This is a genomic window from Janthinobacterium sp. 78 (assembly GCF_003096775.1).
GTDB lineage: Bacteria > Pseudomonadota > Gammaproteobacteria > Burkholderiales > Burkholderiaceae_D > Janthinobacterium > Janthinobacterium tructae.
Genome location: NZ_QENT01000001.1, coordinates 5,101,142 through 5,155,851, shown reverse-complemented (window position 1 = coordinate 5,155,851; position 54,710 = coordinate 5,101,142). Strand labels below are relative to the sequence as shown.

At 62.8% G+C, this 54,710-nt stretch carries 62 protein-coding genes (2 of these 62 running past the window's edge); 23 read left to right on the top strand and 39 right to left on the bottom strand.

Annotated elements, in window-relative coordinates; genetic code table 11:
• On the top strand, positions 1–172 hold the 3' portion of the coding sequence (locus C8C92_RS22720; protein ID WP_116745300.1) for a hypothetical protein. The gene continues 716 nt to the left of window position 1, outside the view; only the last 172 of its 888 coding nucleotides appear in the window; its start codon lies off the left edge, out of view; the stop codon is at positions 170–172.
• Between the two features lie 18 nt (positions 173–190).
• Here the strand turns inward: C8C92_RS22720 and C8C92_RS22715 are convergent, their stop codons facing one another.
• From C8C92_RS22715 to flgA, 3 genes are all read right to left on the bottom strand, one after another.
• The gene (locus tag C8C92_RS22715) at positions 191–658 is read right to left on the bottom strand and encodes a flagellar protein FlgN (protein ID WP_116745299.1); all 468 of its coding nucleotides are present in this window, start codon (positions 656–658) and stop codon (positions 191–193) included.
• A gap of 8 nt (positions 659–666) precedes the next feature.
• Entirely contained in the window at positions 667–975 is a 309-nt protein-coding gene (flgM, locus tag C8C92_RS22710; protein WP_034754089.1) for a flagellar biosynthesis anti-sigma factor FlgM, read from the bottom strand.
• Positions 976–1,085: 110 nt separating this feature from the next.
• Positions 1,086–1,781 carry a flagellar basal body P-ring formation chaperone FlgA gene (gene flgA, locus C8C92_RS22705; protein WP_116745298.1) on the bottom strand — a complete coding sequence of 232 codons (696 nt, stop codon included), beginning with the start codon at positions 1,779–1,781 and terminating at the stop codon, positions 1,086–1,088.
• 191 nt (positions 1,782–1,972) lie between these two features.
• Here flgA and flgB point away from each other — a divergent pair, with 191 nt between their 5' ends.
• The 13 genes from flgB (at position 1,973) to C8C92_RS22640 (ending at position 14,873) form a co-directional block, all read left to right on the top strand.
• Entirely contained in the window at positions 1,973–2,425 is a 453-nt protein-coding gene (flgB, locus tag C8C92_RS22700; protein WP_116745297.1) for a flagellar basal body rod protein FlgB, read from the top strand.
• Between the two features lie 2 nt (positions 2,426–2,427).
• Entirely contained in the window at positions 2,428–2,829 is a 402-nt protein-coding gene (gene flgC / locus C8C92_RS22695; protein ID WP_034754081.1) for a flagellar basal body rod protein FlgC, read from the top strand.
• Positions 2,830–2,844: 15 nt separating this feature from the next.
• Positions 2,845–3,543 (top strand): flagellar hook assembly protein FlgD, encoded by a 699-nt coding sequence (locus C8C92_RS22690; RefSeq protein ID WP_116745296.1) that lies wholly within the window; start codon positions 2,845–2,847, stop codon positions 3,541–3,543.
• A 54-nt stretch (positions 3,544–3,597) separates the two neighbouring features.
• Positions 3,598–5,145: a flagellar hook protein FlgE gene (locus C8C92_RS22685; protein WP_099762536.1), complete on the top strand. Its 1,548-nt coding sequence runs from the start codon at positions 3,598–3,600 to the stop codon at positions 5,143–5,145.
• A 99-nt stretch (positions 5,146–5,244) separates the two neighbouring features.
• A complete protein-coding gene (locus C8C92_RS22680; RefSeq protein WP_116745295.1) occupies positions 5,245–5,988 on the top strand; it encodes a flagellar basal body rod protein FlgF in 744 nt (247 codons plus the stop codon).
• Positions 5,989–6,060: 72 nt separating this feature from the next.
• Positions 6,061–6,843 carry a flagellar basal-body rod protein FlgG gene (gene flgG / locus C8C92_RS22675; protein WP_010400781.1) on the top strand — a complete coding sequence of 261 codons (783 nt, stop codon included), beginning with the start codon at positions 6,061–6,063 and terminating at the stop codon, positions 6,841–6,843.
• A gap of 50 nt (positions 6,844–6,893) precedes the next feature.
• Positions 6,894–7,544, top strand: a complete 651-nt coding sequence (locus C8C92_RS22670) for a flagellar basal body L-ring protein FlgH (RefSeq protein WP_099762541.1) — start codon at positions 6,894–6,896, stop codon at positions 7,542–7,544.
• A 2-nt stretch (positions 7,545–7,546) separates the two neighbouring features.
• Entirely contained in the window at positions 7,547–8,662 is a 1,116-nt protein-coding gene (locus tag C8C92_RS22665) for a flagellar basal body P-ring protein FlgI (RefSeq protein WP_096237493.1), read from the top strand.
• Between the two features lie 10 nt (positions 8,663–8,672).
• Positions 8,673–9,599, top strand: a complete 927-nt coding sequence (gene flgJ, locus C8C92_RS22660; protein WP_099762545.1) for a flagellar assembly peptidoglycan hydrolase FlgJ — start codon at positions 8,673–8,675, stop codon at positions 9,597–9,599.
• A gap of 87 nt (positions 9,600–9,686) precedes the next feature.
• Positions 9,687–11,654 (top strand): flagellar hook-associated protein FlgK, encoded by a 1,968-nt coding sequence (gene flgK, locus C8C92_RS22655; RefSeq protein WP_099762547.1) that lies wholly within the window; start codon positions 9,687–9,689, stop codon positions 11,652–11,654.
• A 51-nt stretch (positions 11,655–11,705) separates the two neighbouring features.
• Positions 11,706–12,947 (top strand): flagellar hook-associated protein FlgL, encoded by a 1,242-nt coding sequence (gene flgL, locus C8C92_RS22650; RefSeq protein WP_165829525.1) that lies wholly within the window; start codon positions 11,706–11,708, stop codon positions 12,945–12,947.
• A gap of 168 nt (positions 12,948–13,115) precedes the next feature.
• On the top strand, positions 13,116–13,568 hold the full coding sequence (locus C8C92_RS22645; RefSeq protein WP_099762552.1) for a MarR family transcriptional regulator: 453 nt from the start codon (positions 13,116–13,118) through the stop codon (positions 13,566–13,568).
• Positions 13,569–13,613: 45 nt separating this feature from the next.
• The gene (locus tag C8C92_RS22640; protein ID WP_116745293.1) at positions 13,614–14,873 is read left to right on the top strand and encodes an MFS transporter; all 1,260 of its coding nucleotides are present in this window, start codon (positions 13,614–13,616) and stop codon (positions 14,871–14,873) included.
• Between the two features lie 9 nt (positions 14,874–14,882).
• Here the strand turns inward: C8C92_RS22640 and C8C92_RS22635 are convergent, their stop codons facing one another.
• Positions 14,883–15,785, bottom strand: a complete 903-nt coding sequence (locus C8C92_RS22635; RefSeq protein WP_099762556.1) for a LysR family transcriptional regulator ArgP — start codon at positions 15,783–15,785, stop codon at positions 14,883–14,885.
• Between the two features lie 73 nt (positions 15,786–15,858).
• Here C8C92_RS22635 and C8C92_RS22630 point away from each other — a divergent pair, with 73 nt between their 5' ends.
• A complete protein-coding gene (locus tag C8C92_RS22630; protein WP_099762558.1) occupies positions 15,859–16,503 on the top strand; it encodes a LysE/ArgO family amino acid transporter in 645 nt (214 codons plus the stop codon).
• Positions 16,504–16,509: 6 nt separating this feature from the next.
• On the opposite strand, the gene fliR is transcribed toward C8C92_RS22630, so the two are convergent.
• The 14 genes from fliR to C8C92_RS27870 all read right to left on the bottom strand — a co-directional run bounded on the left by fliR (position 16,510) and on the right by C8C92_RS27870 (position 28,266).
• Entirely contained in the window at positions 16,510–17,376 is an 867-nt protein-coding gene (gene fliR / locus C8C92_RS22625) for a flagellar biosynthetic protein FliR (protein WP_099762560.1), read from the bottom strand.
• Positions 17,377–17,392: 16 nt separating this feature from the next.
• Positions 17,393–17,662: a flagellar biosynthesis protein FliQ gene (gene fliQ / locus C8C92_RS22620; protein WP_099762562.1), complete on the bottom strand. Its 270-nt coding sequence runs from the start codon at positions 17,660–17,662 to the stop codon at positions 17,393–17,395.
• Between the two features lie 10 nt (positions 17,663–17,672).
• Positions 17,673–18,356: a flagellar type III secretion system pore protein FliP gene (fliP, locus tag C8C92_RS22615; RefSeq protein WP_232730917.1), complete on the bottom strand. Its 684-nt coding sequence runs from the start codon at positions 18,354–18,356 to the stop codon at positions 17,673–17,675.
• A gap of 82 nt (positions 18,357–18,438) precedes the next feature.
• Positions 18,439–19,038: a flagellar biosynthetic protein FliO gene (fliO, locus tag C8C92_RS22610; RefSeq protein ID WP_116745292.1), complete on the bottom strand. Its 600-nt coding sequence runs from the start codon at positions 19,036–19,038 to the stop codon at positions 18,439–18,441.
• Positions 19,035–19,469: a flagellar motor switch protein FliN gene (gene fliN / locus C8C92_RS22605; RefSeq protein ID WP_034754038.1), complete on the bottom strand. Its 435-nt coding sequence runs from the start codon at positions 19,467–19,469 to the stop codon at positions 19,035–19,037. Before fliN ends, fliO begins: the two co-directional genes overlap by 4 nt.
• A 51-nt stretch (positions 19,470–19,520) precedes the next feature.
• On the bottom strand, positions 19,521–20,507 hold the full coding sequence (gene fliM / locus C8C92_RS22600; RefSeq protein ID WP_071075860.1) for a flagellar motor switch protein FliM: 987 nt from the start codon (positions 20,505–20,507) through the stop codon (positions 19,521–19,523).
• 6 nt (positions 20,508–20,513) lie between these two features.
• Positions 20,514–21,026, bottom strand: a complete 513-nt coding sequence (fliL, locus tag C8C92_RS22595; protein ID WP_071075861.1) for a flagellar basal body-associated protein FliL — start codon at positions 21,024–21,026, stop codon at positions 20,514–20,516.
• Between the two features lie 186 nt (positions 21,027–21,212).
• A complete protein-coding gene (locus C8C92_RS22590) occupies positions 21,213–22,463 on the bottom strand; it encodes a flagellar hook-length control protein FliK (protein ID WP_116745291.1) in 1,251 nt (416 codons plus the stop codon).
• A 19-nt stretch (positions 22,464–22,482) separates the two neighbouring features.
• Positions 22,483–22,923: a flagellar export protein FliJ gene (gene fliJ, locus C8C92_RS22585; protein ID WP_071075863.1), complete on the bottom strand. Its 441-nt coding sequence runs from the start codon at positions 22,921–22,923 to the stop codon at positions 22,483–22,485.
• Positions 22,924–22,955: 32 nt separating this feature from the next.
• Positions 22,956–24,272, bottom strand: coding sequence for a flagellar protein export ATPase FliI (gene fliI / locus C8C92_RS22580; protein WP_243420431.1), 1,317 nt, complete (start codon positions 24,270–24,272; stop codon positions 22,956–22,958).
• Between the two features lie 89 nt (positions 24,273–24,361).
• Positions 24,362–25,075 (bottom strand): flagellar assembly protein FliH, encoded by a 714-nt coding sequence (locus C8C92_RS22575; protein WP_116745289.1) that lies wholly within the window; start codon positions 25,073–25,075, stop codon positions 24,362–24,364.
• Positions 25,076–25,118: 43 nt separating this feature from the next.
• A complete protein-coding gene (gene fliG, locus C8C92_RS22570; protein WP_071075865.1) occupies positions 25,119–26,117 on the bottom strand; it encodes a flagellar motor switch protein FliG in 999 nt (332 codons plus the stop codon).
• Positions 26,110–27,825 (bottom strand): flagellar basal-body MS-ring/collar protein FliF, encoded by a 1,716-nt coding sequence (gene fliF, locus C8C92_RS22565; protein ID WP_116745288.1) that lies wholly within the window; start codon positions 27,823–27,825, stop codon positions 26,110–26,112. The genes fliG and fliF overlap by 8 nt, the downstream gene beginning before the upstream one ends.
• Before the next feature lie 84 nt (positions 27,826–27,909).
• On the bottom strand, positions 27,910–28,266 hold the full coding sequence (locus tag C8C92_RS27870; RefSeq protein ID WP_243420448.1) for a hypothetical protein: 357 nt from the start codon (positions 28,264–28,266) through the stop codon (positions 27,910–27,912).
• Between C8C92_RS27870 and fliE the strand changes: the two genes are divergently transcribed.
• Positions 28,163–28,465: a flagellar hook-basal body complex protein FliE gene (gene fliE, locus C8C92_RS22555; protein ID WP_243420430.1), complete on the top strand. Its 303-nt coding sequence runs from the start codon at positions 28,163–28,165 to the stop codon at positions 28,463–28,465. The genes C8C92_RS27870 and fliE overlap by 104 nt on opposite strands.
• Before the next feature lie 143 nt (positions 28,466–28,608).
• Here fliE and C8C92_RS22550 read toward each other — a convergent pair whose 3' ends face one another.
• The 12 genes from C8C92_RS22550 to C8C92_RS22495 all read right to left on the bottom strand — a co-directional run bounded on the left by C8C92_RS22550 (position 28,609) and on the right by C8C92_RS22495 (position 40,692).
• The gene (locus tag C8C92_RS22550; RefSeq protein WP_116745287.1) at positions 28,609–29,355 is read right to left on the bottom strand and encodes a flagellar brake protein; all 747 of its coding nucleotides are present in this window, start codon (positions 29,353–29,355) and stop codon (positions 28,609–28,611) included.
• Positions 29,356–29,380: 25 nt separating this feature from the next.
• Positions 29,381–29,707 carry an EscU/YscU/HrcU family type III secretion system export apparatus switch protein gene (locus C8C92_RS22545; RefSeq protein ID WP_099764446.1) on the bottom strand — a complete coding sequence of 109 codons (327 nt, stop codon included), beginning with the start codon at positions 29,705–29,707 and terminating at the stop codon, positions 29,381–29,383.
• Positions 29,700–30,887, bottom strand: coding sequence for a flagellar hook-length control protein FliK (locus C8C92_RS22540; protein ID WP_099762580.1), 1,188 nt, complete (start codon positions 30,885–30,887; stop codon positions 29,700–29,702). The genes C8C92_RS22545 and C8C92_RS22540 overlap by 8 nt, the downstream gene beginning before the upstream one ends.
• A gap of 17 nt (positions 30,888–30,904) precedes the next feature.
• Positions 30,905–31,231, bottom strand: a complete 327-nt coding sequence (locus C8C92_RS22535) for a flagellar protein FliT (protein WP_116745286.1) — start codon at positions 31,229–31,231, stop codon at positions 30,905–30,907.
• Positions 31,232–31,234: 3 nt separating this feature from the next.
• Entirely contained in the window at positions 31,235–31,690 is a 456-nt protein-coding gene (fliS, locus tag C8C92_RS22530) for a flagellar export chaperone FliS (protein ID WP_099762585.1), read from the bottom strand.
• A 30-nt stretch (positions 31,691–31,720) separates the two neighbouring features.
• The gene (gene fliD / locus C8C92_RS22525; protein ID WP_133250815.1) at positions 31,721–33,718 is read right to left on the bottom strand and encodes a flagellar filament capping protein FliD; all 1,998 of its coding nucleotides are present in this window, start codon (positions 33,716–33,718) and stop codon (positions 31,721–31,723) included.
• Between the two features lie 117 nt (positions 33,719–33,835).
• Positions 33,836–34,213, bottom strand: coding sequence for a flagellar protein FlaG (locus C8C92_RS22520; RefSeq protein WP_099762591.1), 378 nt, complete (start codon positions 34,211–34,213; stop codon positions 33,836–33,838).
• Between the two features lie 92 nt (positions 34,214–34,305).
• A complete protein-coding gene (locus tag C8C92_RS22515; RefSeq protein WP_116745284.1) occupies positions 34,306–35,763 on the bottom strand; it encodes a flagellin in 1,458 nt (485 codons plus the stop codon).
• Between the two features lie 370 nt (positions 35,764–36,133).
• Positions 36,134–37,705 (bottom strand): GGDEF domain-containing protein, encoded by a 1,572-nt coding sequence (locus C8C92_RS22510; protein WP_116745283.1) that lies wholly within the window; start codon positions 37,703–37,705, stop codon positions 36,134–36,136.
• A 201-nt stretch (positions 37,706–37,906) separates the two neighbouring features.
• Positions 37,907–38,554, bottom strand: coding sequence for a response regulator transcription factor (locus C8C92_RS22505; RefSeq protein WP_034753998.1), 648 nt, complete (start codon positions 38,552–38,554; stop codon positions 37,907–37,909).
• A 30-nt stretch (positions 38,555–38,584) separates the two neighbouring features.
• Positions 38,585–40,087 (bottom strand): sensor histidine kinase, encoded by a 1,503-nt coding sequence (locus C8C92_RS22500; protein ID WP_243420329.1) that lies wholly within the window; start codon positions 40,085–40,087, stop codon positions 38,585–38,587.
• A 17-nt stretch (positions 40,088–40,104) separates the two neighbouring features.
• Positions 40,105–40,692 (bottom strand): hypothetical protein, encoded by a 588-nt coding sequence (locus tag C8C92_RS22495; protein WP_099762598.1) that lies wholly within the window; start codon positions 40,690–40,692, stop codon positions 40,105–40,107.
• Positions 40,693–40,807: 115 nt separating this feature from the next.
• Here C8C92_RS22495 and greB point away from each other — a divergent pair, with 115 nt between their 5' ends.
• Both greB and C8C92_RS22485 read left to right on the top strand, forming a co-directional pair.
• A complete protein-coding gene (greB, locus tag C8C92_RS22490; protein WP_096237449.1) occupies positions 40,808–41,374 on the top strand; it encodes a transcription elongation factor GreB in 567 nt (188 codons plus the stop codon).
• A gap of 69 nt (positions 41,375–41,443) precedes the next feature.
• Positions 41,444–42,085 carry a transposase gene (locus C8C92_RS22485; protein ID WP_116745282.1) on the top strand — a complete coding sequence of 214 codons (642 nt, stop codon included), beginning with the start codon at positions 41,444–41,446 and terminating at the stop codon, positions 42,083–42,085.
• A gap of 40 nt (positions 42,086–42,125) precedes the next feature.
• On the opposite strand, the gene C8C92_RS22480 is transcribed toward C8C92_RS22485, so the two are convergent.
• The 5 genes from C8C92_RS22480 to gmk form a co-directional block, all read right to left on the bottom strand.
• On the bottom strand, positions 42,126–43,010 hold the full coding sequence (locus C8C92_RS22480; protein WP_243420400.1) for an IS3 family transposase: 885 nt from the start codon (positions 43,008–43,010) through the stop codon (positions 42,126–42,128).
• Between the two features lie 17 nt (positions 43,011–43,027).
• Entirely contained in the window at positions 43,028–43,378 is a 351-nt protein-coding gene (locus C8C92_RS22475; RefSeq protein WP_099759988.1) for a transposase, read from the bottom strand.
• A 100-nt stretch (positions 43,379–43,478) separates the two neighbouring features.
• Positions 43,479–45,761 (bottom strand): bifunctional (p)ppGpp synthetase/guanosine-3',5'-bis(diphosphate) 3'-pyrophosphohydrolase, encoded by a 2,283-nt coding sequence (locus C8C92_RS22470; RefSeq protein ID WP_099762607.1) that lies wholly within the window; start codon positions 45,759–45,761, stop codon positions 43,479–43,481.
• Positions 45,762–45,843: 82 nt separating this feature from the next.
• Positions 45,844–46,047: a DNA-directed RNA polymerase subunit omega gene (gene rpoZ, locus C8C92_RS22465; RefSeq protein ID WP_010400723.1), complete on the bottom strand. Its 204-nt coding sequence runs from the start codon at positions 46,045–46,047 to the stop codon at positions 45,844–45,846.
• Positions 46,048–46,106: 59 nt separating this feature from the next.
• Complete coding sequence (gmk, locus tag C8C92_RS22460) at positions 46,107–46,745, bottom strand: guanylate kinase (protein WP_099762610.1); 639 nt, start codon at positions 46,743–46,745, stop codon at positions 46,107–46,109.
• Positions 46,746–46,956: 211 nt separating this feature from the next.
• On the opposite strand from gmk, the gene C8C92_RS22455 reads away from it, so the two are divergent.
• Entirely contained in the window at positions 46,957–47,367 is a 411-nt protein-coding gene (locus tag C8C92_RS22455) for a DoxX family protein (RefSeq protein ID WP_099762612.1), read from the top strand.
• A gap of 11 nt (positions 47,368–47,378) precedes the next feature.
• On the opposite strand, the gene C8C92_RS22450 is transcribed toward C8C92_RS22455, so the two are convergent.
• A complete protein-coding gene (locus C8C92_RS22450; RefSeq protein WP_034787070.1) occupies positions 47,379–48,269 on the bottom strand; it encodes a YicC/YloC family endoribonuclease in 891 nt (296 codons plus the stop codon).
• A 277-nt stretch (positions 48,270–48,546) separates the two neighbouring features.
• Here C8C92_RS22450 and rph point away from each other — a divergent pair, with 277 nt between their 5' ends.
• From rph to hemW, 3 genes are all read left to right on the top strand, one after another.
• Entirely contained in the window at positions 48,547–49,275 is a 729-nt protein-coding gene (gene rph / locus C8C92_RS22445; protein ID WP_116745281.1) for a ribonuclease PH, read from the top strand.
• 138 nt (positions 49,276–49,413) lie between these two features.
• Complete coding sequence (gene rdgB / locus C8C92_RS22440) at positions 49,414–49,998, top strand: RdgB/HAM1 family non-canonical purine NTP pyrophosphatase (protein ID WP_116745280.1); 585 nt, start codon at positions 49,414–49,416, stop codon at positions 49,996–49,998.
• Positions 49,995–51,269: a radical SAM family heme chaperone HemW gene (gene hemW, locus C8C92_RS22435; RefSeq protein ID WP_207781035.1), complete on the top strand. Its 1,275-nt coding sequence runs from the start codon at positions 49,995–49,997 to the stop codon at positions 51,267–51,269. The genes rdgB and hemW overlap by 4 nt, the downstream gene beginning before the upstream one ends.
• 6 nt (positions 51,270–51,275) lie before the next feature.
• On the opposite strand, the gene C8C92_RS22430 is transcribed toward hemW, so the two are convergent.
• On the bottom strand, positions 51,276–52,463 hold the full coding sequence (locus C8C92_RS22430; RefSeq protein ID WP_116745279.1) for a tetratricopeptide repeat protein: 1,188 nt from the start codon (positions 52,461–52,463) through the stop codon (positions 51,276–51,278).
• A gap of 130 nt (positions 52,464–52,593) precedes the next feature.
• Complete coding sequence (locus C8C92_RS22425) at positions 52,594–54,315, bottom strand: methyl-accepting chemotaxis protein (protein ID WP_116745278.1); 1,722 nt, start codon at positions 54,313–54,315, stop codon at positions 52,594–52,596.
• A 94-nt stretch (positions 54,316–54,409) separates the two neighbouring features.
• Here C8C92_RS22425 and C8C92_RS27595 point away from each other — a divergent pair, with 94 nt between their 5' ends.
• Complete coding sequence (locus C8C92_RS27595) at positions 54,410–54,550, top strand: hypothetical protein (RefSeq protein WP_165829524.1); 141 nt, start codon at positions 54,410–54,412, stop codon at positions 54,548–54,550.
• On the opposite strand, the gene tal is transcribed toward C8C92_RS27595, so the two are convergent.
• Positions 54,547–54,710 carry the final stretch of a transaldolase gene (gene tal, locus C8C92_RS22420; protein ID WP_116745277.1) on the bottom strand. The gene runs 772 nt beyond the window's last position, so only the last 164 of its 936 coding nucleotides appear in the window; its start codon lies off the right edge, out of view; its stop codon occupies positions 54,547–54,549. The two genes, C8C92_RS27595 and tal, sit on opposite strands and share 4 nt — an antisense overlap.

Genomic DNA, 54,710 nt, shown 5'->3' with positions numbered 1-54,710 from the left:
CCTCGTCTACGACGACATCCTCGCGCCCGGCGTCACCAATCCGTATCAGGATGAATACTGGCACTGGCTGCGGGATGAGCTGACCCCGGCGCAGCAGGCTGCCGCCGCAGCGAAGGGGCAAGCCATCGCGGCGAAATTTCGCCAGCACACGGGGCGTGCCGTGCACGGTTGAGCGGACAAATAAGGGAAATTAGCCGATGACGACGCGCCGGCTGGCCGTGTTGGTCATCGGTTGGCCGCTGGGGCCGTAGAAATTGCCGCTCTGTGCCGTGGGGCGCATGGCGTTCAGGGCGCCTTGCGTGTGCAGCATGTGCTTGTTGACCAGCATGCTGTTGAGCCGGTTCTGTTCTTTCGCTTCGCGCGTGGTGTCGAGCAGGGCGTTCCACAGGGGTGCCGCTTCGGCTTCGCTGGCGCTGATCAGCCAGTCTTCCATGCCCGCTTCGGCGGCCGTGAAACCGGCTGCCGCCAGCGCCTGGTGGCGTTGCGCCGCCAGCTGGCTCAATTGTCCGACGAGTGCCGTCTTGCGCACCGTGAGCTCCGTGATTGCATCGATGTCAGCCGCAACCAGATGCCGCTGTTCTTCTTTCATCAATGCCAGCAATGTGGTCATGAGCTGTTGCTCGTCGCGCAGGCTGGAAAACGGAGTCACTGATTGCATGAGGGAACCTATCTATTTCGTGAGTGCAGCAAGTCCTTGACTGTGTCGAGGAGACCGTCCGCCACTTTTTCAGAGTTGACCTGGAACTGGCCGTCGGCGATCGCCAGTTTGATGCGTTCGACTTTTTTCGTGTCGAACACGGCGCCGCTGCCGGCAGTTGCACTGGCCGCTAATGCCTGTCCTTGTGGCGACAGGCGTACATTGTCCGACGTCGTCGGTGTTGCCTGGGCTTTCTCGGCATTCCGGGCGCCGGAGGTATTCGCGGGCGCCACCGGCAGGCCGGGATTGCTTTTAATGGTGTTATCGGTAATTTTCACAGCGTGATCCTCGTCTGGTCGAAGTCAAAAAACTCCGGGATATGACATCTTATCGGCATCTTATCCAGGAACTTTAGTGCGCCAGACTACAATATCGCTATCTATTCGCGTTAAAAGGCGACCTCCACCATGCCACCCGCGCGCGCCACGCCGCTGATCTGCTGGCCGCTCTGCGTGCGTACCTGCACCGTCTGGCCATCGCCGGCGCTGCCGATGGCGCGTCCTTCTGATGCCACCTGGAAGCCGTTGCCACTGGAAACGACGCGCACCAGCTGGCCTTGCATGACCACCGGCTTGCGGCGCAGGGTGTCGAGGCGCATCGGCGTGCCTGGTGGCAATGAAATATTCGTGCTGGCGCCCACTACCTGGGCCATGTCGGTGGCGATGCCTGCGGGCAATGCCGCCAGGTCACCCTGCATCGTCACCAGCTGGCTGGCGTCGATGGCTTGCCCTTGTGCCAGCGGCACGGCGCTGGCCACGTAGTCGCCCACGACGGCCACGTTGGCTTGCAAATAGATGGTCCAGTTGGAAGGTGCCGTGCAGCGCACGCCCACGGTGGTCTTGCCCCAGGCGCGCGCGCCTGGCGCCATGAACGCTTGCGGCGCGGGGCAGGCGGCCAGGTTCAGGCGCGGATCGACGGCGCCGACGCTGATCGTCACCTTGCCTGGCAAGCCGTTGCTTTGTACCTGCAGGAATTGTTCCACGTTGTTGCGCAGCGCTTCCGGGGTCTGCCGGCCGGCGTTTTGCGCCTGCGCCAGCAGTGGCAGGGCGGCAAGAGCGAGAAGGAGTGCAAGCGGTGTTTTCATGGTGATAGGCCTCTGGAATAGTGCCATGATAGTGCGCGCAGCCCTGATCGAAGCGCCGATTAAGGGGTAAAAGTACGGTCTGATCCGGCGATGGTCTTGCCGGTGGGCACCGTACTATGTTTCCTGTCATCACTATACCGCCATCCTTCCGCCATCTCGGGCGCCAGTGGCAGATCTTTCCGGAGCCTGACATGATAGGGAAACTCGACGATTACATGCGCTTCAACGAGACGGCGCTGAGCCTGCGCTCGACGCGCCAGGAATTGCTCGCCTCGAATATCGCGAATGCCGATACGCCCAACTACAAGGCGCGCGATGTCGATTTCGCCAGCGCGCTGAAGGGGGCGATGGCGCGCAAGGATGGCGTGCCGCCAGCCCTGAAGGGCACGGCGCCGCAGCATCTGCCGGGCAAGGGCGTGGCAGCAGCAGCGGGCGCAACCGGTGGCGGCAAGGTCGAGACCCTGGCCGACGGCACGCCGCTGCTGTACCGCGCGCCGGCCCAGGGCGCCGTCGACGGCAATACGGTGGACATGGATCTTGAACGCAACGCCTTTGCCGACAACGCCATCCGCTACGAGGCGGCCGTGACGTTCCTCAACTCGCAGATCAAGGGCATGCTGACGGCCATCCAGGGAGGACAATAATCATGTCGCTGTTTAATATCTTTAATGTCTCCGGTTCGGCCATGAGCGCGCAGGCGCAGCGCCTGAACACGGTGGCCAGCAACCTGGCCAATGCCGACAGCGCCACCAGCGCCACGGGCGAAGCCTACCGCGCCAAGCAGGTGGTGTTCGAGGCCGTGCCCATGGCCAACGGCGCCACGGCCGTCAAAGTGCAGAAGGTGATCGAGGACCCGTCGCCGATGAAGCTGGTCTACGACCCGAAGAATCCGCTGGCCGACGAGAAGGGCTACGTCACCATGCCCAACGTGAATACGGTCGACGAGATGGTCAACATGCTGTCGGCCTCGCGTTCGTACCAGACCAATGTGGAAACCATGAACGCAGCCAAGTCGCTGCTCCTGAAAACCCTCACCATCGGCCAATAAGGCTGACTGACCATTATGGCAACCATCGATACCAGCACCGCCACCGTCACCGACTTGATGGCGACGATGAATCCGAAGAAGACGACGGCCGCGAAGGGCAGCGTCGAGGAAGAAACGAACAAATTCCTGACCCTGCTGGTGACCCAGCTGCAAAACCAGGACCCGATGAATCCGCTGGACAATGCGCAGCTGACGAGCCAGCTGGCCCAGCTGTCCACGGTGACGGGCGTCAACAAGCTCAATACCACGCTGGAAACGCTGAAAACCAGCTACCAGCAGGCCGAATCCATGCAGGCGGCCAATATCATCGGCCACGGCGTGCTGACGGCAGGCAAGAACGTCACCCTGAGCAAGAGCGCGGCCCTGCTGGGCGTGGAGCTGGCGACGCCGGCCGACAGCGTCAAGGTCATCATCTACAACAGCGCGGGCAAGGAAGTCCATTCCATCGACCTGGGCCCGCAGGATGCGGGTACCTTGCCGCTGGGCTGGAACGGTTCCACCGCCGAACTCGACAAGGATGGCAAACCGATCGTGCTGGCCGACGGCGCGTATACCTTTTCGGTGGAAGCGACGCGCGGCGGCGCCAAGCTCACGGATGCAGCGGCGCTGATGTTCGGCTCGGTCGCCAGCGTGTCGACGGGCGCCGGTGGCGTGAAGTTGAACGTGCCCGGCGTGGGCAGCATCACCATGGCCGATGTGAAACAGATTTTGTAAGCCGCTCGTTTGTAGCGTAGACCCTCTACCCCTAATTTCTACCAGGAGAACACAATGTCTTTCCAACAAGGCCTGAGCGGCTTGAATGGCGCCGCCAAATCGCTGGACGTCATCGGCAACAATATCGCCAACTCGGCCACCGTGGGTTTCAAGCAATCGCAGGCGCAGTTTGCCGACATCTATGCCAACTCGCTGTATGGCGTGGGCGGCAACCAGCCCGGCATCGGTGTGGCCGTGTCGCAAGTGGCGCAGCTGTTCAACCAGGGTAACCTGGAAAGCTCGTCGAATCCGCTCGACATCGCCATCAATGGCGGCGGTTTCTTCCGCACCAGCGTGAACGGTGCCATCCAGTATTCGCGCAACGGCCAGTTCCAGGTCGACAAGAGCGGCTTCATCATCAATGCCCAGAAAGCCCAGCTGACGGGCTATCCGGCCGATGTGAACGGCAAGATCCTGGCCGGCGCCGTCGTACCGCTGCAGATCGACCCGTCCGACATGGCGCCGCAGGCGACCACCAAGGTCGATACCCAGGTCAACCTCGATTCCAACTCGGCCATGCCGACCGTGGTGCCGTTCAGCGTGGGCGAGCAAAAGTCGTGGACCAAACAATTTCCCGTGCCGGTTTTTGATTCGCTGGGCAATGCCCACACCATGTCCAATTTCTATGTCAAGACGGGCACCAATAGCTGGGATGTCTACTCGGCTACTGACGGCAAGGAAATTACCAGCGCGAAAGTGGCTGCCGCGGCGCAGACCGATACCGCCTCGCTGGCCGCGCGCACCGCCTACCAGTCCGCCGTCACTGCCGTACCGCTGGTACCGGCGGCTATCACGGCTGCCGCCGTCGCCTATGGCAATGCGGCCGGCGCCGCCGTGCGCGCCGCCGCCGTGCTGGCCGGCGCCAGCACCGCCCAGTTGAATGCCATCAGCGCCACCTATGGCAGCGCCGTGCCTAACGGCATCAATTCCAGCCTGACGCCAGATCAGATCGACAAGAATATCGCCGCCGTGACGGAAGTGCCCGCCGTGAGGTCGGCTTCGCTGGTGTTCAACAGCGTCGGCAGCCTGGACAAGGCCGCCATGCTGGGCCTGACGCCGCCGCAAACCTTGCCGGTGACGGTCAACTTGCCCGTCTTCCCCGCCACGGGCGCGAACGCGAACCTGGCGATCAAGGTCGACTTCACCAATTCCACTCAGCTCAGCTCGTCCACCAGCGAAAAGCGCACCGTGGCCGATGGTTATGCGGCCGGTCAGCTGAGCCGTTTCGTCGTGGGTAGCGATGGCGTGATCCAGGGCCAGTACAACAATGGCAAGACACGCGACCTGGGCCAGGTGGTGTTGACCAAGTTTGCCAATCCGAATGGCCTCGAACCGCTGGGCAACAATGCCTGGGCAGAAAGCTCGACCTCGGGCAGCCCCATGACGGGCGAGCCGAGCTCGGCCGGCCTGGGCGACTTGCGCGCCTCGGCCGTGGAAGTGTCGAACGTGGACCTGACGGCGGAGCTGGTCAACATGATCACGGCCCAGCGCGCCTACCAGGCGAATGCGCAGACCATCAAGACGCAGGATTCGGTCTTGCAAACGCTCGTCAACCTGCGTTAATAATCAGGAAGTCAGTCACTTCGTGACCGGAATGTGCCGCATTGCGGCGCATTCCCCCGCCGGGTCTGACCCCAGCTTTTGTTTTGCACGGAGAAACACATGGACCGTCTCATCTACACCGCCGGCTCGGGCGCCAAGCACATCCTGGACAAGCAGGCGACCACGGCGAATAACCTGGCGAACGCCACCAGCACGGGTTTCCGTGCCCAGCTCGACTCGTTTCGCGCCGTGCCCGTGGTGGCCGACGGCATGATGCCGACGCGCGCCTTTGTCGTCGATTCGACGGTCGGCTCCGATTTCACGCAAGGACCGATGCAGCACACGGGCCGCGCGCTCGACGTGGCCGTGGAAAATGGCGGCTGGATCGCGGTGCAGTCGGCCGACGGTTCCGAAGCCTATACGCGCAACGGTGCCTTCAAACTCAATGAAAACGGCATGTTGCAGACACAATCGGGCCTGATGGTGCAGGGCGATACGGGTCCGCTGGCGATTCCGCCGGGCGTGACGGTGTCCATCGCCAGCGATGGCACGGTGGGCACGATTTCCACCGATGTGCCGCCGGGCCCGTCCACGGTGCTGGGACGCATCAAGCTGGTCAACCCGCCCGAGCAGCAACTGGTGCGCGGCGACGACGGCCTGTTCCGCCTGAAGGATGGCACGCCGGCGCAAGCCGACCAGGCCGTCAAATTGACGACGGGCGCGCTCGAAGGCAGCAATGTCAGCCCCGTCGACTCGATGGTCAGCATGATCGCCCTGGCGCGCCAGTTCGAAACACAAATGAGCTTGTTGAAGAATGCCGAGAATAACGCGGCGAAAGCCACCCAGATCCTCGCTTTGAATTGATAGAGCCGGTCGCATAATGGTCACATAGAAATAGTCTACAGGGCTGATGAGCGCTGTTATTGGAGAAAAATCATGATTCGTTCCCTTTGGATAGCCAAGACCGGCCTGGAAGCGCAGCAGACGCAGATGGACGTGATTGCCAATAACCTGGCCAACGTCAGTACCACCGGCTTCAAGAAGTCGCGCGCCGTGTTTGAAGACTTGCTGTATCAAAATGTGCGCCAGCCGGGTGCGCAATCGTCGCAGCAAACCCAATTGCCGTCGGGCTTGCAGATCGGCACGGGCGTGCGCACCGTGGCTACCGAACGCATCCATACCCAGGGCAATCCCCAGGCGTCGGGCAATTCGCGCGACGTGATGGTCAACGGCACCGGTTTCTTCCAGGTGCTGCTGCCCGATGGCGCCACCGCCTACACGCGCGACGGCTCGTTCCAGACCGATGCCAATGGCCAGTTGGTGACTTCCGAAGGCTTCGTCATCCAGCCTGCCATCACCGTGCCGACCAATGCGCTGAGCCTGACCGTGGCGCGCGACGGCACCGTCTCCGTGACCTTGCCCAATACCGTGGCGCCATCGCAGATCGGCTCGCTGCAGCTGACCACCTTCGTCAATCCGGCCGGCCTGGAATCGAAGGGCGAAAACCTGTACATGGAAACGGGCGCCTCCGGCGTGGCGCAAACCAACACCCCGGGCACGAATGGCGCCGGCGTGCTGATGCAGGGCTACATCGAGAGCTCGAACGTCAACGTGGCCGAGGAAATGGTCAACATGATCCAGACGCAGCGCGCCTACGAAATCAACAGCAAGGCCATCACCACATCCGATCAAATGCTGCAGAAATTGTCGCAACTTTAATTTTCATAGTCGTCATGCCATCCGCCGCCGGATGGCAGCGGAGGTTCGCCATGCAATACCCCATCATCGCCCTGTTGTCCGCAGTCCTGTTGTCCGGCTGCGCCATCACGCCTACGTCCATCGTGCAATACCCGACCACCACGCGCGCGCCGATGCCGGAACCGGTGGTCGTCAACAACGGTTCCATCTACCAGCCGTCGACCTACCGTCCCGCCTTCGAAGACCGCCGCGCGCGTCACGTGGGCGACACCATGACGATCGCCATCACCGAGCGCACGAACGCCGTCAAGGCGGGCGCCAGTTCCGGCAACAAGTCGGGCAGCGTGGGCTTCAGTACGCCAGGTTTTGCCCAGGGCCGTTTAGGCGGCAGCGTCTCGGCGAATGGCGCAACGAAATTTGCCGATGGCGACAACCAGTCCGCCAGCAACACCTTTTCCGGCACGATCGGCGTGACGGTGATCGAGGTATTGCCAAACGGAAATCTTATAGTTGCCGGTGAGAAACAGATCGCCATGAACAAGGGCACGGAATTCATCCGCTTCTCGGGCATGGTCAATCCGGACACCATCGGCACGGGCAACGTCGTGGCCTCGACCCAGGTGGCCGACGCGCGCGTCGAATACCGCACCAACAGCCAGATCGACCGCGCCGAAATGGCCTCGATGGCCTCGCGCTTCTTCCTCAGCCTGTTGCCGTTCTGATCATGGCGACCTTGACTTTCCCCCGCCTTTTGCTCGCCTGCGGCCTGGCAGCCGCCATGCTGGCGCCCGTCGCCCAGGCGGAACGCCTGAAAGACCTGGCCAGCATCGCCGGCGTGCGCCAGAATCAGCTGATGGGCTATGGCCTCGTCGTCGGCCTCGACGGCAGCGGCGACCAGACCACGCAAACGCCGTTCACCATCCAGAGCGTGGCGGCGATGCTGCAGCAGCAAGGTATCAACTTGCCGCAAGGCACCAGTTTGCAGCTGAAAAACGTGGCCGCCGTGATGGTGACGACGTCCTTGCCCGCGTTTGCCCAGCCGGGCCAGATGCTCGACGTGACCGTGTCGTCGATGGGCAATGCGAAAAGCTTGCGCGGCGGCACCTTATTGATGACGCCATTGAAGGGCGCCGACGGCCAGGTGTACGGCATGGCGCAGGGCAATGTACTGGTGGGCGGCGTGGGCGCGCAGGCGGCCGGCAGCTCCATCGTCATCAATCACCTGAGCGTGGGACGCATCTCGGGCGGTGCTACCGTCGAGCGCACAGTGCCCTCGGTGCTGGGCGCCAACAACACCATACGCCTGGAATTGAATGCCACCGATTTCGCCACCGCCAGCCGCGTGGTCGACGCCATCAACAGCCGCTACGGCGCCGGCACGGCCGCCGCGCTGGACGGGCGCGTGATTCAGGTGCAGTCGCCGGGCAGCAGCGACCAGCGCGTGACCTTCCTGGGCCAGCTGGAAAGCATCGAAGTCAATCCGGCCCGCCTGGCGGCCAAGGTCATCATGAATGCGCGCACCGGTTCCGTTGTGATGAACCAGTCCGTAACGCTGGAAACCTGCGCCATTTCGCACGGCAACCTGTCCGTCACCATCAATGTCGAGCCGCAGGTGAGCCAGCCGGCGCCCTTGTCGGGCGGGCGCACGGTGGTCACGCAGACGGCACAGATCGATATCAAGAAGGAACCGGGCAAGGTCATGCTGGTCAAGGGTGGCGCTTCGCTGTCCGATGTGGTGAAAGCCTTGAACGCCATCGGCGCCTCGCCGCAAGACTTGCTGGCCATCCTGCAGGCGATGAAGGCGGCCGGTTCGCTGCGCGCCGAACTTGAAATCATTTGATGGACACGCCATGATCAGCCAAACCGACCTCAGCAATACCGCCGCCTACGACGTCAAGGGCATGGATGGCTTGCGCCAGTCCGCCAAGGCGAAGGACCCTGCCGCCCTGAAAGAGGCGGCCACGCAATTTGAAGCCATGTTCATCAACATGATGATGAAAAGCATGCGTGAAGCCTCGCCGCAGGACGGCATCATGGATAGCCAGCAAAGCAAGATGTATACCTCGATGCTGGACCAGCAGACGAGCCAGAACCTGGCCAAGCGGGGTACGGGCCTGGCGGACGTGCTGATTCGCCAACTGTCGTCCTCGAACCAGGCGCTGGCCGCCGATGGCGCCGAAGCGCCGTCGCCACGCTCGTCGAGCATGGCCCAGGCGCTGGCCGCGTTCCGCCAGCAGCAGGGCGCCCTCGCCGACGGTGCAAGCAGTGTCAGCGGCAGTGGCAAGACCCTGAGCGAGAAGGCCAATGCCACGCAGGCGCCGCATGTGCGCGCGTTTCAGGAAAAGCTCGGTGTGCATGCGGAAGAAGCCAGCCGCGCCACCGGCATCCCGGCCAAGTTCATGCTGGGCCAGGCGGCGCTGGAAACGGGCTGGGGCAAGCGCGAAATCATCGCCCGCGACGGCAGCAGCAGCCACAACCTGTTCGGCATCAAGGCCACGGGCGACTGGAAAGGCAAGGTCACGGAAGCCGTCACCACGGAATATGTGAATGGCAAGGCGCAGCGCAAGGTGGAAAAATTCCGTGCCTATGACAGCTACGCGGACAGCTTCAAGGATTATGCGCAGTTAATTACCAACAACAAGCGCTACGAGAAAGTGCTCGCCAGCGCGGGCGACGCCAGCACGTTTGCCCAGGGCTTGCAAAAGGCCGGCTACGCGACGGACCCGAATTACGCTGCCAAATTGACAAAAATCATCAAGCATTCGCTGGTCGGCTAATCCCTGCCGTGCCCCTGTGCAAGCCGCGCGCTTCAAGTTTTCGCCGCGGCTGCCGTAAATACATGTGACGGTAACCAATAAGACACCATGACTTCGAATCTACTCAGCATCGGTAAGAGCGGTTTGCTTGCAGCGCAGGTGGGCCTGTCGACGACCGGGCATAACATCACCAATGCGAATGTCCCCGGCTACAATCGCCAGACGGTGCTGCAGCAGACTTCGCAGTCGAACTTTGCCGGCTATGGCTTCGTCGGCACGGGCACGGAAGTGTCGCAGATCAAGCGCCAGTACGACAGCTTCATGGGCACCCAGGTCAATGCCGCACAAAGCGCCACCAGCGCGCTCGATAGCTATTACACGCAGATCAGCCAGATCGACAACTTGCTGGCCGACCCCACGGCGGGCCTGTCGCCCGCCCTGCAAGACTTCTTCAAGGGCGTGCAGGACTTCAGCGCCAATCCGTCTTCGGTCGCCTCGCGCCAGGCGTTGCTGTCGAGCGCCGGCTCGCTCGCTTCCCGTTTCCAGGGCTTGAGCGCGCGCCTGACGGAGATCGGCGACGGCGTCAATTCGCAGATCACGTCGAATGTGACGGTGATTAATACCTACGCCAAGCAGCTCGCCGAGCTGAACAAGTCGATTTCCCAGTTGTCGGTCGATGCCAGCAACCAGCCCAACGATCTGCTGGACCAGCGCGATCAGCTGATCACGGAATTGAATAAATATGTCAAGGCGACGGTGCAGCCCGCTGCCAACAATACCGTCACCATTTCCATCGGCGCGGGCCAGCCGCTGGTGGTGGCGGATCGCAGCTTCGCGCTGGCGGCCACGCCTTCGCGGACGGACCCGAACCGCATCGAGGTGGGCTATGTCACGGGCAACACCGTCAGCGTGCTGCCGGACAGCTCCCTGACCGGCGGCTCGCTGGGCGGCTTGCTGGAATTTCGCAGCGGCACCCTGGACAATGTGCAGAACTCGCTGGGCAAGGTGGCCATCGCGCTGGCGAGCACCTTCAACGACCAGCACAAGCTGGGCCAGGACTTGAATGGCGTCATGGGCGGCGACTTTTTCAAGATACCCGACCCCGTGATCGGCGCCGACCGCGGCAACAACGCCAGCAGCACCACCGTGCTGTCGGCCAAGGTCAGCGACCCCACCAAGCTGACGGCCAGCGATTACAGCCTGAATTACGATGGCACCAACTATGTGGTGACGCGTGAATCGGACGGCGCGCACACCATCATCAATCCGTATCCGCAAACGGCGCCGCAAACCATCGACGGCGTCGATTTCTCGATCTCGGGCACGGCCGCCCAAGGCGACAACTACGTCATCAAACCGACGGCGAATGGCGCGGCGGGCCTGGCCGTGCTGATCACCGACCGCAACAAGATTGCCGCTGGGGCCCCCATCGCCACCTCGGCGCCGGTGGCCAATACGGGCACGGGCAAGCTCAGCGCCGGCTCAGTCGACAAGGCCTACCTGACCCCCGGCAATACCCTGACGGGTCCCGTGACCTTGACCTACGACAAGGCGACTACCTCGCTGACGGGTTTCCCGGCTGGCCAGGCGGTGACGGTCAAGGGCGTGAATGGCGCCACCACGACCTATCCGGCCGGCACGGCGAGCATCCCGTATGCGGAAGGCGACAACTTCAGCTTTGGCGGCATCAATGTCAGCATGACGGGCACGCCGGCGCAGGGCGATACCTTCACGATCAAGCCCAATACGGGCGGCGTGGGCGACAATCGCAATGCCGCGCTGCTGGCGGGCTTGCAGACGAAGAACATCCTCGATGGCGGCAATACCACGTTCCAGGGTTCGTATGCGCAAACCGTCAGCTTCGTGGGCAACAAGACACGCGAAGTGCAGGTCAGCGGCCTGGCCAGCCTGGCCTTGCTGCAGCAGGTCAGCACCCAGCAGCAGGCCGTCTCCGGCGTCAACCTCGATGAAGAGGCGGCCAACCTGCTGCGTTACCAGCAGTCCTACCAGGCGTGCGGCAAGGTCATGCAGATCGCCAGCACCCTGTTCGACGTGGTCATCGGCCTGGGACGTTAATCAATTTTTGCCGCGACATAGCGCGCGGCGGCTTTCTGGAAGGGCAGCATCATGCGCATCAGCACACGAATGATTTATGACCAGGGCAGTTCGCAGCTGAACAATCTGCAGGGCGCCCTGAACCGTACGCAGATGCAGCTGTCGGCGAACCGCCGCAACCTGACGCCTGCCGACGATCCGATCGCCTCGGCGCGCGCGCTGGAAGTGACGCAGTCGCAATCGATCAATACGCAGTTCGTGACGAACCGTTCGAATGCGAAGAATTTCCTGTCACAGGAAGAGCTGGCGCTGGCCAGCACGGGTTCACTGATTGCGGACGTGAAAGACCTGGTCGTCAAGGCCGGCAATCCCGCGCTGAAAGACGTCGACCGCGACACCCTGGCGAAGGAACTGGAAGGGCGGCTGACCGACTTGCTGGGCATCGCCAACACGGCCGACGGCGCCGGCGGCTACCTGTTTTCCGGCTATAAATCCACTACCCAGCCATTCAGCCAGACGCCGACGGGCGCCACCTATGTGGGCGACCAGGGCCAGCGTGAATTGCAGGTGGGCTCGGCGCGCTACCTGGCGACCAGCGATTCCGGCGCCGCCGTCTTTGAAAACAACCTGACCGGCAACGGCAAGTTCACCACGGCCGCCGCCGCCGGCAACTTCGCGCGCGGCGGTTCCGGCATCGTTTCCAGCGGCACGGTGACGGACGCGACGGCATTGACGGGACATACATATTCCATCGACTTCAAGGTCGCGGGCACGGGTACCGCTGCCGTCACCACGTACACCATCACCGACGCGACCTTGGGCCAGACGGTGCCGAATCCCGCCGTGCCCATCCCCTACAAGAGCGGCGACACCATCTCCTTCGCCGGCCAGCAAGTCAACATCACGGGTGCGCCGGCCGACCAGGACAGCTTTACGCTGGAGCCGAGCGCCAAGGAATCGCTGTTTACCACCGTGAAAAACCTGATCGGCGTGCTGCGCCAGACGACCACTGGCGACGCGGGCCAGGCGCGCCTGGCGAATGGCTTGAGCGCGGCCCACAATATACTCGACACGGCTTACGACAATGTGCTGTCGGTGCGCACCGAAGTGGGCGCGCGCATGAAGGAGCTCGATTATCTCGACAGCGCAGGCGACGATCTCGACCTCCAGTACGCCACCACCCTGTCGGACCTTCAGGACCTGGACATGGTGAAAGCCATTTCCACCTTCACCCAGCAGCAGGTGACCCTGCAGGCGGCGCAGAAAACGTTCACCTCGATCTCGGGCCTGTCGCTGTTCAATTACATCAACTAAGCGCTCGATATCGGCTCGATGACCGGCAAGCCGGGGCAGGGAGAATACCTCCCGCCCCGGCTTTTTTACGTGCGCAAAATGGCCGTCTTGATAAGATGGACAGGCAAACTGTGCAGTCTACCTGCCTATCTGTTATACTGATGGCCGTTGAACCACCCCACGGCTACCATGAGCACCCCACAAGAAGAACACCACGATCACGATCACGTGCTGCAACTGGCCGGCGAATTGCGCATCCTGGTCGGCAAGCTGCGCCGCCGCCTGCGCGAAGAAGCGCATCTGGGCGATGTCAGCATGTCGCAGGCATCCGTGCTGAGCCGCCTCGAGCGCGATGGCCCGGCCACGGCCAGCAGCCTGGCGCGCGCCGAAGGCATGCGGCCCCAGTCGATGGCCGCCACCGTGCAAGCTTTGACGCAAGCGCGCATGGTGACGGGCTCGCCCGACCCGGCGGATGGCCGGCAGACGCTATTGACCCTGACGGACAGTTGCCGTACCTGGATCGCGGCCAGCCGCGCCGCGCGCGAAGACTGGCTGGCGCGCACCATTGAAACCCGGCTCACGCCGGACGAAGTTACCGAACTGAACCATGCAGTGGCCTTACTCAAACGCTTGGCGGAATGATCCGCTGATGTATCCCACAACCTGGCAAGGAGCCCGCACGCCCAGATGAACAACACTTTCCGTTCGCTACGCATTCCCAATTACCGTATCTGGGCCGGTGGCGCCCTGGTGTCGAATATCGGCACCTGGATGCAGCGCACGGCGCAGGATTGGCTGGTGCTGAGCGAATTGACGCAGCACAATGCCAGCGCCGTCGGTATCGTGATGGCCTTGCAATTCGGCCCGCAACTGCTGTTGCTGCCCCTGACGGGCATGGCAGCCGACTTGCTCGACCGCAGGAAATTGCTGCTGTGCACGCAGGCGGCCATGGGCTTGCTGGCGCTGGGACTCGGGATCTTGTGCATCAGCGGCCTGGTACAACTGTGGCATGTATACGTGTTTGCTTTCCTGCTGGGCTGCGTGACGGCCTTCGATTCGCCCGTGCGCCAGACGTTTGTTGCCGAAATCGTCGGCGAGGAAGATTTAACGAACGCCGTGGCGCTCAATTCCACCTCGTTCAACGCGGCGCGCATGCTGGGCCCCGCGGTAGCAGGGCTGCTGATCAGCAGCGTCGGCAGCGGCTGGGTCTTCATCATCAACGCCGCGTCGTTTGCCGCCGTGATCGGTTCGCTGTTGCTGCTGCGCGTGCAATTGCTGCGCCGCGCGCCGCGTATCAAGGCCACGCGCGCCAGCCTGGGCGAGGGTTTCCGCTACGTGCGCCAGCGGCCCGACCTGATGGCCATCCTGCTGATGCTGTTCCTGATCGGCACCTTCGGCTTGAATTTCCCGATTTTCCTCTCGACCATGTCGGTCACGGCCTTCCATGCGGGCGCCGGTCAGTATGGCGTGCTCAGTTCCATCATGGCGTGCGGCTCCGTGGCCGGCGCACTGCTGGCGGCGGGCCGTGGCCAGCCTACGCTGGCCTTGCTGCTGGGGGCGGCGGCGCTGTTCGGCCTGGCCTGCGCGCTGGCCGCCGTGATGCCCAATTATTGGCTGTTCGGCATGATGCTGGTAGTCATCGGCATCGCCGCGCAAACGTTTACCACCAGCGTCAACAGCAGTGTGCAATTGTCGACGGCGCCCGCCATGCGGGGCCGCGTGATGGCGATCCTGCTGGCCATCTCGGCGGGCGGCACGCCGCTGGGCGCACCCGTCGTGGGCTGGGTGGCCGATACCTTCGGCCCGCGCTGGGCGCTGGGCATCGCCGCCCTGTCGGGACTGGCGGCGGCGCTGGTCGGCGTGCGCTACCTGGTCAAACATCACCAGTTGCGGCTGAATGTCGATGTGCGGCGCTGGCGTTTCGCGCTCAGCAGCGACCAGCCCTGAGCCGGGCAATCAGGGCGGCAGCAGGCCCGTGCTGGCGGCGGCCAGGATGGCTGCGCTCAAACCGTCGAGCAGGCCGGACGCGGCGCGTGCCGTGTGCCAGTGCAGGGGCACATCCAGGGGCGTAGCGGGCAGCAGTTCGACCAGGCTGCCATTGTCAAGATGAGGCTGGATCAGCGCCTGCGGATGCAAGCCCCAGCCCATGCCGGCCAGGCCGGCCGTGACGAAGGCGTGCGGCGAGGGCAGGGTATGGCGCGGCAATTCCACATGCCGGTGGCACAGGCGCCGCACCCAGCGCGATTGCAGCTCGTCCTTGGCATTGAAGACGAGGCTGGGCGCCAGGGCCAGGCTGGCGGCACCCACGCCATGGGCAAAATGCCGCTGCAGGAAGGCGGGACTGGCAGCCGCCAGGTAGCGCATGTCGCCCAGCGGGCGGCTGTTGCAGCCCGATGCGGGCCGGGCCGTGGCGCTGACGGCGGCCAGCACGGCGCCGCTGCGCAGCCACTCGGCCGTATGGTCCTGGTCGTCGACGGCCACTTGCAGCAGCACCGGGTGCCCGGCCGCGAAGGCGGCGATGGCGGGCGCCAGCCAAGTGGCCAGGCTGTCGGCATTCACGGCGACGGGCAGCGTGGCGCGCGACACGCCCAGTGCTGCCTGCGCCAGCGCCGGCACGGTCCCCTGCAAATCCTGCTCGAGCAGTTGTACCTGGTCCACGTGCTGGCACAGGCGCCGGCCCGTTTCCGTAGCGCGGCAAGGCTGATCGCGTATCACCAGCGCGCAACCGACGCGCTCTTCCAGCAGGCGGATGCGCTGCGAAATGGCCGATGGCGTCACGTGCAAGGCGCGTGCCGCACGCTCGAAACTGCCTTCGCGGATGACGGCGGCCAGGGCGCCCAGGGCGGCATAATCGAGCATGGATGAAGTTTTCCTTAACTTGCTGTAGAAAAGGTAGTTTGCCTTCATTGCGTGCGGCTGGCAAGATCGCCGCATGACACTCTCCGCCACCACCCCACTCGTTTTTTCCGTCTTTTTCCAGGGCATGACCCTGGGCCTGGGACTCATCGTTGCCATCGGCTCGCAAAATGCCTTTGTCTTGCGGCAAGGCTTGCGCCGCGAACATGTGGGCGCCATCGTGCTGTTTTGCGCGCTGGCCGACGCGGCGCTGATTGGCGCCGGCGTGCTGGGCATGGCCCGTGCGCTGGGACAGCGCCCCTTGCTGGCCAGCGCACTGGCGCTGGGCGGCGCCGTTTTCCTTGCCGTCTACGGTTGGCAAGCGCTGCGGCGCGCCCGCCGGCCGCAGCAGCTGCGCGCCGCCGAGGGCGGTGCCGGACTGGGCCTGGGCGCCATCCTGGCCCAGGCGGCGGCATTTACCTTGCTCAATCCGCATGTGTATCTGGATACGGTATTGCTGGTGGGCAGTATTGGCGCCCAGCAGCCGGGTGCGCTGCGCGGCTGGTTTATCGCCGGCGCCAGCGCTGCCAGTCTGCTGTGGTTTGCTGCGCTGGGCTATGGCGCGCGCCGGCTGGCGCCGTGGTTTGCGCGGCCCCGCGCCTGGCAAGTGCTCGATGGCTTGATCGGCGTCACCATGTTCGTGCTGTCGGCGCTGCTGCTGCGCCACGCGCTGGGCGGCTAGCCCTGATCAGCGCGCCGCCGGCAGCGCTGCCGGCGCAGGCGGCGCCGGGCGCAGGGGATTCGACGGCGCGGGCGGCGGTGGCCGGTCGCGCGTGGCGAAGCCGCGCGGCAGCAAACGCGCCGTTTCTATGCCGCGCAGGAACATGTTCTGGAAGGGCGTGGCCAGGTAGGGCAGGACCATGCTGATCACCAGCAAGCCCACGCCCAGGGTCACGGGAAAACCGATACCGAAAATGTTCAGCTGCGGCGCGGCCCGCGTCAAAATGCCCAGCGCTACGTTGGTCAGCAGCAGGGCGGCGATGATGGGCAGCGAAATCTGCAGGCCGGAGCGGAAGATTTCCCCGCCCCAGGCCGCCAATTGCTGGAAACCGCCGCCGCTGATGGGACTCGATGAAATGGGCAGGCTGACAAAGCTTTCCGCCAGCGCCGCCAGCAAGACCAGGTGGCCGTTGACTGTCAAGAACATCAAGGTGGCCAGCATGACGAGGAACTGGCTGATGGCGGAAGACCTGCCCTTGGTTTGCGGGTCGAAGAACGAGGCGAAGCCCAGGCCCATGGTGAGACTGCTGAGTTCGCCGGCCATTTCGACGGCGGAAAACACGATGCGGATGGAAAAGCCCATGGCCAGGCCCACCAGCATCTCTTGCGTCAGGATCAGCAAGCCGGGCAAGGACATCGGGTTGACGGCCGGCAAGGCCGGCACGGTGGGAGCGATGATCATGGCCAGCAGCGCGCCCAGGGTCACCTTGACGCTGGCCGGCACGGCCGCATTGCCGAACAGGGGCGCGGCCGCGATCAGGCCGAGGATGCGGCTAAGTGGCCACAGCAGTGCCGCGATCCACGTGTTCAGTTCGATGCTCGACAGGGTCAGCATGGCAATGGTGGCTGCACTAACCCACCAGGTTCGGAATGCCGGTAAATACCTGGCGCATGTAGTCGAGCATGACGGACAGCATCCACGGACCGGCCACGACGAGGGCGACAAAGATGCCGACCAGCTTGGGGATGAAAGACAGGGTCGATTCGTTGATCTGCGTGGCCGCCTGGAAAATACTCACGATCAAGCCGATGATGAGGGCGACGAGCAGCATGGGCGCGGCCACCATCAGGGTGATTTCCATCGCATGGCGGCCCAGGGTCATGACGCTTTCGGGTGTCATCGTACTTCCCCTAGTAAAAACTCTGAGACAAGGAGCCCAGCAGCAATTGCCAGCCATCGACCAGCACGAACAGCATCAGCTTGAACGGCAGCGAGATCGTCGCCGGCGACATCATCATCATCCCCATCGACATCAGCACGCTGGCGACCACCATGTCGATGATCAAAAACGGGATGAAGATGGCAAAGCCGATCTGGAATGCCGTCTTCAATTCGCTGGTGACGAAGGCGGGCACGAGGATGCGCAGCGGCACGTCTTCCGGGCCTTGCAGGGCCGGCGAGCGCGACATCTTGGCAAACAGGGCCAGGTCGGCCTGGCGCGTCTGCTTGAGCATGAAGGTTTTCAGGGGATCGACGCCCTTGTCCATCGCCTGCTGCATGCTGATCTTGTTTTCCTGGTAAGGAAGATAGGCATCCGTATAAATCTTGTCGAACACGGGGCCCATGACGAACAGCGTCAGGAACAGGGCCAGTCCCACCAGCACCTGGTTCGGCGGCGCCGATTGCGTGCCAATGGCCTGGCGCAGCAGGGACAGAACGATGATGATGCGCGTAAAGCAGGTCATCATCAAGAGGGCCGCCGGCAGGAAGGTGAGCGACGTCATCAGGATGAGCGTCTGCACCGGCAGCGAGTAATTCTGTCCGCCGCCCGGCGCCGGCGTGCTGTTGAAGGCCGGGATACCCGGCTGGGCCATGGCCCACAGCGGCAAGGCCAGGGCGGCCGCCGCCAGCAGCCAGGTCAGGGGAGTCTTTACGTTGGACCACGCCATCTGCTGCTTATTTCCCATTGCGTTTTTCGATGGTCTGTTTCAGCCACTCGGAAAAATTGGCGGCCGCGGGGCCGTTTTGCGTCGTTGCCAGTTGCGGCAACTCGCCTTCCTGGCGCGGCATGGTGGCCAGCGCGTTGATGCGGCCGGGCGAGGCGCCGACGACGATCCACTGGTCGGCCACTTCGACGAGGACGATGCGTTCGCGTCCGCCCAGATTGAGCGAGCTGACGACGCGCATCTTGTTGTTGCCGCCCATGACTTTGGGGCCATAGCGCTTCATGAACCAGGCCAGGCCGATCAGCAGGGCCAGCACGAACACCAGCGCCAGGATGGTTTGCAGCAAGCTGCCGGCCGAGCTCGTCGGTGCCATCGTCATGGGCGCGCCCGCCGGCATGGCGGGCAGAGCGACGGCAGGGGCGGGTGCCGCTGCAGGTGCCGCTGCAACGGCGGCAGCGGGGTTTTCAGATGCCACTTCGGCAGCTGCGCTGGGCGCCGCCGTTTCGGCCGGGACCGAAGCGGGTACGGGCGCCGAAGCCGGTGCCGCCAGCGCAATGCTGCATGCCGCCATGAGCGGCAGCACGGTGGAAATCAACAGGCCAGGCTTCATTTATTCAATTTTCGGATGCGTTCGGAAGGCGTGATGATGTCGGTCAGGCGGATACCAAACTTGTCATTCACCACCACCACTTCGCCCTGGGCGATCAGGCAGCCGTTCACCAGCACGTCCATCGGTTCGCCCGCCAGGCCGTCGAGTTCGACCACGGAACCCTGTGCCAGTTGCAGCAGGTTCTTGATGGCGATCTTGGTACGGCCCAGTTCGACCGTCAGTTGCACGGGGATATCGAGGATGAAATCGATATCGTTGTGCGTTTCCGACTTCGACGCCTGCTTGGAAAAGTCCTTGAACACGGCCGCGCTGGCCGCGCTGGCCGTATTGGCGGCCTGATTTTGCAGCGCTTCGGCTTCCGCCTTGGCCTGCTCGGCAATGGCCGCGCCCCAATCGTCTTCCGCGCTTTGGTCGTCTTGGTTGTCAGACATGTGTTTCTCCTGTTGTACAGATACGGACCGCAACGCGGCCCGGGTAGGTATTTAGTGATTATTCATGTTATCGGAATTTGCCAATAACTTTTCAACCTTCAGCGCATATTGTCCGTTCAACACGCCATATGTGCAATCCATCACGGGCACGCCGTCGACGGTGGCGGCGATCAGTTCGGGAATATTGAGCGGAATGATGTCGCCCACCTTCATGTTCAAAATCTCGTCGAACGAGACGCGCGCCGTGCCCAGCGACGCCACCAGTTCGACTTCGGCGATCTGGATCTGCTGTGTCATCAGGCGGATCCAGCGCTTGTCCACTTCCAGCGCTTCGCCTTGCAGGCTCGAGGTCAGCGAATCGCGGATCGGTTCGATCATCGAATACGGCATGCAGAAGTGGATTTGTCCGGAAACGGAGCCCAGTTCCACCGTAAACGTCGAGGCGACGACGACCTCGTTCGGCGTGGCGATGTTGGCGAACTGCGTGTTCATTTCCGAGCGGATATATTCGAACTCGACGGGGAAGACCGGTTCCCACGACTTGGTATAGGCTTCAAAGACGATGTCGAGGATGCGCAAGATGATGCGCTGCTCCGTCTGCGTAAAGTCGCGTCCTTCGACACGCGTATGAAAACGTCCGTCGCCGCCAAACAGATTGTCGACCAGCAGGAACACCAGACCCGGATCGAAGACCATCAGGGCAGTGCCGCGCAGCGGCTTCATGTGCACCAGGTTCAGATTGGTCGGCACCACCAGGTTGCGGATGAACTCGCTGTATTTCGAGACGCGCACGGAACCCACCGACACTTCGGCACTGCGGCGCAGGAAGTTGAACAGGCCCACGCGCAGCAGGCGGGCGAAACGCTCGTTGATAATTTCCAACGTTGGCATCCGGCCGCGCACGATGCGCTCCTGGGTTGCCAGGTTGTAGGTACGAACTCCCGTGACATCTTCCGGCGCCTGCGCGTCGTCCTGGTCTCCGTTGACGCCCTTCAGAAGGGCATCGACTTCTTCCTGGGAGAGGAAATTATCGGCCATGGCTGCTTATTGAATGATGAATGCGGTAAATAATACGTCCGTCACGTCCTGCTCCGGCCCTTTGTCCTCGAACGGCTGGTTCACCTGATTGATGATTTCGGCCGCCAGTTGCTGCTTGCCTTCCACGGTATTGAGTTCGGATGCCTTCTTGCCGGACAGCAGCAGCAGCAAACGGCTGCGCACTTTCGGCATGTTGACCTTGATCAAGTCCATTTCTTCCGCGCTGCTGGCCTGCAAGGTGAAGGCGATCTGCAGGTATTGTTCGCCATTTTCCGGCTGCAAGTTGACGGTGAAGGAGTCGATGGGCACGAAGACGGGAGGGCCTGCCTTGGAAGCGGCATGTTTTTTCTTGCTGGGCGCCGCTTCTTCTTTATCGGCCTTGCCATGCAGGAAGTACCAGGCTGCACCACCACCGATGCCGCCAGCCACCAGCACCGAGGCCAGTACGATGATCAGAAGCTTCTTTTTCGAGGCGCCGGGGGGGGCCAGGCCTGCATCTGCTTTCGGATCTGCTTTCATTTTTGGATTTGCTTTCAATGGTACTCGAGTGCATGGAAGTGGATCACGACGCCATTATGTCATTATCGGCAAATTCTGCGCAGAAGGATGCAGTGAAAAGAGGGCGGAAGCGCCCTCAACTCGCTGTTTTTAGACGAAAAGTTACTCTCTGGGAGGCGCCTGAGGCCTGCGGCCGACGAATTGGCCTCAGGCAAAGGTATCCACTGCACTCAGGCTGGGGCGGCTGCGTCCGCCTGCAGCCGGCGCGATGGCGATCTCGCCACCGGAGACGCCGCCGCCCTGGCCATTGCTGCGGCGTTCGCCCGAGGCGGCACGCTCGCCATTGTGTTGCTGTTCCGGCGTGCCGGCCGAGACGGTGGCGCTGCCGAAGGCGATGCCCGCTTCGCTCATCATCTCGCGCAGGCGCGGCATGGCCGCTTCCAGCGCCTGGCGTACTTCGGGCTGGGCCGACATGAAGGCGGCATCGGCCTGGTCATTGGTGACCGTCAGGACCACTTGCACAGGTCCCAGGTCGGGTGGATTCAGGGTCAGGGTGGCGCTCTGGTCGCCACCGGCCGCCATCCACACGACTTTCTGTCCCAGCTGCTGGTCCCAGGCCGGCGTGCCGACCCGGCCCGTCAGCTTGTCTGCCGGCACGGCCACGGCGGCGGCGGCCTGCTGCAGCGCGCCTGGTTGCAACTGGGCCGCCAGGCGGCTCAGGTCGGCAGGTGCTTCCTTGATGCTCGCGTCGCTCACGGCGCTGCCAGCCTTGGCCGTGGCCGCCAGCTGCGCATCGATGGCCAGCTTGCCCGGCTCGGCCTTGCCGCTCGGCACGCTGGTGCCTGGCGTGGCGCTTGTCTTGCCTTGGGCCAGGCCCAGGCTGTCGGCAAAGTCGCCGCTGTCGGCTTGCGCGATGACTGTGGCGGCGGCCTTGCCGCTGCCCTGGCCGGCTGCCAGCAAGGCCCCTGTTGCCAGGTTCTTGCCCTCGGTCTTGACGCTGGAGCGCACGGGCAGTTCCGGCGCGGCCTTGGCCGCTGGCGGCTGGATTGCCAGCTGGATGCTGCCCACCAGGGCCAGCATCTCGGCGGCCGGATCGGCAGGCGGCGGGACTGTCGCGGCGGGCACGCTGGCCTCGGCCTCGGCCGTGGCGCTGTCGCTGGTAGCGGGCGCGGATGGCTGTTCCTTGTTGGTGGCCGGTTCGGTGGTGTCCGCGTGCGCCGGCGTCGTGTCCTTGGCCGGCGCCTGCATGGCAGCATGGCTGGCGGGGCGGGCTGCCGCCGACGCTTGTACTTGCGCTTGCTCCATATTGCGGCTGGCCTGGCGTTGCTCGATCTGGCGGTTCAGGGTGCGCTGGAAGTCGCCCGCCGTGCTGCTGGTGGGCGCCTGGCTGCGGTTGGCGGTGCCCGGCGTGGCGTTCGGCGAGATAATCTGGGAAATCGGTGTTGGCTGGGTTTGCATGATGCTGCCTCAGTGTTGCTTAGCGTTTGTAATAGGCTTGTCGCGCCGCGTGCTCATCCATTGCTTTCTGGTCGCGCTTGTTTTCCAGCTTCAGCGCCTGTTCCTGCGCCCGATTGTTCAGGGTGGTGTACGACATGCGCTTGCGTTCGGCCAGTTGCCAGCGCATCTTTTCATTCTCGCTGCGTGCTTGCGCATGTTCGACCACCTGCTGCTGGCCCTGGATGGCGCTGTCGAGCTTGACCATGAAGGCCTGGAAATTGCGGTAAGCCATGGGCGTGATGCCGTTGCTCATGCTCGCCTCGAAGCGCTGGGCATAGTCGTCGCGGTAGCCGGACAGCATGTCGAGCTTCTGGCGGCAATCGTCGAGCGCTTTCAGGGCCGCGCCCAGGCGCTTGGCGCAATCGTCCGTTTCGCGCTGGGCAAGGTCGATCAGGGTTGCAAGTTGGGAAGGAGAAGCCATGCCTGATTATATTCCCGCCATGCAAGCCCTAATCAGTCGAATAGAGCGGTAAGTTGCCCCAAGCTCTCGTCCATGCTGACCCGCTCGGTGATTTGCTGTTGCAAAAACGCCTCGATCTTTTCATGCAGGGCGATGGCCTGGTCCAGTACGGGGTCGGTGCCGGCGCTGTAGGCGCCCACGCTGATCAGGTCGCGGCTGCGTTCATAGCGCGAATACAGCTGTTTCAGCTTGCGCGCCTGCTGCTGGTGTTCATGCGTGGTGATCGAGTGGGCGGCGCGCGAAATCGATTGCTCGATGTCAATGGCGGGATAATGGCCCGCCTCGGCCAGGCGCCGGTTCAGCACGATGTGGCCATCGAGAATCGCGCGCGCCGAGTCGGCGATCGGGTCCTGCTGGTCGTCGCCCTCGGTCAGCACGGTGTAGAAGGCGGTGATCGAGCCGCCGCCTTCCTCGCCATTGCCGGCCCGCTCCACCAGCACGGGCAGCTTGGCGAAGACGGACGGCGGATACCCCTTGGTGGCGGGCGGTTCGCCGATGGCCAGGGCGATTTCGCGCTGCGCCATGGCGTAGCGGGTCAGCGAATCCATGATCAACAGCACGTTTTGCCCCTGGTCGCGGAAATACTCGGCAATGGCCGTCGCATACGCGGCGCCCTGCAGGCGCATCAGCGGCGGCGTGTCGGCCGGCGCCGCCACGACGACGGAGCGGGCCAGGCCTTCCGGGCCGAGGATTTGCTCGATGAATTCCTTGACTTCGCGTCCACGTTCGCCGATCAGGCCGACGACGATCACGTCCGCCTCCGTGTAGCGGGCCATCATGCCCAGCAGCACGCTCTTGCCCACGCCGGAACCGGCGAACAGGCCCATGCGCTGGCCGCGGCCCACGGTCAGCATGGCATTGATCGAGCGCACGCCCACGTCCAGCGTGGTCACGATGGGCGCGCGGCCCAGCGGATTGGCGGGGCGCACGTTGATGGGGGCGCTGTCCGTCGTGAGCAGCGGGCCCAGCTGGTCGAGCGGACGGCCCGCGCCGTCGAGCACGCGGCCCAGCAGTTGCGGCCCCACGGGCAGGTGGCGCGCGCGGTCGCTGGGGCGGCGGCGCGGATGCGCCACGCTGCCGGGGCGGGGGATGGCCGGTTCGACGGAAAACACGCGCGTGCCGGGCACGATGCCTTCGACGTCGCTTTGCGGCATCAAAAACAGGCGCTCGCCTTCAAATCCCACGACTTCCGCTTCGACCCGCCCGCCATTGGGCAGCGGCACGGTGCAGGCGGCGCCGACGGCCAGGCGCAGGCCCACCGCTTCCATCACCAGGCCGGCCACGCGCGTGACCCGGCCCGATATTTGCATTGGTTCCACAAAGCCGACCACGGCCGAACAGTCGCTCAGGTAAGCGCGCCAGCGCGCCGCATGGGCAGTTGGGCCTTTGACAGGCTCGCTCACGGCGCCAGCCAGTCCAGGTCCTTGCCCAGCGCATGCGTCAGGCGCTGCCAGCGGGTGGAGCTTTGCGCATCGATCTGGTTGCTGGCCGTGTCGATCTTGCAGCCGCCGCGTTCCACGGACGGGTCTTCGATGACCCTCCAGCCACCCTTGTCGAGTTCATCGCCGATGCCGTCGCGCACCACTTGCGCATCTTCCGGATTGAGCATCAGCAAGGCCGGTTGTTGCAGCACAGGCAAATACTCGATGGCTTCGCGCACCAGCGGCAGCATCAGCTCGGGGCGCACGGGCAAGGCCGTCTTCAGCATGGCCTTGGCCAGTTGCAAGGCCAGTTCCATGACGTCGTTGGCGATCAGTTCATCGGCCTGGTGCACGGCCGTGCCGAAGTCGACGGCGATGCTTTGCAGATGCGCCAACTCGATGGCGGAAGCGGCCTTGCCTTCCGCATATGACTCGGCATGGCCATCGGCATGCCCGGCCGCGTGGCCTTCCGCATAGCCGGCGGCGCGGCCCTCATCGAAGGCGGTGGCGCGCGCTTCCTCGCGGATGGCGTCGAGTTCTTCCTGCGTCGGGTATTCCAGCGGCGCGGCCGGCTCTGCTTCCGACAGCTCGCCGTATGGATCCATTTCCGGGTCGAATTCGGGTTCAGGATCGGGTTCGAGCAGCTTGCGCGCCGCCACCACGCTGGGACGCTCGTCGCCAAACGAGGTCATTTCCCAGCGCTGGTAAGCGGTTTGCTGCTCTTTGGGTATTAAATTAGACAAACGAATCCTCGCCTTTTCCACCCAGGACTATCTGCCCTTCGTCCGCCAGGCGGCGCACGATTTGCAGGATCTGTTTCTGCTGCGACTCCACTTCCGACAGGCGCACGGGGCCTTTCGACTCCAGGTCTTCGCGCATCATCTCGCCGGCACGCTGCGACATGTTCTTGAAGATCTTGTCGCGCAGCTCTTGCGAGGCGCCTTTCAGGGCGATGATCAGCATTTCCGACTGTACTTCGCGCAGCAGCAGCTGGATGCCGCGGTCGTCGATGTCGATCACGTTGTCGAACACGAACATTTCGTCCATGATCTTTTGCGCCATGTCGTTGTCGTAGTTCTTGATATTGTCCATGACGGAGCCTTCTTGCTCGCCGCTCATGAAGTTAAGGATCTCGGCCGCCGCGCGCACACCGCCCAGCGACGATTTCTTGATGTTTTCGTTACCCGACAGCAGTTTCGTCAGCACATCGTTGAGTTCGCGCAAGGCGGCCGGCTGCACGCCGTCCAGGGTGGCGATGCGCAGCACCACGTCGTTGCGCAGGCGGTCCGTGAAATGGCCGAGGATTTCGCACGCCTGGTCGCGTTCCAGGTGGACCAGGATGGTGGCGATGATCTGCGGGTGTTCGTTGCGGATCAGTTCGGACACGGATTGCGAATCCATCCATTTCAGCGATTCGATGCCGGACGCATCCTTGCCGCCCAGGATGCGCGACAGCAGCACCGACGCCTTGTCGTCGCCCAGCGCCTTGGTCAGCACTTGCCGGATGTATTCGTCCGAATCGAGGCCGACGGTGGAATTGAGTTCCGTCTGCGCGCGGAAGTCGTCGAGCACCTCGACCACCTGCTCGTGCGCGATGCCCTTCATGGTGGCCATGGCGGCGCCCAGTTTCAGCACTTCGCGCGGGCCGAGGAATTTCATGACCTCGGCCGCTTCGCTCTCACCCAATGCCAGCATCAGGATCGATGCTTTTTGCAGTCCCGTTGTCTCACTCATTATTGCCTATCCATGCTTTGATTACGTTGGCCACCACGCGTGGGTCGTCCTGTGCCAGTTTCCTCGCCATCGCCAGGTTTTCGCGATAACCGCGGGCCGTATCTTCTTCCAGTTCTTCCAGTTCCGCTTCGCTGAGCAGGACTTCGTTTTCTGTGCCGTCCTTGGCCAGTTCCGGCTCGATGACGGGCGGTGGCGCGCCGAAATCGTCGATCTTGCGCATCACGGGGCGCAGCATCGGGCGCACTATTTTGATGAAGATATACAACAGGATCAGGGCCGTGATGAGGAACTTCGCCAGTTCCTTGGCCAGCGGCAGGTTGGCCGGGTCGCGCCACCACTCCAGCTTGCCTTCCGGCGCGCGGTCGATGCCGTCGAAGGGCGAGTTGGCCACGCTGAAGCTGTCGCCCCGCTCCTTGTTGTAGCCCATCGCTTCCTTGACCAGGTTATTGATCTGCACCATTTCGGCAGGCGAAATCGGCTTGACCGTGACCTTGCCATCCTTGTCGAAGCTGCGGCGGTAGTTGACGACGACGGCCACCGACAGGCGGCGCAGGCCGCCCATGGATTTCTGCTCGTAGCGCACGGTCTTGTCAACTTCGTAATTTGTCGTCGATTCCTTCTGGCTCGGTGCCGTCGCTGCACCGGCCGGTGCGCCTGGCGCTTCCGCCGTCAACGGCGCCGTGGCCACGCCCGGCGGCTGGTTCGACAGCGCACCCGGCACGCCGGACGGGTTGGCATTGCCGGCGCCCGTCGATTCGCTCGTTTGCTGGCTGCGGATGGTGGATGCTTCCGGCGGCGAGTTCGGCTTGTAGGTTTCGGCCGCCTGCTCGCTTTGCGAGAAATCCACGTCGGCCGTCGCTTCGGCGCGCACATTGCCTTCGCCGACGATGGGCAGCAAGATCGATTCGACTTGCTTGATCACGCTTTGCTGCAACTGCTGCACGTACTTTAACTGGTTCGGGTCCAGGCTCTTGATGCCGTTGGCGCGGTCCTTGTCCTTTTCCTGGTTCGACAGCAAGCTGCCGGCCTGGTCGACCACGGTGACATTGACTGGAAGCAATTCCGGCACGCTGGACGCCACCAGGTGCACGATGGCGCTGACCTGTAACTGGTCCAGGCCGCGGCCCGGATGCAGGTTCAGCAGCACGGAAGCCGTCGGTTTTTGCTGTTCGCGCACGAAGACGGACGGTTTGGGCAGGGCCAGGTGGACGCGCGCCGTGTCGACGGCGGACACCGATTCGATCGATTTCGCCAGTTCGCCTTCGAGGGCGCGCTGGAAATTGACCTGTTCCAGAAATTGCGACACGCCCAGCTTCTGGTTTTCCATCAGTTCGAAGCCCACGTTGCCGCCCTTCGGCAAGCCTTGCGCGGCCAGTTTCAGGCGCGCATCGTGGACTTGCTCGGTGGGCACGAGAATGGCGCCGCCGCCTTCGGAAAACTTGTGCTTGATGCCCAGTTGGTCCAGCGACGCGGTGATGGCGCCGCCGTCGCGGTCCGTATAATTGGAAAACAGGACCTTGTACTCGGGTGGCTGGTTCCACATGTACAGGGCCACGCCGATGGCAATCAGTGCCGCCACACCCAGGCCGCGCAGGAAATTCTTGCCCATCGGCGTCTTGGCGAACGCTTGTACGGACTCCACGGGCGAGCGGGCAGGCGCCGGTTCCGGCGGTATGCGGTTCACATCGATTTCTTCGGCTACAGCCATGATTGCCTTCCAGGGCGTGTGGTTTGACGGGTGTTGGGTGGTGCGTGGGGGCCGCTTCCTCGGGAGGAGGGGCGATATGCAGAATTATCCGCCACTGTCACGCGCTTCAATCGTCCAAACAGAAGGCGCTTTTGCCGCCTGCTCGGCCGAGCGGCTGGCGTTGGCGCTGGTATTGTGGAACCCTGGCAACATGTGACGGAAGTTATTGTACCCGTCGTTGCCTTGCACGCCAGGGTTTTGTTCTCTGGGTGCAACAGGCATGGAACAGATATGAAGCAGACCAGAATCGGGAGGCAAAGTGAAAACAGGCGGTATCGATAGCAGCAGGATCGAGGCGATGATCGCGCAACTGAAGTCGGCGGCCACGCGGCCGGAGGCGAAAATACCGGCGATCCAGACTGAAATGCCGGCAGCGAAGGTGAATTTTGCCGATGCCTTCAAGAGCGCGCTCGATTCCGTGAGCGGCGCGCAAAAGGCGTCGTCGGCGATGGGCCAGCGCTTTACCATGGGTGACGAAAAGGTCAGCCTGTCGGATGTGATGGTGTCGATGCAAAAATCGAGCATCGAATTCCAGGCGACGGTGCAGGTGAGGAATAAATTAGTGTCGGCGTATCACGAGATCATGAATATGCAGGTTTGATACAGGCAAGTGTATTGCTATGTCACGAACGCCTTACAAACCGTAGCGAGCGGAAGCCAGTTGTGGCCGAGAAGCGGAACTGTACTCTAGTACAGTGAGCATCGCAGGCCGCAAATGGCGACGCGCAGTAGGTTTGTAAGGTGTTAACCTAACCCCGCCATGCGCGCATTCCTCTCGCGCTCCAGCCGCGTGATATAGCGCTGCACGTGCGCCAGCATGCTGCGCGGCAGGTCGACGAACTGGCAGCCCAGGCGGCGGTTCAGCTTGTTGTTCAGCAGGGTCATGTCCAGCGAATTGCGAATTTGCAAGGTGGCGCTGACGATGCCGACGTCAGGCAAGTCGATGCGGCAACCGGGATAGTCCCTGCCGATGGTCTCGCCCAGTATCAGTTTATTGTCCAGGATGGCGATGCCGCCGCAGCTGATGTCGGCCAGCGGAAACAGGGTGTCGGTGCCGCCCAGCGAGGGTGGCAGGGGAATCGAGACGCGCACGGGATTGCTCACGGGCGTGGTCATGCGGTAATACTCGCGCCGCTGCAGGCGGATCAATGTTTCTGGAATGGCAATTTTCAAGGCGGGTGTGCCGCCGTAATTGCACTCTTGCACCTGGGCACTGGCAAACAGGATGCGGATCTTGTCGAGCGACGTTTCAAACGAGATGCCCTTGGCGGCCAGCATGCGCCGGTTCTGGTCGTTGTTCACGGAACGGTCGAGGATGACGGTATTGTGGTCGGCATCGACTTCCAGGATGGAGGTGACGCACACATCGGATTCACCATGGATCAGCATGCGGATCAGCTGGTTCTTTTCGCTGATGCTGCGCAGCAAGGCGATGATTTCCCGCCGCGATTCCACTTCAAAGTCATGCCAGTTTTCGAGGCCGGAATCCATAATATGTGCTTGCATTGATGCCTGTCTATGTATCGGTGAGGTGGACGCTGGTGTCGGGCGGCGGCGGGATCGGTCCGCCATTCGCAGATTCAATATGATATAACCAGGCCAGCAGTTCCGCAATCGCCCGATACAGGCCGGGTGGAATCTGGCGGTCCAGGTCGACATCCATCAACAGCGCCACCAATTCCTTCGATTCATGCACGAAGACGCCGTGTTCGCGCGCCGTGCTGATGATCTGGTCCGCGATCAGGCCGCTGCCCTTGGCCACCACCTTGGGCGCCGGCGTGCCGCTCTGGTAGGCCAGGGCGACGGCCGTCTGCGGCACCTTGCGCTTGGTGTCGTCAAGCATCATCTGCTTCCGCTGGCCCGGCCGCCTCCGGCGTGCCGGCGATCGTCAATGACGACAGCGGCCAGCCGGCGGCGTCCAGCGACGCTTCCAGGCGCGCCGCATGCTGGCGCAAGGTATCGGCGCTGGCGTCGCTGCCGGCCTGCAGCTGGATGGCCACCCGGCCGCCCTGCAAGACCACGTGCGCGGCCAAGTCGCCCAGCAGGGGGAACTGGAAGCGCACATTGCTGCGCCAGGCCGTCGCTTCCTCGTCGTCCTGCGTGCCAGCGTGCTGCTGTCCTTCCGGCGTATCCTGGCTGATATCCCACTGCATCTTCTGGCCGGGCCAGGCTTCGCCCTGCCACTGCACGCGCGCCTGTTCGTGCGTATGCAGCTGTAAATTGATCAGTTGCGCCGAGGCCAGGTCGGTGCCCGTCCTGGGCGTCTCGCCCGGCGCGGCCTTTTGCATTTGCGGTTCCAGCAGCAGCGAGGCCAGCGGGCGCTTGCCTTCGGCCCATTCGGCCACGTGCGATTCATAGAACAGGCCGCTGCTGCCGACCGTGTCGCGCAGCTTTTGTGCCACCTGGGCGGGATCGGCTCCCGGCGCGGCCATCAGCGGCGTCTTGCCGACCAGCGCCAGGGGCGCGCCGGGCACGCTTTCAGCCTGGCTGAGTACGCTGCTGATGGCGCGCGCGGTGGTGCTCAGTTCCGGCGCCGGCGTATCGCCTGCCAGGGCGGGCAGCAAGTTGGCTGGCGTCAGGGGCGCGCGGCTGAGCAGGGTGGCGGCCGTGCTGCTGGCGCGCGTGCCCGCCTGGGCGGCGCCGGTGTGGGGACCGCGCGCTTCAAGGGCGTCGGGTTCGGCCTCCGCGTCGGCATACGTCAGCAGGGCGCTGGCGGGCTGGTCGCGGTGAGTGCCGATTTGAAACGAGGGGCGGGGATTGATGCCGATCAGGGTCAGGGGAATTTCGGTGCCCGGCTGGGCGCCGGCGGGCAGCTGCATGCGGGCCGGCGTGCCGGCCACCCGCACCAGGTAGCTGCCATCGCCCATGCGCGCCAGCACCTGGCCCTGCATGGATTTGCCGATCAGTCCCTGCAGCGAGCGCTGGAACTCGGCCTGGCGCGGGTCGGCGACGGCGTCGGCCGGGCGCGCGCCCTTGACCGGTGTCAGGGGCGGCATGCCGATGGCATCCATCTTCGGCAACATGGCGCCCCCGCTTGCGTTTAGACGCCGTAGGCGTTGGCCAGGCGCCGTTCGGTGCCCGTGCTGTTGATCAGCTTGGACAAATGCGCCATCCACGGCATGGTCAGGTCGCGGATCTTGCGGTCGTCTTCCAGTATCTGCTTGATCAGGGCGACCTTGCGCTGGCGGCCGGCGCTTTCCAGCACGACTTTTGCTTCATTCGCCTTCAGCGCTTCGACGTGCGCGCTCACTTGCTGCTCCAGCGCTTCGAACGCGTCCCAGTCGGCGTTGCTGGCGGCCATCACCATCCGGCCCGTCAGGGTCTGCATGGTTTCATACGTGGTCAGGACTTCTTGATTGGTCATCATGGTTCAGGCGCTCGCATAGTTGGAGATGCTGGTAACAGATGCATCGCTAGCGGCAATATTCATGCCGGAAGGCGTGCCTATGGCGTTCCAGGTGTCGCGCAGGTCGGTCAGAAGGCGCTGTATCTCTTCGAGGATGCTCAGGTCATTTTTCAGGTTGGCCGTCAGCAATCGCGCGCCCATGTATTCATACAGCGCATCGAGGTTTTCGGCGATCTGGCCGCCCGCATTCTTGTCCAGGCTGGCGCGCAGTCCCTGGTCGATCAGTTGCATGGCGCGTGAAATGGACTTGCCCTTTTCCGGGATATTGCCAGCTTTCATGTGCATCTGCGCGCTCAGCACGGCTACCAGGGCGCCGTCGTACAGCATGGCGATCAGCTTGTGCGGGGAAGCGGCGCCTATGCCCGTTTCCAGGCCAACCTTGGCGTAGGATTGCGCGCCTTTGTTTGATGATCCAAACATTCGTTTTCCTCTAGTAGATATGCGTTAACTCTAAGACAGCTTCGCCAGTTGCTGAGTCAAATAATTGGTGGTGCTGTTCATCGAACTGAGCTTCACGTCGAGCGAACTGTATTGTTTGCGCAGCCTCGCCTCGGTCAGGGTCAGGCGGCTATTGAGCGCATCGCGCTGCTTGGTGATATCGGCAATGCTCTTGTTCAAGCCGTCATTCTTGTTTTGAATCAGGCCGGCCGTGCCCAGGTAGCTGTCGGTCGTGCTGGCAAACAGCGCGCTGACGCCTTTCGAAATATTTACCGTGCCCCGGCCGCCCAACTGGCCGCCGTTGATCAGCACCGCAATGCCGGCGCTGCCCGAGCCGGGCGCACCGGTCAGGGTCTGACCGCTGCCAACGGCCACGGCGCCGTCGATGGTGCCCGCTACGTCCACGCCGGTGGTCATGGTCGGGCTGCCAAACAGCCCATCGGCGCCGTTGCCGGTAATTTCCAGCTTCGACGCGGAACCATATTTGTTCGAGGTAATACTGATGATGCCGTTTTCCTGCTTGACCGTCACGCCGACAGTTTTGTCGGTGCTGCCGGAGGCGCCATTGATCAGCGACTGCAGATGGCTGACCAGGCTGTCCGCCGTGTAGTTGCCCGGCACCAGCGTGGCCTTGCTGCTGACGCCATTGATCGTCATCGAGAGGTTGTCGTTGACGCCAGCGATGATGTTCAGAGCCGCTGGCGCGCTGCCCGCCAGGGTGCCTTGCGTGGCCAGCTTGGAAATCGAGATGGCCTTGGTGCCGACCGTCGAGTTACTGGTCGAGCTGACGAAGCTGACCAGGCTGTCGCTGGTCGAACCGGAGGTGGCCAGCAGCTTGATCACGTCGTCCGGACTCTTGTCGATGGCCGTTTGCAGCTTGCCCGTATCGAGCTTGAGCGTGCCATCCTTTTGGAAGGCGACGCCCAGCTGGCTCAGGCTCGTCACGCTGCCTGACAAGCCAGGCACGTTGCTGGAAAACATCTTGCGCAAGCTCGCCTGCAGGCTCAGCGTGGTCGAGTCGCCCACCAGCGGGCCGCCCGTGCGCGCCGCACCCTTTTTCAGGTCGGGCGTGACGGCCGTCAGACCGTTGACGGTGGTATTGAGATCATTGTAGGCCTTGACGAAGTTGCTCAGGGCCGTCTTGATGCCGGAGGTATCCATGCTGACGCCGACATTGCTGGTGCCGATCTTCAGTACCGACATCGTCACGCCAGGCACGGCGTTGTCGACGTTATTGGTCGGGCTGGTGATGGCCACGCCATTGACGGTCAGTTTGGCATTTTGGCCAGCATTGCTTTGCTTCATGTTCTGCGTGCCGTTTGGCGCGTAGGACAATAAATCGCTCAAGTCCTGGTCGCCAGCGACGGAAACGCGCATGCTCGACGTTTCGCCGCTCTTGTCCGAGGTCAGCACCAGGCGGTTCGGCGTGCTGCTACCGTCGGAAATAATGCTGGCGGTCACGCCGACGCCAGCCTTGTTGATGGCGTCGCGGATGCCTTGCAGCGAGTTGTTGCTGCTGTCGATGGTGACGGTGCGGGCCGTGCGCGTCGCATCGAGATCGAAAGTGGCCCCCGTATACTTGCCGTCGGCCAGGGTGCCGCCCGTGACGCTGCCGAAGTCAAAAGTGAGCACGGTGCTGGCGCCAGAACCGATCAGCGCGCTGGTGCTGACCTGTCCGGCGGCGCTGATGGTTTGCGCCTGCGCCAGTTGGCCCACGTTGACACTGTAGTTACCCTTGACGGTGTCCTTGCCGGTGGTGGCAGTCAGGACCTTGTCGTCCGAGGTGGTGGCGTTGGCCACCTTGTATTTCGAGGCATCGGCCAGCGCGGTGACGGTGGTCTGGAATGCGCCGACGGCGCCGCTCAGGGTGCCATAGGCGGATAATTGGGTGGTGATGGCCTTCTCTTTGTTCTGCATGGCGACAAAGGGGCGGCTTTCCACGGTCATCAGTTGACTGACCAGGCTATTTACGTCGAGGACGCCACCAGTACTGAGGGATGAGACAGCCACAATGACCTCCTAGAGAATGCATGAATATAACTGGTTAACGGCATATTTCATCCATACTTTAGAGGGGTATTTGGTCGCCTGTTTATCCTATGCCCAAGGCGGTGACACGGGGGCGGCTTACGCCGTTTGCCGGATCAGCAAGCCTTGCACTTTTTCCAGTGCCTTGCCGATTTCCAGCGCTTCCTTGGTGGGCATCTGGCGGATGACTTCGCGCGTTTGCTGGTCGATCACCTTGACGACGGTGCGCTCGCTGTCGGTGTCGACCGAAAACTCCAGTTCGCGCGACATGAACTGCATGGCCTTGTTGATGTCGCTGACGGCCTGCTTGACCTCTCTCAGCTCGGACTGCGCGTCTTCCTTGCTGGCGGCCTTGTCGGTGGGCTTGCTGTCCGTGGCCGCCGGCGCCGCAGGCTTGGCGGTAGTGGTGGTGCCTGACGTGACCGCGGTACGCTGCTGCAGTGCGGCTGGGACGCCGCCTGTTGCCTGGATATCCATGATGTTGTCCTCTAAAGAAAAATCCCCGGCAGATCAAGATGCGTCATCTGACCGGCCGGGGAGGGCTAAGCTACGGTACTGCCTGGCGGTGATTAACCGCGCAGCAGCGACAGCACGCCGTTAGGCAGCGAGTTGGCCTGGGCCAACATCGCGGTACCAGCTTGTTGCAGGATCTGGCCGCGCGTCAGCTTGGCTGTTTCCGATGCGAAGTCGGTATCCTGGATGCGGCTACGGGAAGCCGACAGGTTTTCCGAGGTCGATTCCAGGTTGCTGACAGCCGTTTCAAAACGCGACTGCAAGGCACCGAAGGAAGCGCGCTGGCTGTTGACCTTCGACAGGGCTGCGTCAAGAATCTTCAACGCATCGGTCGATCCCTTGACGGTCGATACGTCGATGTCAGCGACCGCTTTCAGACTGGCGGCGCCTGCTGCAATGCCGTTGTTGGGCGTTACCGTGCCACCGATCGAGAAGCCCTTGTCGGAGTTCATCGAAATATAGCCCATCGTGACGGCCGAACCACCACTGGCGGCGATCGATGCGGTCGTACCAACGGTGCCAGCTTCGTTGATCGATGCTGCAGTGATCAGCGAGGTAGCATCGGTGCTGTTGTTTGTCAGCGTAATGTTGTTGCCTGAAGCATTGGTCAAAACCAGACCGTCGTTGTTGGAGTTCAGCTTGGCAGTCACGCCGGTGGTCGATGATACATCGTTGAACGCGCTGACAGCCGAAGCCAGGCCAGATGCGTTCAGTGCTGCGCCCACGGTGAAGGTCACGTTGGCTGCCGTGGTGGCATTGTCGGATTTGACGGCCAGCGAGTAGACCTTGCCAGCAACAAACGCTGCTGACTCGTTGGTGGTGGCAGATGCCGTGACACCAGTTGCGTCAGTCGAACCATTGATGGTTGCGGCCAGCGATTGTGCCGTGTCCGTTATTTTGACGTTGACGGTCTTGGACTGCAAGCCTTGAATGTCGAACGTGCCTGCCGAGTACGCCGTACCAGTTGTTACCGTGGCGGGGGCCGTGGTTGATACCTGATTGTTGCCGTAGTTACTCGTGCGGAAGTTGGCGGTCGTGGCCTGGATGGTCTGCCCAGCATTGGCGCCCACCTGGAACGATGCCGTGCCGAACGAGCCGTCGAGCAGTTTCAGGCCGTTGAATTCCGACGTTTGCGAGATGCGGTCAGCTTCCGACAGCAGCTGGCCTACCTCGGCCTGGATGGCCTTGCGGTCGCCAGCCGAGTTGGTGGCGTTTGACGACTGTACCGACAATTCGCGTACGCGTTGCAGAATGTCGCCCGTCGAAGCCAGCGAGCCCTCGGCCGTTTGCAGCAGCGACACGCCGTCGTTGGCATTGCGCTTGGCTTGATCGAGACCGCGGATTTGCGAGGTGAAGCGCTCGGAAATCGCCAGGCCAGCAGCATCGTCTTTTGCGCTATTGATGCGCAAACCCGAAGACAGGCGTTGCAATGACGTGGACAGGGCCGACTGCGATGTGCTCAGGTTGCGTTGCGCATTCAGTGACGCGGTATTGGTATTGATGACTGAGGCCATTTTGAAGCTCCTTGCTATATGTTTTGGCTATGTGCCTTGTACCTTGGTCTGCCCCTGCCTTCCGGGACACTCACACCGCAGTTATATTCATTAACGGAGTGGGCCTTGGAAAGTTTAGGGAAATACAGCGAGTATATTTTTTGTTTTGCCCCTCAAGTTGCCATTGGCGAGGACGCATATACGGCACGCTTTGAGTAAACTTTAGGGTGGTAAATAATTAAATATAAGAAATAATGTTCAGTATCTTCAGATTGCCACAGGGGGCAGTCATGTGGGCCGCCGCCGCGCCGCCGCAGGCCCATGCCGGGCGCAGCCCAAAAAAAACCCACCGTAAGGTGGGCATGGTGTGTGACAGCCTGCAAGTTGCCGTTCAGTCGGCCACCACCACCCGATTCTTGCCCGTCTGCTTGGCCTGGTACATGGCACGGTCGGCGCGCTTGACCAGCTCGGCCTGGTCTTCGTTGGGCAGGCGCAGGGCCACGCCGGCGGAAAAGGTGATCAATACTTTCTCGTTGTCGTGCAGGAAGAAATGCCGGGTCAGCTCGCGCTGCAAGCGCGTCATCGTCGATGAGGCCGCTTCGACCGTGGTTTCCGGCAGCAGGATGAGGAATTCCTCGCCGCCGAAGCGGGCGATGACGTCCATCGAGCGCAGGGTTTCCTTGACGATTTTGACCAGGTGTTTCAAGGCAGCATCGCCGGCCAGGTGGCCGTAGGTGTCGTTCAGGCGCTTGAAATCGTCCAGGTCCAGCATGGCGATGCACAGCGGCGTGCCGCGGCGGTCGGAGCGGGCCGTCTCGCGCTCGAACACATCGTCCAGGCCACGGCGGTTCAGGCTGCCCGTCAGCTGGTCTTCCCGCACCAGTTCGCTCATATGCTGGAGCTTCGCTTCCAGGGTGTGGATGCGCTGTTCCGCATCCTGCACTTCCTGGCGCGCCAGCACCATCTTGTCGCGTGCGCGCAGGGCTTCGTTCTGCACCATGCGCGTTTCGCGCAAGACTTCGTCGAGAACGCTGTTCAATTCGCTGATATTTTCCGCCTGGCTGATCTTTTCCGAATAGCCGCCGATCTTTTCATGGAAGTCGCCCGTGCTGGCCGCCACTTGCCCCAGGCGGTCGATGAAGGTCATCATCATGTTCTTCACCGTCAGCTTGACGTCGGACAGGCTGTGCTTGAGCTGGCTTTGCTTGTAGATGACTTCCTTCAGGCTGCGCGTGGCGTCTTCCAGCGCGCGCTGGTCGAGCGGGCCGGCGATCAGGTTTTGCACGGCATCGACCTGGCCGCGCAGCCAGCTGTCGTCGTCGAGCAATTGGCTGACGTTGTCCAGCAGCAACTTGAACAGGCGCAGCAGCAATTCCTGCTGCTCGGCCGTATCGCCGCTTTTCAGTTCGATCTGGTAGCACAGCTGCTTCAGGCGCAGCGCCGCTTCGTTCAGTGCCTCTTCCGTGTGCGCCAGTTTGATGGCCGCGCCCAGCGATTCGGCTTCTTCCACCAGCGCGGGCGTGCCCGTCAGCAAGGTGGCGACGGCAAAGCCCAGGGTGCGGCTGAGCAATTCACGCAGGGTGCGCGTCTGTTCGCCGTCCGGCAGGGGCGGCAATTCGATGCCGCTGCCTTTCTTGACCTGTTTTTCCGCCAGCTGCGCCAGGGTGCGCGCATAGCTGTCCCAGTCGCGCGCCTTCAGTGCCCGCTGGAAACGGCGGCCAAAGTCGCCCAGTTCGCCCGCCGATTCGCTCATCTTGGCGGCAAACTGTGTCAGGACGTTTTCCGCGCCGCTCTCCGTGGGAGCGCTGGCGGCCAGCACGGCTGCCGGGGCGGCAGGCGTATCGGCCGGTTCGCTGATGCCGGCGATTTCATTGTAGATATCGCGGTAGGCGCTGGGCGTGGGAGCGATGCGGCGCGTGGCCAGGCGGCGAAACGCTTCGCGGGCGATATCGGCCGGATTCATCGCCGCGGCGGCGGCGGTGTGCGTGGCGCCAGCGGGAGCGCTTGCTGGTGAAGATGGCAATTTACTGGACATGTAGACACAGCCTTTTCAGATATTTCTCATTATCCCCATGATAGGCGAGTTGGCAAAGAACTTATTGTGCGAGAAGCAAGGAGAAGTCCTGTCAATTCGCCCGATGCCAGCGGGCATGCCGCTTTGGCGTCAATCCACCAACTGGTTGCGGATGGCGTAATGCGTCAGTTCGGCGCTGTTCTTGAGTTTCATCTTGACCAGCAAGCGCGCGCGGTATTCGCTGACGGTTTTCACGGACAATTTGAGTTCTTCGGCAATGGCACCCACCGCCTTGCCTGAGGCGATCATGACCAGGGTCTGGTATTCGCGGTCCGACAGGGTGTCGTGCAAGGCTGTCTCGTGGTCTTCGCCCACCGTGTTGGCCAGTTCCTGCGCCAGCGAGGCACTGATGTATTTCAAGCCTTGCGCCACCTGGCGGATGGCCGTGACCAGTTCGCGCGGCGCACTCTGTTTCGTCAGGTAGCCGGCCGCGCCCGCCTTGAGCGAACGGATGGCGTACTGGTCCTCGCGGTGCATGGAGAGCATCAGCACGGCCAGTTCCGGCTTTTCCTTCTTGATTTGCTTGAGCACTTCTATGCCGCTGCGGTCGGGCAGGGAGATGTCGAGCAGCAACACCTGGCATTTCGAGCCGCGGAACAGTTTGATGGCGTCGTGGCCATTTTCAGCCTCGCCGGCCACGATGATGTCCTTCGTGTCGGCGAGGATTTGCTTCAAGCCCTCGCGCACGATCGCATGATCGTCGGCGATGAATACCCGGATGGTGGCTTTTTCTTTCATGACTGCGTTGTTTCCTATCTAATTCACCCACTAGGCCGCTTCTGGCGGCGGCCCGCTGTGCGCGGGCGCACTGGCTGCAGCCGCTATTATCGCCTCTCGCGGCGTGGTCAGCCGGATTTTTATGCTCAGGAGAGTGCCGCCATCGGGTCCATCCACCAGGCTCAGGGTGCCGCCCAGCGCGCTGGCGCGTTCGGCCATGCCGCGGATGCCGAACGACTGCGGCTTGGCGCGGTCGGACAGGCGCATGCCGACGCCATTGTCGGCGATCGACAGGCTCAGATGCTGGCGCTGCCGGGCCAGGCGCACGCTGACCTTGCTGGCCTGCGCATGCTTGGCGATATTCGTCAGCGCTTCCTGGGCGATGCGGAACAGGCTGGTCGCCTGGTCCAGTTCCAGTTCAATATGCGGGCGGTTGGAAATGAATTCGCATTCGATGCCGGCCTGGCGCGCGAATTCCTTCACCTGCCAGTCCAGCGCGGCAACCAGGCCCAGGTCCAGCATGGAGGGGCGCAAGTCCAGCGAAATGCGGTGCACGGCGTCGATGCTGCGGTCGACCAGGGCATCGACATAGTCGGCCTTTTCCTGCAGCAGCGGGTCGTCCGGCGGCAGGCGGCGCGCCAGCATGGCCAGCGCCATCTTGATCGCCGTCAAATTGCCACCCAGGTCATCGTGCAGTTCGCGCGCCAGGCGCGTGCGTTCGTGTTCCTTGACCTTGTCGATATGCGCAGTCAGCTCGGCCAGGCGGGCGCGCGACTGGCGCACTTCGATCTGTTCCAGCCGGCTTTCCGTGATATTCGTCATGATGCCTTCCCACTGCACCGTGCCGTCGGCCAGCGCGCGCGGCGTGGAGCGCAAGTTGATCCATTTGACATCCTTCCAGGCATCGATCCAGATGCGGCCTTCCCAGTTCCAGCTCCACAAGGCGTTTTTTGAGGCCTGCATCGACTCCAGATACGAGGCGCGGTCGTCGGCCAGGATCAGCTGGTAGAACAGTTCCGGGCGCGCGTGCAGCTGTGCCGGCTCCAGGCCCAGCAAGGCCTGGCAGCCATCGCTCAGGTAAGGGAAGGCGGCGCGCCCATCGGCGTGCAGGCAGAACTGGTACACCAGGCCCGGCGTATTCGAGACGATGGCGTTGAAGCGCGACTGGACCTGCGCCAGGGCGGCGGCCGTCGCCTGCGGCGTGCGCAAGTCTTCGCCCTCGGCCAGAAGCAAGGCGCGGCCCTGGCGGCTGGCGCGCGACAGGTGCAGGCTGAGCGAATACAGGCTGCCATCGCGGCGGCGCTGCTGCACATGCAGCAAGGCTTGCGCGCCGATGCTGTCGTCCAGCGCGGCCAGCACGGCGGCCAGTTGCTGCGCGTCGAGCTGCGGCGCCAGGGTGAAGGGCGTCATCGCCAGTAACTCCTTGCGTACATACTGCAAGTTGTCGCAGGCGGCATCGTTGGCGTCCAGCAATTGCAAGCTGGCCGCGTCGTACAGGTAGATTTCCCGCGCCGCCGCGCGCAGGGCGGGGGCGAGCCGGGCAGTATCGTGCATGGGGTGGCCTTTCTTCATCAGCGGCGGGCGCGCCACAAGGCGGCGAAGCGGCGCAGCACTCTGGCCGGGCGGGAATGATGACGGCCTGGCGTGCCCTTGCGCAAGCGCTGCCACCAGGCGCGGCGGGCACGGCCCAGCGCGGCCGACAGGCGGCTGACCCGGCGCCATGGACGCGTGGCGCGCAGGCGGGCGATCCAGCGGTCCTTGGTTTCCATGAAGCGGCCATGCCAATGGGCAAACCACGGCAAACTGAGCAGGGTAGGGCGCGTCAGCTTGTACAGGCGCGCCACGGCGGCCGCGCCGCCCAGCTTGGCGATGACGATCACGCCGATGCCGGAAAACGCATGGCCGCGCGCGATCGCCAGCAGGGCCAGCAGCTTGACGGGAAACAGCAGCACGGCCGGCAGCACGAAGATGGCCAGCGCCCAGTACGGCGGCAGGCGCTTGATCCACGCTTCGAGCGCATGCAGGGGCGGAAATTGCGCCACCACCTGCATGATGCGCGCGCCCGTCGCCCACAGCCATTCCTCGATCAGCAGGCAGATGGCGGCCAGGTAGACCAGCGGCGCGAACAGCCAGCGCCTGACTCTGTAGAATTTTTTCATCCGTCTCCGTGTGCGGCGCGGGTTTGCCGCGATTGCCACGATGATACGTCAAAAAAGCCCGGCTGCCCCCGCATCCGGTGTGCCCGTGGCTCCCTGGCGGGGCTACAATAGGCGGATGAATAAAGCCTTTGTAAAAGAATCCGACAACGACGACGATGAAGAAGCGGCCGCGCTGGCGCTGGCCATTCCCGCCGGCGCCAAGAACTACATCACGCCGGCCGGCTACCAGCGCATCAAGGAAGAGCTGCTGCAGCTGATCGACGTCGACCGTCCGGAAGTGGTGCGCATCGTGCATTGGGCGGCGTCGAATGGCGACCGTTCGGAAAATGGCGACTATATCTATGGCAAACGCCGGCTGCGCGAAATCGACCGCCGCATCCGCTTCCTGACCAAGCGCATGGACCTGGCCGCCATCGTCGACCCGAGCGTGCATCATGGCAACGACCAGGTATTTTTCGGCGCCACGGTAACGTATCGCACCAGCGACGGCGCAACGCATACCATTACCATCGTCGGCATCGATGAATTCGATCCCCTGAACGGCAAGATCAGCTGGGTCTCGCCGATGGCCCGCACCATCACCAAGGCGCGCGAAGGCGACCTCATCACCCTCAACACGCCGCAGGGCGAGCAGGAGCTGGAGTTGCTGGAGGTGACGTATCCGGCGCCGGGGGAGGGGTAGTTTGCGGTGACGCAGGGTTAGTCTTGGTAATCCTGCCACGCTGGGACTTTCCTTTACAGGAGAGCGACCATGGCCCGCGTCCAGCGTTTGTTTATGCCTGGCATGCCTTTGCATGTGGTGCAGCGTGGGGCGGACAGGCAAATCTGCTTTTTTGAACCGGCTGATTTTCTTTGGTATTTGCAGCAACTGCAGCGGCACTCCAGTGCCCGGGGGTGCTTGCTGCATGCCTATGTCCTAATGACGAATCATGTGCATTTACTGCTCTCCGCAGGTAATGTTCTGGCCGTTTCACGCATGATGAAGGCCTTGGGGCAAGAGTACGCACACTACATTAACTGGCGCCACCATCGTACCGGACCGCTATGGGACGGGCGCTATAAGTCCTGTGTTGTGCAGGATGAAACCTATTTGCTGGTATGTCAGCGCTATATCGAACTCAATCCCGTGCGAGCTGGCATGGTGCGCTATCCGGGGCACTACCGATGGTCCAGCTATCGTTGCAATGCAGAGGGGCGCGAGGATGTCCTGGTACACCCACATCCACTTTATCTGAGCATGGGTAAAAACCAGGGAGAGCGGCAGCAAGCCTATGCTGCCTTATTTTATGGTGATGAGGAAGTGCAGCGTCAGGCCTTGCGTGTCGCCAGCCGCAGTAATGCGGCGGTGGGAAGCGATGAATTCGTGAGGGAACTGCAAACCCGTAAAGCATAAAGGCCGGGGTCGGACCCTTAGGGTCTGAGGTGTCCCGGTTTTAATGGAGAGTCACTCCCTCGCGGTGCGGGGGATTTTTAATCGATGCGTAATGCACCTCAACCTCGATTGGGGTGCGGTATTTCAAGCTTTGATGCAAGCGCATCCGATTGTAATACACCTCGATGTAATCGACGATAGCAGCCTTGGCCTCTTCGCGTGTGGCATACGTCGTATTGTGCGTGATTTCGTTTTTCAGCTGCGAGAAGAAGCTCTCGGCCACGGCGTTATCGTGGCAGTTACCACGCCGGCTCATGCTGGGCCGCAACTGATGCTCCTGCAGCACGCTGCGATAGGCCGCCGATCCGTACACACTGCCCTGATCGGTATGACAGATCAGATTGGCAGGCGGCTTGCGCTGCGCAATGGCCATCCTCAAGGCCGCGATGGGTAGCATGGCAGGCTGCGACGTATCCATCGACCATCCCACCACCCGGCGTGCAAACAGGTCGAGCACGATGGCCAGATGCAGCCATCCTTCACGCGTACGTATCGACGTGATATCGCCCACCCAGGCCGTATTGGGCGCGGCAACATTGAACTTCCGTTGCAACAAATCAGGCGCTGGAGGCTCGGTGTGTTGATGTGTCTGCATGACACGAAAGCGCTGCCGGCGCATCGACGTAATGCCATCGAGCTTGCGCAGGCGTGCCACGCGGTGCTTGCCGCAGATGATTCCCTGCGCATGCAACAGCCGCCAGGTCTTGACCGCGCCCGGCGCACAGCGATGTTCTGCATGGAGGCGCTTGATGTCCTCGCGCAGCGCCAGATCGACAGTGTCATGCAAGCTGGGCAACCGTTTCGCGGCCGCATAATAACTGCTGGGACTGACCTGCAGTACCCGGCACATCGCGGCGAGCCGAAACTCGGCTTGGTGCGCGGTAATGAAAGCGTACTTGTGCTTTAACGCCGCGTTAAGTACGCATCGAGCTTTTTTAAGATGGCGTTCTCCTCCAGCGAAGCCTGCAGTGCACGCTTTAAACGGACATTCTCTTTGGCCAGATCCGTGGTCGAGACAGGCGTTACCACTTTCGGCGCCGGCAGTTCGCCAGCTTGCTTGAGCGCGGCAGCCCACTTGTACAGCTGATTGCGGCGGATGCCCAGTTCCAGCGCCAAGGCGGCCGGGCTGCAGCCAGGTTCCTGCATGCGCTCTACAGCAGTGAGTTTGAACTGCCTGGAGAAAACGGTGCGTTCCCGCCGCACTTGCGTAGCGGGAACAGCGTCTGATACGGCAAGCGATGGCTTCTTGGTCATGATGGATTCCTTTGGATGTCACTATTTTCTCAAATTAGTGACCCTCCATCAAATCCGGGCTAGCTCAGTCCGACCCCAGTCTCTGCTCTTGGGTTAGCTCTTAATTGCGTTCGCGCAGGATGCGATTCACGCCGGCGACGCGACGCACATTGCGCAGCAGGGCGGCCAGGTGGACGCGGTCTTTCACTTGCACGGTGAAGCGCAGCTGGTCGAGGACGTTGTCCTTGTCTTCGTCCATGCCCACATAGATGATGTTGGCGTCGGACTCGCCGATTTCGGCGGCGACTCTGGCCAGGATGCCCCGTTCGCTGTTGATCAGCACCTTGATGCGGCAGTCGAAGCGGCGGTTCAGTTCGGTTCCCCAGCGCACCGCGATCCAGCGGTCCGGTTCCTTGGCGCGCTGGCGCTTCGCTTGCGAGCAGTCGCTCGTGTGCACGAGCAGCCCCTGGTCGCGGCGCAGCTGGCCGATGATCTGGTCGCCCGGGATCGGCAAACAGCAGGGCGCCAGCTGCACCGAGACGCCTTCGCTGCCGCAGATGGTGACCGGGTCGAGTTCGCTGCCGCTATTGTGTTCCACCGGCATGCTGGCCGCTTCGCCGCCGATCAAGCCAAAGATGTGGCGCGCCACCAGGGTGGCCATGCGCTTGCCGATGCCGATGTCCGCGTACAGCTCGTCCATGGAATTGGCGCTCGATTCGTTGAGCAGGCGTTCGACCAGCGGCGCCGGCAGGTCGGCGTCGATGTTCAGGGCGTGCAGCGCCTGCGACAGCAGTTGCTGGCCCAGGGCGATCGATTCGGGCAGGTTGATCGTGCGCAAATGGTGGCGGATGGCCGAACGGGCCTTGCCGGTGCGCACGAACGACAGCCAGGTGGGGCTGGGGCGCGACGAGGAATCGGTGATGATCTCGACGATGTCGCCATTGTGCAGTTCGGTGCGCAGCGGCGAGGTTTCGTTGTTGATCTTGACGGCCACGGTCTGGTCGCCGATACCCGTATGGATCGAATAGGCAAAGTCGATGGCCGTGGCGCCGCGCGGCAGGGCGATGATCTTCGACTTCGGCGTAAACACGTAGACGGAATCGGGGAACAGGTCGACCTTGACGTGTTCGAGGAATTCGGCCGAGTCGCCCGTCTGCTGCTGGATGTCGAGCAGCGATTGCAGCCACGCATGGGTGCGCTGCTGCAGGTCGGACGGGTTCGATTCGCCGCTCTTGTAGAGCCAGTGCGCCGCCACGCCAGACTCGGCCGTGCGGTGCATTTCCTGCGTGCGGATCTGGAATTCGACGGGTGTGCCGTACGGGCCGATGACGGTCGTGTGCAGCGACTGATAGCCGTTCAGCTTGCGAATCGCGATGTAATCCTTGAACTTGCCCGGCATGGGCTTGTACAGGCTGTGCAGGGTGCCCAGGGTCACGTAGCAGTCGGCAAAGCTGCCCACCACCACGCGGAAGCCGTACACGTCGAGCACTTGCGAGAACGACAGATGCTTGCTGCGCATCTTTTTATAGATGTCGTACAGGGTCTTTTCGCGGCCCGTGACGTCGGCTTCGAGTTCGGCCATGGACAAGGTGCTTTTCACCGCTTCCATGATCTTGTTGACCACTTCGCGCCGGTTGCCGCGCGCTGCCTTGACGGCTTTCGCCAGGGTGCGGTAGCGCATCGGATACAGGTGCGAGAACGACAGATCCTGCAGCTCGTGGTAAATATTGTTCAGGCCGAGGCGGTGCGCGATCGGCACATACACTTCCATGGTCTCGCTGGCGATGCGGCGTTTTTTTGCCGCCGTCATGAAGTCCAGGGTGCGCATATTGTGCAGACGGTCGGCCAGTTTGATCAGGATCACGCGCACGTCGGACGCCATGGCCAGCAGCATCTTGCGGAAGTTTTCCGCCTGCGCTTCGATCTGGCTCTGGAATTCGATCTTTTCCAGCTTCGACAGGCCGTCGACCAGGTGCGCCACGGGCGCGCCGAAGCGTTCGATCAATTCTTCCTTCTTGACGTCCTGGTCTTCCATGACGTCATGCAGCAGGGCGGCCATGATGGCTTGCGCGTCGAGTTTCCAGTCGGCGCAGATTTCGGCGACGGCGATCGGATGCGAGATATACGGCTCGCCCGAGCGGCGCATCTGACCCAGGTGCATTTCGTCGGAGAAGCGGTAGGCTTCCTTGACTTTTTTCAGGTCGGCGGGGGACAGGTATTCGGCCAGCTTGTCGGCCAGGTGGCTGACGGAGGCCACGCCTAAGGCGGGCGCTGGCGGTGTCGTGGAGGCGGTCCCGGCGGACGTGCCAGCACCGGACGCGGAAGCGCCCTGTGATTTTGCCGCCTGGCGCGGGGCCAGGGGCGGCAGTGCTGCAGAAGTCGTGTCGGCTGGAGTCAGACTCATAAAACGTCGCGTTGCTTTACAGTGTGAATAAACGATACGGTAGAACCAGGGGTCAGCACTGTTCCGGCACGCGGCTTCCCAATTACATCGGGACTTTTTTCAGCATTTCGATGCCAACTTTACCGGCAGCGATTTCACGCAGTGCGACAACGGTAGGTTTGTCCTTGGCTTCCACCTTTGGGGTGTGGCCTTGCAACAACTGACGTGCGCGGTACGTTGCAGCCAGGGTCAGCTGGAAACGGTTAGGGATCTGCTTCAGGCAATCTTCGATTGTGATACGGGCCATAGTAACTCCTAAATTTTATGCGTGGTGCGTGGCGCTGTGTGAACTGGCGTGCAGACGAATTACTCTGCGTGCAGGCCCAGCTGGGCGAATAGCGATGCGTTGCGGGCCGCTTGTTGCGCAAACCGGCAACGGGCCGCTCTCACGATCGCGCTCAGTTCGGACAAAGCGACCGTAAACTCTTCATTGATAATAACATACTCGAACTCGGGAGCGTGTGCGATTTCGCCGCCGGCCGCCAGCAGGCGGCGCGTGATCACGTGCTGCTCGTCCTGGCCGCGCTTGTTCAGGCGCTCTTCGAGCGCATCGATCGATGGCGGCAGGATGAAAATACCGGCCGCGCGGGGGAATTGCTTGCGCACCTGGCGCGCGCCCTGCCAGTCGATTTCCAGCAGGATGTCGGTGCCGGCCAGCATTTGCTGTTCCACCATGATGCGCGAGGTGCCATAGTAATTGCCATGCACTTCCGCCCATTCCAGGAACTCGCCCTGGTCGGCGCGCGCGACAAAGTCTTCCGCTGTCGTGAAGTAGTATTCGCGGCCGTGCTGCTCGCCCGGACGGGGCGCGCGCGTGGTGGTCGAAATCGACAGTTTGATGCCGGGTTCTTGCGCCAGCAATGCATTGACCAGTGTCGATTTGCCGGCGCCCGATGGTGCGGCGACCACGAACAGGCTGCCGGAGAAGGCGGTAGGGTGGCTCATGCGGATCTTTCCATATGCGTGTGATGGCGGCGTGTGCGCTTGCGTGCGCGCCGCCCAATTCAGTATTTTACCAAGAGGCAAGGCGACCAGCCAGTCCCCCGATGCGCCTTGCCGCCGCGTTTACACATATTTTGCTTGTTATCTTGAGGGAATAGTTATTTAATTTGGAATGGTTTTTTCTTGATAACTATTCCAGCGACAGGATGCAAGCATGAAAAATTTCCCGTTTCTCAGTGTTGCCCAGGCCATGTTGCTGCTGCGCGTGGCCATCGCCGTGATGTTCATGGCCCACGCCATCGTGCGCATCGCCAATGGCACCATTCCACGCTTTGCCGGTTTCCTGGAAGACAAGGGATTCATCTACGGCCTGGCCGTGGTGTGGGCGATTACCGTCGTCGAAATCGTTTGCGGCAGTTTGCTCATCGTCGGCAAATACACGCGCTGGGCGGCGGCCGGGCTGATGGTGATCTGCGTCGGCGGCATCGCCATCGTGCATGCGGCCAAGGGCTGGTTCGTGGGCGAACATGGCGCCGGCGGCGTGGAATACAGCATCGTGCTGTTTGTGGCCTGCGTCGTCATCGCCGCCAGCGACAGGGGGCGCGCCGCAACGCGCCTGGCCTGAAGCCGGAGGAATTACTCCAGGTTCTGCACCTGTTCGCGCATCTGCTCGATCAGCAGCTTCAAGTCCATCGAGGCGTCGGCCAGTTCCTTGACGGACGCCTTGGCGCCCAGCGTGTTGGCTTCGCGATTGAGTTCCTGCATCATGAAGTCGAGGCGCTTGCCCACTTGCCCGCCCTTGGTGAGGATGTGGCGCGTTTCGCCCAGGTGGGCCGACAGGCGCGCCAGTTCTTCCGACACATCGATGCGTATGCCGTACAAAATGACTTCCTGGCGGATGCGCTCCATGGCGTCCTGGCGCGACAGGGCTGAATTCGAGCCCTGGCTGGCCAGGCCCAGCGCATCCTGCATGCGCTCGATGGCTTTTTGCTGGAAGGCCGCCACTACCTGCGGAATCAAGGGCGTGATGCGCTTGACGATGGCTTCCATCGCTTCGATGCGCGACACCAGCACCGCTTCGAGCGCCGCGCCTTCGCGCTTGCGGCTGTCGACGAAGGCCGCCACGGTGCGTTTGGTCAGCGCGCCCACGTCCGCCTGCAAGGACTCTTGCCCCACTTGCGCTTCTTCGATGATGCCCGGCCAGCGCAGCAGTTCGGCCACCGTCATGACGGGGGCGGAGACAAAATGCTGGCCCACTTCGTTTTGCAGACGCGCCAGTTCGGCCAGCAGGGGCAGGTTCAGCGCCTGCGTGCCGGCGGTCGCGGCCTTGCGGCCAAAGCTCAGGCGTACCTCGACTTTGCCGCGCGTGATGGCGGACATGACGGCGGCGCGCAGGTCAGGCTCCAGCGCCCGCAGATCGTCGTTGATGCGAAATTGCAGGTCGAGAAAGCGCGAGTTGACGCTCTTGATTTCAATTGTCAGTGTGCCTGCAGCACCTTCGCTGGTGGCAACCGCGTAGCCTGTCATGCTTGAAATGCTCAAAGGATTCCCCGATTTGGTCTTGTATACAGTCACTTATACACTTAATCAGCCAGCGCAGGCAATACCGCCCGCGCCGCAAAACAGGACTGACGTGCGCGATGGCCTGAAAATTGCTGAATAGTGTGCGTTTTACGGCATTGTAAAGAAAATTGTGTTTGGCGGGGCAGGATTGTAGGGATCTTGTGCGCGGGCCGCCCTGCGCCGTGGCATGGCGCCGCGGTGGTAAAATCGCGGCCGCAACCCCAATCACACAGGACACCCCATGACATTTGAATCCCGCCCGAGCGGCCGCGCCGTCGACGCGCTGCGCGCCATCCGCATTACCCGCCAGTACACCAAGCATGCCGAAGGCTCGGTGCTGATCGAGTGCGGCGACACCAAGGTCATCTGCACCGCCAGCATCGAAGACAAGGTGCCGGGTTTCCTGAAGGGCAAGGGTCAGGGCTGGCTGACGGCCGAGTACGGCATGCTGCCCCGCTCGACGCACACGCGCATGGACCGCGAAGCGGCGCGCGGCAAGCAGTCCGGCCGCACGCAGGAAATCCAGCGCCTGATCGGCCGCTCGCTGCGCGCCGCCTTCGATCTGCAGGCGTTCGGCGAACGCACCTTGCATCTCGATTGCGACGTCATCCAGGCCGATGGCGGCACGCGCACGGCCTCGATCACGGGTGCCATGGTGGCTGCGTATGACGCGTTTTCCCAGCTGCAGGCACGCGGCGCAATCACCGCCATCCCCGTGAAAAGCTTTGTCGCCGCCATCTCGGTGGGCGTCTACCAGGGCATGCCGGTGCTGGACCTGGACTATGTGGAAGACTCGGGCTGCGACACGGACATGAACGTCGTGATGACGGAAGCGGGCCACTTCATCGAAGTGCAGGGCACGGCCGAAGGCGCCGCCTTCGACCGCGCCGGCATGAACCGCTTGCTGGACCTGGCGCAGGGCGGCATCGCCGACCTGATCGCCATGCAGAAGCAAGCCCTCGGCATGTAATCTTTACATAGATTTACATCCGCTGGCCCGCCGCGCCGGGAAAAAAGCCCACACTCGCCGCCGTTGAGCGCGGCGGCCGGGCGAGGTGAGGGGAGCGCAAAAGGTTTACAATGTCGGCACTTCAACCGGACTACTGACATGACCCAACGCCTCATTCTCGCCTCCAACAACGCCGGCAAGCTCAAGGAATTCAACGAGCTGCTCTCGAGCATCGGTTTTTCCGTTCACGCCCAGGGCGAGTACGCCGTGCCGGAAAGCGACGAACCATTCCACACCTTCGTTGAAAACGCGCTGCAAAAGGCGCGCCACGCGTCCCGCCTGACGGGCTTGCCCGCGCTGGCCGACGATTCGGGCGTGTGCGTCAATGCGCTCGGCGGCGCACCGGGCGTGTATTCGGCCCGCTATGCGGGCGAGCCGAAATCGGATGCCGCCAACAGCGCCAAACTGATCGCCGACCTGGAGGCGCATGCCGACAAGTCCGCGTATTACTACTGCGTGCTGGTGTACGTGCGCCATGCGGACGACCCGCAGCCGGTGATCGCCGACGGCCGCTGGCATGGCGAGATGATCGCCATTGCGCGCGGTGCGGGCGGTTTCGGCTACGATCCGCATTTCTACCTTCCCGCGCTGGGCAAGTGCGCGGCCGAACTGACGGCCGACGAAAAGAACGCGCTGTCGCACCGTGGCCAGGCCCTGCGCGCGCTGGTGGAAAAGCTGCGATGATCCCGATCAAACTGGTGGGCGCTGGCGCCAAGCCCGCGTCCCGGCCTGGCGCGGCTCCGGCGCCGCAGGAAGGCATTTCCGGCGCGGCCGGGGCGGCCCTGAAATACCTGCAGCCGGGCGCGCTGAACCTGGCGGCCCTGCCGCCGTTGTCGCTGTACATCCATTTCCCGTGGTGCGTGAAAAAATGCCCGTATTGCGATTTCAATTCGCACGAGGTGCGCGGTGACTTGCCGGAAGCGGAATACCTGGCGGCCCTGCGGCTGGACCTGGAAATGGCGCTGCCGCTGATCTGGGGCCGCAAGATCCACACCATTTTCATCGGTGGCGGCACGCCCAGCCTGATGTCGGCGGCGGGGCTGGACCGGCTGATGTCGGACGTGCGCACCCTGCTGCCACTGGAGCCCGATTGCGAAATCACCATGGAAGCCAATCCGGGTACCTTTGAAGCGGAAAAATTCAAATCCTACCGGGCCAGCGGCATCAACCGCCTGTCGATCGGCATCCAGAGCTTCAATGGCCGTCACCTGCAGGCACTGGGGCGCATCCACGACGACAACGAAGCGCGCCGCGCGGTGGACATCGCGCACGCCAATTTCGACAATTTCAATCTCGACCTGATGTACGCGCTGCCCACGCAAACCCTGGCCGAGGCGCAGCAGGACCTGGAAACGGCGCTGTCGTTCGCGCCGCCGCATTTGTCGCTGTATCACCTGACGCTGGAACCGAACACCCTGTTCGCCAAGTATCCGCCCGCGCTGCCGGACGACGACGCAAGTGCCGACATCGCCGACATGGTGGCTGAGCGCGCGGCGCAGGCCGGTTACGGCCGCTACGAAGTGTCGGCCTATGCGCAGCCGGGCCGCCAGGCCAGGCACAACCGCAATTACTGGGAATTCGGCGACTACCTGGGCATCGGCGCGGGCGCGCACAGTAAAATCTCGTTCCCGCACCGCGTCTTGCGTCAGGCCCGCTACAAGCAGCCGCGCGCCTACATGGACGCGGTACTGGCCGGCGTGCCGGTGCAGGAAGAGCGCGAGCTGGCGCGCGAGGAGATGGGGTTTGAATTCATGCTCAATACCCTGCGCCTGACGCAGGGTTTTTCGCCGAACCTGTTCGCCGAGCGCACGGGCCTGGCCATCAACGCCATCGAGCATCCGCTGAATGCGGCCGAAGCGAAAGGCTTGCTGTACCGCGACCACCAGCTCATCCGCCCGACGGAACGGGGATTGTGCTTCCTGAATGACCTGCAGCAGATGTTCCTGGAAGACTGACGCGACCTAATGGGCGGTGGCGGCGCGCAGCCGTTGCAGCTTGGCCGCGTACAGCCCATGTTCGCCGCGCGTGGTGCTGTTGTCCATCGCCAGTTCCAGCTGCCGGTCCGCCAGCGAGAGTTGTCCCATGCGCGCATACGCCTGCGCCAGCCAGAAGTGGAATTCATGGTAATACGGGTCGCGCGCGATCTCGCGCTTGAACAGGCGTGCCGCTTCCTGGTAGTCGGCCGTTTCCATGGCGCGCTGGCCCAGGTTGAAAAAGTGGAAGGGCGGCTCCGGCTGCAGGGCCAGCAATTTGCGCCGCAGCAGTTGCGCTTCGTCCGTACGTCCCAGGCCGTCGAGTGCCTGCGCCATATTGGACAGCAGCACGGTGTTCGATGGCGAGCGTTCCAGTGCGTAAGCGAGCGTGCGCCGCGCCGGCTCGATGTCGCCGTGGCGCAGCTGGATGATGCCCAGGGTATTGAAGGCGCCTGAAAACGTGGGGTCTTGCCGGATGGCGGCACGGGCATACCAGTAGGCTTGATCGAGCTCGCCACTGGCCATGGTTTCGGCGGCGCGATTGTTGAGGTACATTGCCAGGATGGTCGCCTCGCTGATTTGCAGCGTGCGCTGGCCGGCGAGGTCTTCGCCAGGCAGGAAGTCGATAAGCAGGATGGCGTCGGAATCGTAGCCGACCCCATTGCTGAGGGGGCGGCGTTCCAGCGCGAGATTGACGTGGCCGGCGACGAAATACATGCCACCACTGCGGCTCCAGCTTTCCTCTCCCAGGACCAACTGGTAGTGCACATCGAGTCCCATGTCCTTGGCCAGCGCGGCCGTCATCAGCACCAGCGACAGGCAATTGCCACTGCGCGCATCGAATGTCTGTGCCGCCGTGCGCGTCATGGCGGCATCATATTCCAGTTGCAGCCCGGCCCGGTTGCGCAGGGCATCGGCCAGCGCGCGGCGGGGATTCTTGCCGCGTGCCTCGCGCGCGATATCGACACGTACGTAAAGCCGCATGGCCTCGCTCATGGCAAACGCCTGCTGCGGGTCGACCGGTACGGCCGGCGCGGCAAAGCTGGCATCGTTGAACAGCTCAGGTGGAGGTGGTGTGGCGGGCGCCGTTGCGCAGCCGGCAAGGGCTGCGCACAGCAGCAAGGAGGACAGGAAGCCCAGGCGCAGCTGTTCGCTGATGCCGCGGATACATTTCATGTTCGTGCTCCCGCAGAACGATGTCAGGCGCAACACGTATTGCTGCCGGTGGTGCGCCCTGCCACCTGAAACAAGTATCCTCGCGCGCCAGGGCGCTGTCAAACCCTTTTGACGGCCCCTGTTGCCCTCCTTAAAACTCTTCCCAATCTTGCTCGCCAGCCACCTGCGCCTGGGGTTTGCGCGCAGCAGACGCGCTCCTTGCCGCGATGCCTGGCTGCCTGGCGGTGGTGCTTTTTGCCGCCGGCTTGGCCAGCCGGGTGGCAGCCGGCCGCGCGGGGCGTACCGGCGCCACTGCCGGAGTCACATGTTCGAGCTGGAAGCCGGCCGCCACTTGCGCCAGGCGGGCCGCCTGGTCCTGCATGCTTTCGGCCGCCGCCGCTGCTTCCTCCACCAGGGCAGCATTTTGCTGCGTTACCTGGTCCATTTGCGCGATGGCCTGGTTGACCTGGTCGATGCCCATGCTTTGCTCGGCGCTGGCGGCGGTGATCTCGGCCATGATGTCGGTGACGTGGCGCACGCTGTCGACCACTTCGCTCATGGTGCTGCCGGCCTGCTGGACCAGCCGCGTGCCGTTGTTGACCTGCTCCACCGAGTCGCCGATCAGGGTCTTGATTTCGCGCGCCGCTGCCGCCGAGCGCTGCGCCAGGCTGCGCACTTCCGTGGCCACGACGGCAAAGCCGCGCCCCTGTTCGCCGGCGCGCGCCGCTTCGACGGCCGCGTTCAAGGCCAGGATATTCGTCTGGAAGGCGATGCCGTCGATGACACCGATGATGTCGACGATTTTCGTCGACGCCGTGTCGATGGCACCCATGGTGTTCACCACCTGGCTGACGATGTCGCCGCCCCGTTCGGCCACGCTGGACGCGGCGACCGCCATCTGGTTGGCCTGGCGCGCATTGTCCGCATTCTGCTTCACGGTACTGGTCAATTCTTCCATCGACGACGCCGTCTCTTCCAGCGAACTGGCCTGCTGCTCCGTGCGCGCCGACAGATCCTGGTTGCCGGCGGCGATTTCGCCCGATGCCGTGGCTATCGCATTGGTACCCGTCTGCACTTCCGACACCACCTTGCGCAGTGCTTCGTTCATGCCGTGCAGCGCGCGCATCAGGTCGCCGATTTCATCGCTGGCCGCCGTGCCGAAATGCGTGCGCAAGTCGCCCGCAGCGACCGTCTCGGCCACCTTCACGGCCGCCTGCAGGGGCGCGGTGATCGAACGCGTGATCAGCCAGGCGCAGATGCTGCCCAGGGCCACCACCAGCGCGCACAGCAGCAGCAACAGGGTGAAGCTGCGCCCGTTGGCAGCCTCGATCGCGCGCGCCGTGGCGTCGATGGCCTGGCGCTGCTGCGCCAGCAGGGCCTTGACGTTGTTCTGGTATTTGGTGGCGGCGGGCGCGAAGCTGTCGCGGTAAGTACTTTCCGCCAGGGCCGCGTTGCCGTCCTTGCGCGCGTTCATCACCAGGTTTTTGGCATCCTGGTATTTGACGCGTTCCGCGATGGAGGCCTTGAAGATGGCCTTTTCTTCCTCGCTGACGAGCAGCGTTTCGATTTTCTTCAGCAGCTCGCTGCCTTGTTTGGTGCTGTCGGCGATGGTCTCGGCAAACACGCCCGACAGGGTTTCATCCGTGCTTTTGGCGATCATCGAGGTGCGCGCGATGGCCGAGTAAATCAGCACATACCAGTCCGATACCAGACGTTCCTTGGCCAGCGGTTTTTCCATCATTTGCCGCGTCGCTTCGGCATTCACGTGGGCGCTGTACAGCGCGTATGAGGTGGAGATCACGGACAGCAGCAGTACCAGCGCGAAGCCTGTGGCCAGGCGGGTGCCGATACGAAGGTGGGAGAGGGCATGCATGGTTAGACTCCTGTCGCAGAGGGATTAAAGTTGCCTGTGCGACATAGTATGCACTGATAAGTGACCAAGAGGTAAACGAAAAAATGGTCTGTTTTTGCTGACTGTTGCAGCCACGCCCGTGCTGCAGATCGCCCGCCTGGCGCTCGCTTTCACGAAGGCGGGCGAGGGCGAGACGAAAAAAAGCGGCGCCGTGCAGTGCACGCACGCCGCTTTTTGCGGAGGCATAGGCGATTAACGCAGCGCCGCGATCATCTGTTTCAGCTTGCCGGAATCGACGCAGAAGGCGCGGATGCCTTCGGCCAGCTTCTCCGTCGCCATCGCGTCTTCATTCATCATGAAACGGAAGGCTTCTTCGTTGAGCGACATGTGCACGATGTTGGTCGATGGCGCCGCTT

Coding starts and splice junctions, on each gene's coding strand:
- C8C92_RS22715 (WP_116745299.1), bottom strand. CDS start 658: ATGCAATCAGTGACTCCGTTTTCCAGCCTGCGCGACGAGCAACAGCTC.
- hemW (WP_207781035.1), top strand. CDS start 49,995: ATGATCCCGATCAAACTGGTGGGCGCTGGCGCCAAGCCCGCGTCCCGG.
- C8C92_RS22505 (WP_034753998.1), bottom strand. CDS start 38,554: ATGAAAGAAAAAGCCACCATCCGGGTATTCATCGCCGACGATCATGCG.
- fliL (WP_071075861.1), bottom strand. CDS start 21,026: ATGAAAGCAGATCCGAAAGCAGATGCAGGCCTGGCCCCCCCCGGCGCC.
- C8C92_RS22500 (WP_243420329.1), bottom strand. CDS start 40,087: ATGCACGATACTGCCCGGCTCGCCCCCGCCCTGCGCGCGGCGGCGCGG.
- flgJ (WP_099762545.1), top strand. CDS start 8,673: ATGATCAGCCAAACCGACCTCAGCAATACCGCCGCCTACGACGTCAAG.
- C8C92_RS22510 (WP_116745283.1), bottom strand. CDS start 37,705: ATGAATCCGGCCGATATCGCCCGCGAAGCGTTTCGCCGCCTGGCCACG.
- C8C92_RS22690 (WP_116745296.1), top strand. CDS start 2,845: ATGGCAACCATCGATACCAGCACCGCCACCGTCACCGACTTGATGGCG.
- flgK (WP_099762547.1), top strand. CDS start 9,687: ATGACTTCGAATCTACTCAGCATCGGTAAGAGCGGTTTGCTTGCAGCG.
- rpoZ (WP_010400723.1), bottom strand. CDS start 46,047: ATGGCCCGTATCACAATCGAAGATTGCCTGAAGCAGATCCCTAACCGT.
- gmk (WP_099762610.1), bottom strand. CDS start 46,745: ATGAGCCACCCTACCGCCTTCTCCGGCAGCCTGTTCGTGGTCGCCGCA.
- fliF (WP_116745288.1), bottom strand. CDS start 27,825: ATGGCTGTAGCCGAAGAAATCGATGTGAACCGCATACCGCCGGAACCG.
- C8C92_RS22450 (WP_034787070.1), bottom strand. CDS start 48,269: ATGACAGGCTACGCGGTTGCCACCAGCGAAGGTGCTGCAGGCACACTG.
- C8C92_RS22640 (WP_116745293.1), top strand. CDS start 13,614: ATGAACAACACTTTCCGTTCGCTACGCATTCCCAATTACCGTATCTGG.
- fliE (WP_243420430.1), top strand. CDS start 28,163: ATGATCGCGCAACTGAAGTCGGCGGCCACGCGGCCGGAGGCGAAAATA.
- C8C92_RS22575 (WP_116745289.1), bottom strand. CDS start 25,075: ATGACCTCGTTTGGCGACGAGCGTCCCAGCGTGGTGGCGGCGCGCAAG.
- flgA (WP_116745298.1), bottom strand. CDS start 1,781: ATGAAAACACCGCTTGCACTCCTTCTCGCTCTTGCCGCCCTGCCACTG.
- C8C92_RS22550 (WP_116745287.1), bottom strand. CDS start 29,355: ATGGATTCCGGCCTCGAAAACTGGCATGACTTTGAAGTGGAATCGCGG.
- fliJ (WP_071075863.1), bottom strand. CDS start 22,923: ATGGCTTCTCCTTCCCAACTTGCAACCCTGATCGACCTTGCCCAGCGC.
- C8C92_RS22425 (WP_116745278.1), bottom strand. CDS start 54,315: ATGCATGCCCTCTCCCACCTTCGTATCGGCACCCGCCTGGCCACAGGC.
- C8C92_RS22545 (WP_099764446.1), bottom strand. CDS start 29,707: ATGCTTGACGACACCAAGCGCAAGGTGCCGCAGACGGCCGTCGCCCTG.
- C8C92_RS22455 (WP_099762612.1), top strand. CDS start 46,957: ATGAAAAATTTCCCGTTTCTCAGTGTTGCCCAGGCCATGTTGCTGCTG.
- C8C92_RS22665 (WP_096237493.1), top strand. CDS start 7,547: ATGGCGACCTTGACTTTCCCCCGCCTTTTGCTCGCCTGCGGCCTGGCA.
- fliM (WP_071075860.1), bottom strand. CDS start 20,507: ATGGCCGATAATTTCCTCTCCCAGGAAGAAGTCGATGCCCTTCTGAAG.
- flgB (WP_116745297.1), top strand. CDS start 1,973: ATGATAGGGAAACTCGACGATTACATGCGCTTCAACGAGACGGCGCTG.
- C8C92_RS22590 (WP_116745291.1), bottom strand. CDS start 22,463: ATGCAAACCCAGCCAACACCGATTTCCCAGATTATCTCGCCGAACGCC.
- C8C92_RS22535 (WP_116745286.1), bottom strand. CDS start 31,231: ATGATGACCAATCAAGAAGTCCTGACCACGTATGAAACCATGCAGACC.
- fliS (WP_099762585.1), bottom strand. CDS start 31,690: ATGTTTGGATCATCAAACAAAGGCGCGCAATCCTACGCCAAGGTTGGC.
- C8C92_RS22485 (WP_116745282.1), top strand. CDS start 41,444: ATGGCCCGCGTCCAGCGTTTGTTTATGCCTGGCATGCCTTTGCATGTG.
- C8C92_RS22495 (WP_099762598.1), bottom strand. CDS start 40,692: ATGAAAAAATTCTACAGAGTCAGGCGCTGGCTGTTCGCGCCGCTGGTC.
- C8C92_RS22670 (WP_099762541.1), top strand. CDS start 6,894: ATGCAATACCCCATCATCGCCCTGTTGTCCGCAGTCCTGTTGTCCGGC.
- fliO (WP_116745292.1), bottom strand. CDS start 19,038: ATGAAGCCTGGCCTGTTGATTTCCACCGTGCTGCCGCTCATGGCGGCA.
- fliG (WP_071075865.1), bottom strand. CDS start 26,117: ATGAGTGAGACAACGGGACTGCAAAAAGCATCGATCCTGATGCTGGCA.
- C8C92_RS22680 (WP_116745295.1), top strand. CDS start 5,245: ATGGACCGTCTCATCTACACCGCCGGCTCGGGCGCCAAGCACATCCTG.
- C8C92_RS22520 (WP_099762591.1), bottom strand. CDS start 34,213: ATGGATATCCAGGCAACAGGCGGCGTCCCAGCCGCACTGCAGCAGCGT.
- fliP (WP_232730917.1), bottom strand. CDS start 18,356: ATGGCCCAGCCGGGTATCCCGGCCTTCAACAGCACGCCGGCGCCGGGC.
- fliI (WP_243420431.1), bottom strand. CDS start 24,272: ATGCAAATATCGGGCCGGGTCACGCGCGTGGCCGGCCTGGTGATGGAA.
- fliQ (WP_099762562.1), bottom strand. CDS start 17,662: ATGACACCCGAAAGCGTCATGACCCTGGGCCGCCATGCGATGGAAATC.
- fliN (WP_034754038.1), bottom strand. CDS start 19,469: ATGTCTGACAACCAAGACGACCAAAGCGCGGAAGACGATTGGGGCGCG.
- C8C92_RS22540 (WP_099762580.1), bottom strand. CDS start 30,887: ATGTTGCCGAAGATGGATGCCATCGGCATGCCGCCCCTGACACCGGTC.
- rph (WP_116745281.1), top strand. CDS start 48,547: ATGACATTTGAATCCCGCCCGAGCGGCCGCGCCGTCGACGCGCTGCGC.
- C8C92_RS22645 (WP_099762552.1), top strand. CDS start 13,116: ATGAGCACCCCACAAGAAGAACACCACGATCACGATCACGTGCTGCAA.
- greB (WP_096237449.1), top strand. CDS start 40,808: ATGAATAAAGCCTTTGTAAAAGAATCCGACAACGACGACGATGAAGAA.
- C8C92_RS22515 (WP_116745284.1), bottom strand. CDS start 35,763: ATGGCCTCAGTCATCAATACCAATACCGCGTCACTGAATGCGCAACGC.
- C8C92_RS22475 (WP_099759988.1), bottom strand. CDS start 43,378: ATGACCAAGAAGCCATCGCTTGCCGTATCAGACGCTGTTCCCGCTACG.
- C8C92_RS22430 (WP_116745279.1), bottom strand. CDS start 52,463: ATGAAATGTATCCGCGGCATCAGCGAACAGCTGCGCCTGGGCTTCCTG.
- flgL (WP_165829525.1), top strand. CDS start 11,706: ATGCGCATCAGCACACGAATGATTTATGACCAGGGCAGTTCGCAGCTG.
- C8C92_RS22630 (WP_099762558.1), top strand. CDS start 15,859: ATGACACTCTCCGCCACCACCCCACTCGTTTTTTCCGTCTTTTTCCAG.
- fliR (WP_099762560.1), bottom strand. CDS start 17,376: ATGCTGACCCTGTCGAGCATCGAACTGAACACGTGGATCGCGGCACTG.
- C8C92_RS22470 (WP_099762607.1), bottom strand. CDS start 45,761: ATGAGTCTGACTCCAGCCGACACGACTTCTGCAGCACTGCCGCCCCTG.
- C8C92_RS22635 (WP_099762556.1), bottom strand. CDS start 15,785: ATGCTCGATTATGCCGCCCTGGGCGCCCTGGCCGCCGTCATCCGCGAA.
- flgG (WP_010400781.1), top strand. CDS start 6,061: ATGATTCGTTCCCTTTGGATAGCCAAGACCGGCCTGGAAGCGCAGCAG.
- C8C92_RS22685 (WP_099762536.1), top strand. CDS start 3,598: ATGTCTTTCCAACAAGGCCTGAGCGGCTTGAATGGCGCCGCCAAATCG.
- rdgB (WP_116745280.1), top strand. CDS start 49,414: ATGACCCAACGCCTCATTCTCGCCTCCAACAACGCCGGCAAGCTCAAG.
- flgC (WP_034754081.1), top strand. CDS start 2,428: ATGTCGCTGTTTAATATCTTTAATGTCTCCGGTTCGGCCATGAGCGCG.